The sequence below is a fragment of the Arthrobacter cupressi genome (assembly GCF_900099975.1).
GTDB lineage: Bacteria > Actinomycetota > Actinomycetes > Actinomycetales > Micrococcaceae > Arthrobacter > Arthrobacter cupressi.
The window spans coordinates 170,711-223,871 of the sequence record NZ_FNEI01000002.1 but is presented as its reverse complement, the minus strand read 5'-3'; the positions used below and the strand labels follow the sequence as shown (position 1 = coordinate 223,871).

The window sequence follows — 53,161 nt, the reverse complement described above, 5'->3', positions numbered from 1 at the left end:
GGTTCCTGCACCGACTCGCCCACGGCCTTGAGCCCGGCGAAATGGATCACCGCGTCCACCGGGTGGGCGCTGAACACCTCTTCCAGGGCCGGTTCGTCCAGCAGGTCCGCCTGCACGAACACCGCCGGACGGCCGGCCAGTTCCGCGACCCGGCGCAAGGACTCCTCGGACGAATTGGCCAGATTGTCCACCACGATGACCTCGTGGCCGGACTCCAGCAGGGACAGCACCGTATGCGAACCGATATAGCCCGTGCCACCGGTAACAAGAATTCTCATGGGTTCCTTCGAGGGGAGTTGGGATTCAAAACTTATGGTTCGTCACAGCCGCAGGAGCGGCGCAGGACCAGCTCGCAGTCGAACACCTGAGTGCGCGGAGGCTCGTCCCGCCCGGTGCCGATGATGGCCCGGACTCCGGCTTCGGCCATCTGTTGGACCGGCTGCCGCACCGTACTCAACGGAGGCCAGGAGAATTCGGATTCTTCCGAGCCGTCGAAAGACATAACGGCAACATCCTCCGGAACCCGCAGGCCGGCTTCATGCAGCGCCCGCAGGAAGCCAACAGCCTGTTCATCGGACGTGATGAAGACCGCTGTCGGCCGCTCCGTCAGCGCAAGAAACCTCCGGCCGGCGTCATACCCGCCGGCCCTGTCGAAGGAACAGCGGAAGATCCGCCCCTCGGACGCGCCCATGCCCTTGAGCGCCTCACGCCAACCGAATTCACGGCCGTCAAGGGTGTTGCCCGTGACGAAGCCTTGGACCAGGGCAATGTCACGGTGGCCATGGCTGGCCAGGTGTTCCACGGCCCGCCGGGAACTGCCCACGAATTCGGGGCCGATCGCATCGACCTCCAGGGGGTACTCGGAAAAGTTGAGCAGGACCGTCCTGATGCCCCGGCCATCGAGTTCGCTGACCTCCGGGCGGTGGTTCACGACGGAGCAGAGAAACACTCCGTCCACCTGCCTGTCCGCGAAATTGCTGAGGTGGCGACGTTCCACCGTGAGGGAGTCACGGGAGTCACCGAGCAGCATGGCATAGCCCTCCTGCTCCGCGGCCTGTTCTACGGCCTGGGCCAGGCTCGCGAAAAAGGGGCTGCTGATCTTCGGCACCACCATGCCCAGGATGCGCGATGACCCCATCTTCAGCGCCCGGGCAGTGACGTTGGGCCGGTAACCGAGCGCCGTGATGGCCTGCCGGACCTTCTCCTGCGTGGCCGGAGCCACGTTCTTGGGCCCGCCGTTGACCACGTAGCTCACGACGGCGGTGCTGACGCCCGCGAGGCGGGCGACGTCCTTGCGCGTGACGACGGGACGGGCGGAAGCGGAGAGGTCCGGCATAGCCAACATCTTAGTTGCGGACTGTTTCCGCCCGCGGTGCCGCGAGGCTGGCGGGGGCGTCGCCGAAGTCCCGGATGGCCAGGCGTTCGCCGCCGCGCAGGGCCGACTGATGGGCCACGATTCCGGGCAAGGTGTAGCGGGCGGCTACCCAGGCATTGACCGGCGGCAGGGTTCCGGTGTCCACGGCGTTCGCGAAGTCGTCCACCAGGAAGCTGTGGCTGCCTTCGTGCCCGCTGGGCAGGGCGCGCAGCTCTTCCGGCAGCCTGGAGGCGTCATGGACCGGCGCCAGGCCCGAGACGAAGGCGTCCCGCAGGGCAGGGTCCACGTCCGCCAGGGACGGATCGTCGAGCGGGATACCGGGGAGGGTCTTGATCTGCTCGCTGACGTCCACGAAGCCTTCCTTGTCCTGCCAGACGGTGGCTTCCACGAGCTGTTCGAAGCTGCCCTCGGTGCCGAAGTAGCGGAAGCGACTTTCCCTGATGTGGCACGGGAAACCCACCCGGCGGAACTCGTTGATGCGGACGCTGCCGCCGCCGTCGAGTTCGAAGAGGGCGGTGGCGTTGGAGAAATCGTTACCGAACATGCTGATGTCCTTGTCGAAGACGCCGTCCCCTCGGTCGTCCCGGACGCCGATGCAGCTCACGCTGGTGAGGTGCCCGCCGATTCCGCCGAGCACGCCGCCGATCGAGTGCGTCGGATAGAGCATGGGCGGGTAGCTGGCGGTCTTCTTCCATTCCTCGCCGCCGCTGTACTGGTAGGCGGCGTAGAAGCCGAGGTCCATGTCGTGGACGTAGTCGCCCTCGGCATAGAAGATGCGGCCGAAGGCGCCGGCGTCCTTCTGCCGCCGCGCGTAGATGGTGGCGGGGTTGTAGTAGCTGGTCTCCCCCATCATGTAGGTCAGCCCGGTCTCGCGGACGGCCTCGATGATCGCCGCGATCTCCTCCTCGCTGATGGCCATCGGCACGGCGGAGTAGACGTGCTTCCCGGCGCGGAGTGCCTGGACCACCAGGGGTCCGTGCGTCCAGCGCTGGGTGAAGATGGCAACGGCGTCCACGTCACTGGCCAGCAGTTCCTCGAAGCTGGCGAAGGTGCCGGCAAGGTGCTGCCGTTCCACCAGCGCAGATGCCCGCTCCGGCAGCACGTCAGTGACATACACCTCCGAGATGCGGGGGTGGGCATTGAACAGCTTGGTGAACTGGCCGGAAAACTGGCCGGCACCTACCACGCCGAGTGAAAACGTCATTGTTCGGCTCCTCCTTGGGCCTATACGGGACTGGACGATCCGAGTCTCCCAGCGGCATCTACTCGAGTCAACAAAAACGAAAGAAATAAAAGAAATTCTCACAAAATTTCACAAAACCTCTTGACCCACCAAAATCTACTCGTGTAGATTCGCTGCAGTTGTTAGTCACGTCACACCTGGAAAGGTCGAAGATGACCACGCTCACCAAACAACCGGGCCCTGGCCTCGCGGCCGGCGGGCCGCAGAAACCGCGAAAACGGGGAAAGACCGCCGCGGAGTTCCGGGGCACGGGCGACCTCAAGATCGCACTCTTCTTCATCGCGCCGGCCATGCTCGGCTTCGTGCTCTTCTACCTGGTCCCCAGCATCCGCGGGATCTACCTGAGCTTCACCGAATACAGCATCCTCGGCGACCCCGAATGGATCGGCACCCGGAACTACGAACGCATCGCCAAGGACCCGCTGTTCTGGAACGCCCTCGGGGTCACCACCCAGTACGTCATCATCAACATCGCCCTCCAGACGGCCCTGGCCCTGGGCATTGCGCTCCTGATGCACCGGGTGGCGAAGTCCACGCTCGTCCGCGGGGCTCTGCTCATGCCGTACCTGATGGCCAACGTGATCGCCGCCCTGCTCTGGTTCTGGATGCTGGACTACCAGATCGGCATCGTCAACCAGCTCATCGAATGGGTGGGCCTGCCCCGCGTGGCCTTCTTCGGCAGCGAACAATGGGCCATCCCCACCCAGGCACTGATCAACACCTGGCGCCACATGGGCTACACCGCCCTGCTGATCTTCGCCGGCCTGCAGGCCATTCCCAACAGCGTCTACGAGGCCGCCAGCATCGACGGCTCCAGGGCCGTCAGCACGTTCTGGCGGATCACGCTGCCGCTGCTCCGCCCGGTCCTCGTGCTGGTCCTGGTGGTCACCGTGATCGGTTCCTTCCAGGTCTTCGACACCGTGGCCGTCACCACCGCCGGCGGTCCCGTCAACGCCACCCGCGTGCTGCAGTTCTACATCTACCAGCGTGCCTTCAACGAACAGGACTTCGGCTACGGCTCGGCCCTGGCCGTCATCCTCTTCGTCATCCTCGCCCTCGTGGCCTTCATCCAGATGAAGTTCCTCCGCGGCAACCAGTCGGACCTGGACTAAGGACACCCCATGACCACCACAGCCACCCGCCCGGCCGACAACCGCCGTCGTCCATTCACCGGGAACCGTTCCACAGGGAACCGTCCCTTCAACTGGCGCCGCGCCATCGCCTGGGTCCTGCTCGGCGTGGCCATCGCCGTCAGCATCCTGCCCTTCTACTGGGTCCTCCGCACGGCACTGTCCACCAACGGTTCCCTCGCCGCGAACTCCACAAGCCTGCTGCCGGCCGATTTCAACCTCGGTGCCTTTAAACGCGTCTTCGGCCTCCAGACCGCTGAAGAAGCCATCGCCGAGGGCGGGTCCGGTGCGTCCATCAACTTCTGGCAGTACCTCTGGAATTCGCTGCTGTTTTCCAGCATCACCACCGCCGGCGCCGTCTTCTTCAGCTCGATGGCCGCCTATGCCTTCGCCCGGCTTCGCTGGAAGGGCCGCGACGGCGTCTTCTCCCTCTTCCTGGGCACCATGCTGGTCCCGCCGATCTTCACCGCACTGCCGAACTTCCTGCTCGTGAAGAACCTGGGCCTGCTCAACTCCATGCTCGGCATGGTGCTGCCCTACCTGTTCATGACACCGTTTGCCATCTTCTTCATGCGCCAGTTCTTCCTGAACATGTCCCGTGAAGTGGAAGAGGCGGCCATGCTCGACGGCGCCAAGCACTGGCGGATCTTTTTCCAGATCGTCATGCCGAACGCCGCCGCCCCCATCGCCACCCTCGCCCTGCTGACCTTCATGGGCCAGTGGAACGAATACTTCTGGCCGCTGTTGGTGGGCACCACCGAGGAAACCCGGGTGCTCACGGTGGGCTTGGGCGTCTTCAAGTCCCAGGCGCCGCAGGGCGCCCCCGACTGGTCCGGCCTCATGGCCGCCACCCTCGTGTCGGCCACCCCGGTGCTGATCCTCTTCGCCATCTTCGGCAAGAAGATCGTCAACTCCATCGGCTTCAACGGCACCAAATAGCTTTCCCTCCCTCCCCGCAACAACATCACCACCCGGCTCAAAGCCGTCCCCGAAAGGACCCACCATGATGAACAAGAAGGCAATCGGCGCCGTCGCGGTCGCCGCTGCTGCTGCCCTGGCCCTCACCGCCTGCGGAGGCGGCGCCAGCGGAGGCGCGGAATCCGCCAAGGGCGAGATCAGCTACTGGCTCTGGGACGCCAACCAGCTCCCGGCGTACCAGCAGTGCGCCACGGACTTCCAGAAAGCCAACCCGGACATCAAGGTGAAGATCACCCAGACCGGTTGGGACGACTACTGGGGCAAGATCACCAACGGCATGGCTTCGGGGACCGCCCCGGACGTTTTCACCAACCACCTGGCCAAGTACCCGGACTTCATCAAGACCAAGCAGCTGGTGGCCCTTGATGACGCCGTCGCCAATGACAAGGTTGACCTCGGCCAGTACAACGAAGGCCTCGCCGACCTGTGGGTTGGCCAGGACGGCAAGCGCTACGGCCTGCCCAAGGACTGGGACACTATCGCGCTGTTCTACAACAAGAAGATGGCAGCCGACGCCGGGCTCACCGCGGAGCAGATGGGATCCCTGAGCTGGAACCCGCAGGACGGCGGCACGTACGAGAAGGCGATCGCCCGCCTCACCGTGGACAAGAGCGGCAAGCGCGGCGACGAGCCCGGCTTCGACAAGAACAACGTGGCCATCTACGGTCTGGGCCTGGAATCCTCTGGCGGCGAGAACGCCGGGCAGACCCAGTGGAGCTTCCTGGCCGCCACCACCGGCTGGACCACCACGGACAAGAACCCGTGGGGCACCCACTACAACTACGACGACAAGCGGCTCCAGGACACCATCGCGTGGTGGGCCTCCCTGGCCGAAAAGGGCTACATGCCCAAGCTGGAAACCACGGTTGGCGCCAACGCCGCTGACAACTTCGGCGCCGGCAAGGCCGCCATCAACTCCTCCGGTTCCTGGATGATCGGCCAGTACACGGGCTACAAGGGCATCAACGTCGGAATCGCCCCGACCCCGGCCGGCCCCGACGGCAAGCGCGCCTCCATGTTCAACGGCCTGGCCGACTCCATCTGGGCAGGCACCAAGAAGAAGGACGCCGCCATCAAGTGGGTTGAGTACCTCGGCTCCGCCGCCTGCCAGGACGTCGTGGCCGCAAAGGCCGTCGTCTTCCCCGCCATCAAGGGTTCCACAGACAAAGCCGCAGCCGCGTTCAAGGCCAAGGGCGTGGACGTCAATGCCTTCACCCAGCATGTGAAGGACAAGACCACCTTCATGCTGCCGATCACCGACAACGCAGCCAAGGTATCCGGCATCATGAAGCCCGCCATGGACGGCGTGGTGGCCGGCAAGACCCCCGCCAGCTCGCTGACCGCGGCCAACGAGCAGGTAAACGCCCTCTTCGCCAAGTAAGACCCCTGGGGGCCCGGGTACGGCCGGGCCCCCAGGCACCAATCCCGCCTGCCCTTCCCGTACACTCAACGCACCACCTGAAAGAGACACCACCCATGGACCCCCTGGACCTGCACCCCCTGCACCTGCGCTCCTCCGGTACGAGCCTGCTGCTGGCCTTCCACACCGGTGAGGCCCAGATAGTCCATTGGGGCGCCGATCTTGGCGAAGCCCTGCCGGACCTGAAACTCCTCGCCGCGCCGGTGCCGCACTCGGCCCTCGACACCCCCGTCATCGGCGGCCTGCTCCCCCAGGCCTCCTCGGGCTGGCTCGGCCGCCCCGGCCTGCGCGGGCACCGTTCGGAAGCCGGCACGCCTGGTTTCGGCTTTTCCCCCGCCCTGCGGGTGGTGTCCGCAGATTCCGACGGCGGGAACACCGCCGTCGTGCTCCAAACGGACCCGGACGCGGGCATCGAAGTCCGCACCACCGTCCGCCTGAACCCCGGCGGCCTGCTGGAACTCAGCCACACCCTGACCAACACGGGCGCCACCCCTTACCAGCTCGAGGAACTCGGCCTGGTGCTCCCGGTGCCGGGCGACGCCGTCGAACTCCTCGACCTCACCGGCCGCTGGTGCCGCGAAAACCACCCGCAGCGCCACCCGATCACCCAAGGCACTTGGGTGCGTTCGGGCCGGCACGGCCGCACCGGGCACGACTCCTCCCTGCTGGTGGCCGCCGGCACGGCCGGTTTCGCCAACCGTTCCGGCCGGGTCTGGGCCGTGCATTTCGGCTGGTCCGGAAACCACGAACAGTACCTCGACACCCTGGGCGAAGGCCGCCGCATGCTCGGCGCCGCCGAACTGCTTGGCTCCGGCGAAATTGTGCTCGCGCCCGGTGCCGCGTACACCACTCCGGTGTTGTACGCGGCGTACTCGGAGCACGGCCTGGACGGCGTCACGGAGCGCTTCTACGACTGGTTCCGGGCCCGCCCGCAGCACGTGCGCACCCAGGATTCCGCGGGCGGTTCGGGCAAGGCCCGCCCGGTGGTCCTGAACACCTGGGAGGCCGTCTACTTCGACCACAGGATCGAGCCGCTCATCGAGCTGGCCGAGTCCGCCGCGGAGCTGGGCGTGGAGCGTTTCGTGCTCGACGACGGCTGGTTCCGCGGGCGCCGCGACGACCACGCCGGGCTGGGCGACTGGTATGTGGATGAGGCGGTCTGGCCCGAAGGCCTGACACCGCTGATCGATGCCGTCACCTCCCGCGGCATGGAGTTCGGCCTGTGGGTGGAGCCGGAGATGGTGAACCTGGATACCGACGTCGCCCGCGCGCACCCGGACTGGATTGTCGGCCCGGCCGCGGCCTCGCACAAGGACGGCGGCCGGCTGCCGCTGGAGTGGCGGAACCAGCACATCATCGACCTCGCCAACCCTCAGGCCTGGCAGTACATCTACGACCGCATCGATGCCCTGCTGCGCGAAAACAACATCGCCTACCTCAAGTGGGACCAGAACCGGGACCTCACCGAGCACGGCCACCATGGCCGGCCCTCGGTGCACGAACAGACCCTCGCCGCCTACCGGCTGTTCGACGCGTTGAAGGCTGCGCACCCGCAGGTGGAGATCGAGTCGTGCTCCTCCGGCGGCGCCCGCGTGGACCTGGGCATCCTGCAGCGGACGGACCGTGTGTGGGCCTCGGACTGCAACGACGCCCTGGAACGCCAGACCATCCAGCGCTGGACCCAGGCCGTCCTCCCGCCGGAACTGGTGGGCGCCCACGTCGGGCCCACGCATTCGCACACCACCGGCCGCACGCACAGCATCACCTTCCGGGCCATCACCGCGCTGTTCGGCCACTTCGGCATGGAGTGGGACATCCGCCAGGCCACGGACCATGAACGGGCCGTGCTCCGCCGGACGATCGGCGTCTACAAACAGCACCGCGGTCTCCTCCACTCCGGAGTGCGCGTCAACGCCGACCTCGGCGAGCCGAACCTGCGCCTGCACGGCGTGGTGGCGCAGGACCGCTCCGAGGCCCTGTTCGCCGCCGTCGTCATGGCCTCGCTGGCGTCCGAGATGCCCGGCCGGGTTGGCGTGCCGGGCCTAGACCCGGAACGGACGTACCGGGTGGAGGCGATCATGCCCACCGCGGAGGACGTCGGCGAAAGCCCTTACGTACAGATCGCCCCTCCCGGATGGCTCGACGGCGGCCTGACCGCCAGCGGCCGCTTCCTCGCCGAAGTTGGCCTGCCGCTGCCCGTGCTGCGTCCTGAGCACGCCCTGCTGCTGAAAGTCACCGCGGTCTAGCTTTTTCGCCGCGTTGTGAGGCCCGTTCTACGTTCGTTGCGACGTGCAAAGCGCGTGGAGCGGGCCTCACAACATCCTCGCCATGCCCTGCAAGGCGTACCCTGTGTCTTAAGTAGTCCTTCGCCATTTGGAGGCTGCCATGGACACTGAATACGCCGCCGTCGAGGGCCACGATGTCACGACCATTACCTGCGTCTGCGGAAACACCGTCAGCAAGGAAGGCCTGATCCAGGCGAACTCGCGGGGCATCCCGATTTACGCAGGCGACGACGTTCCCCCAGGCCTGGCACCCTGGCCTACCGATGAGGATCTCTACACCCTCTGCCCGTCGTGCGGGCGGGTCTACAGCGACGCCGCGGTCGAGGAGACCGGCAAGGCGCCGGTGGCTTTCAAGGTGGATGTGGCCACCGGGGCGATTGCCGAAGCCATCCGCATCCACTGGGAGAGGTCCTGATCAGGCATCGGTAGCAATGCCCATGATCGTGTACCGCCGCTCAATCCCACCTGCCGCCCTCCCCCGCGCGGCCGAAGCCCGGGTCAGCCCCAGCCCCAAACCCACCACCAGAACGTAACCCTGGGGCCCCGCTCCTTGGCTGGACCCTTCGACGCGATAGATTGCAGGCATGACTGACGCTACATCCGCCACCGCTGCCGGCCGCACCATCCTTGTCCTGAATGGTCCCAACCTGAACCTGCTGGGGACGCGCGAGCCTGAAAAGTACGGCACCTCCACGCTGGCCGACGTCGAACAGATCGCCATGGACGCCGCCGCCGCGCACGGTTTCACCGTGGATTGCGTCCAGTCCAACCACGAAGGCGATCTCCTGGACGCCATCCACGCAGCCCGCGGCACTGCCGCCGGAATCGTCATCAACGCCGGCGCCTACACGCACACGTCGGTGGCACTGCGTGACGCACTGGCTGCGGTCGAACTCCCGGCCGTCGAGGTCCACATCACCAATGTGCACAAGCGCGAGGAATTCCGGCACCACTCCTACCTGTCCCCCGTGTGCACCGCGGTGATTGTGGGCGCAGGCGTGCAGGGCTACAAGCTGGCCATCGATTTCCTGGCCGGCGCGGTTTCCTAGCCGCATGAGCCTGCTTGTGTCCGCCGAAGACGCCATTGTTTCCTGGGAACCACTCAGCACGCGGGAGGCGGCCGGGAAACACGATTTTCTCGCGGCCCTGGCACGCGGCGCCGACATCCTCAGCCGCCATCCATTGCCCTCGCATCTGACCGCAAGCGCCTTCGTCTTCGACGCAGCCCTAGAAAACATCCTCCTGGTCTTCCACGGCAAGGCCAGGTTCTGGGTCCAGCCGGGGGGACATTTGGAAGACGGGGACACCGCCGTCACGGAAGCCGCGCTCCGCGAAACCATCGAGGAAACCGGGCTTCCGCGGGAGTTCCTGGCGGACGCCCGGGTGGTCGACCTCGACCGCCATGCCCTGCCCGGGGCGTTCGGCCACTGCCGTTCGCACCTGGACATCGGCGTCGCGGTTTTCACGGAGGGAACGCCGGAGCCCACGGTCAGCGAGGAATCCGAGGCCGTCCGCTGGTTCCCCTTGGCCGCCCTGCCGGACGTCCTGGCACCCGAGTTCCGGCGACGCCTGGACGGCGTGCTGGCGCGGCTGGCCTAACGGGGCTACTTCCGCGTGCACTGCCCGGGCGATACCGCCGCGCTCAGCGACGGCGCCCGGGCCGCCACCGGAGCGAGGTCCTCCATGGTCAGGGCATAGCCGACCGCTACGTCCGAGGTGGTCTTGGCGAAAATGACGCCGGCCACCCGCCCCTGCTGGGACAGCAGCGGTCCGCCCGAGTTGCCCGGCTGCACATCGCCGGCGAGCTTGTAGACCTCTTCGGGTGCGGGGTTGTTTCCGTAAATGTCCGGCACCAGCAGGGTGGACACGCCCTGGACCGCCGCAGGCTTGGACTGGAACGGCCCGCCGTGCGGGTACCCGGCAAAGGCCGCGGACGAGCCGGCGGGCAGGTCCGGCCCCAGCTGCAGCGGCGCGGTGGGCAGACCCTCAACCGCGACGACGGCGAGGTCCCGCTTGCTGTCGAAATACACCACACGGCCCGGCATCGCACCGCCGTCGGGCGTTTCCACCACAGGCTGCGGCACGCCAGCCACCACGTGGGCGTTGGTCACGACGCGCCCGGGCGACACCACGAATCCGGTGCCGGTTTGGTTCTGGCCGCACTGGTAGGCGGTGCCGGCGATCTTCAGTACCGAGCGGGCGGCGTTGTTCAGGGCAGGGGTGTCGGTACTGGCGTCCGGCACCGGGACCGGAGCCACCGGACCGATCCCCTCAATGATTTTGGGTATCCCGTTCCCCATCATCGCCGAACGCAACTGCGCGACGGCGGACTTGACCGGGTTGGGGGTCAGCGCGTCGATGGAACGGATCACCTTGGACTCGGCCAGCTGCTGCGAGACGAACGGCACACCGAGCGCCGCGATGCTCACCGAAAGCATGGACATCACCAGCGCCGCCACGGCCACGCTGGCGAACCCGCCCAGCAGCCGGTCCAGGGCGTGCAGCGGCTTGACCCGCACCGCCTGGCGGATCTTGTGCCCCACCCAGGTGCCCAGGCCGTGCCCCAGCACGATCAGCACGAGGGCGGTGGCGACGATGGCGGTCAGCCGCCAGCCGCTGTCCGGCACCCACTCGCCCACTAGGGGAACCGCGACGACGGCGGCCATCGCCCCGGCGGCAAAGCCGGCCACGCCGCCCAATGTGACCAGGAAACCATTGCGCAGGCCATAGATCAGGTAGGACAGGAGCGTCAGAATCAACGCCAGATCCAGGATGGTCAAGCCGAACACCAATGCTCCTCACAGCCGGGGTAAGCCCCAATTGTAAGTGGGCACCCTGACACCCAGCCGTGAGTCCGGACCCCGCGGCAGCCCGTGGCCTCCCTCACCAAGCGGGCTGATTTGGTTCAAATCCGCTGAATTTCGGGCGTTTCGGCTGCCAAGTACGTCACAGAGCCCGAAAAATTCTGGAACAATGACTGAAGCGCCATTGCCGAACTTTTACTCAGGAGAATTCATGGACATCGAGGTACTGCGCCGCGCACCCCTCTTCGCGACCCTTGACGACGACGCCTTCCGGCTGCTCACGGACGAGCTGACCGAAGTGGACCTTTCCCGCGGGGCTTCCGTGTTCCGCGAAGGCGACCAGGGTGACCAGCTCTACTTCATCGTGTCCGGCAAGGTGAAGCTTGGCCGCACCTCCCCCGACGGCCGCGAGTCCTTGCTCGCCATCCTCGGCCCGGGCGAACTCTTCGGCGAAATGGCTCTCTTCGATCCCAGCCCGCGCACTGCCACGGCCACCGCCGTTTCGGAAACCCGACTGGCCGGCCTGAAGAACGAAAGCCTCAACACCCTGCTGCGCACCCGCCCCGAGGTCTCTGCCCAGCTCCTGCAGGCCCTGGCCCGCCGCCTGCGCCGCACCAACGACTCCTTGTCCGACCTCGTCTTCTCGGACGTTCCCGGCCGCGTTGCCAAGGCCCTGCTGGACCTGGCAGACCGCTTCGGCCGCCCCGCCACCGACGGCGTCCTCGTAGCCCACGAGCTCACCCAGGAAGAACTGGCCCAGTTGGTCGGCGCATCCCGCGAAACGGTGAACAAGGCCCTCGCCGAGTTCGTCCAGCGCGGCTGGCTCCGCCTGGAGGCCCGCGCGGTGGTCATCCTGGACATGCAGCGCCTGCGCCAGCGCTCCCGCTAAGCCTCATAACGAGAAGGCCGGTTCCGATGCCTCGGAACCGGCCTTTCTTGTGCTCGCCTTCTGTGGTCACGTTCGTTGTGGTCGCCTTCGTTGTGGTCGCCTTGGGTGGCGGAGACGGCCCTTCCGCGTCGCTTAGACACGGCCGATAGGCGACGCTTCGGTCGCTGGGCGACCTACACGACGCGATCGACCGCGATGCGCTCCTTTCGGAAGGACCGCCGTCCGCCATGAAGCTCACCGGGGTGCCTGGTTGCGTGAAGCGCAACTAGACGTCCGGCAAGCAGACTGCGGGTCTCCGCAGAGGAGCGCATCGCGGCACATCGGAGGGCAGAGGTCGCTCAGCGACCGGCGCGCTCCCTATGTGTCGTGTCTAAGCGACGGCGGAGGGCCGTTGTCTGCGTCTCAGGCGACCACACCAAGTGTGACTGGAGCGAAAACTCAGCGCTCCCGCTGCGGCTCCCCTGCGACCGCGCGGGCGGCTTCGACTTCGAGCATCAGCACACCGTTTTCCTCGACCAGGCGGGGCTGGTAGACGTGGTGCTTGCGCTTGTAGCTGAGGTAGGCGATGCAGCCCTGGGCGGCGGCCATCTTTTCGAGCATGATTTCCGTGCCCGGGACCACGAGCTGGCCGAGGGTGAGTCCTACGGTGTTTTCCTGGCCGATCTCGTCGCCGAGGGCAGTGGTGTCGCGTTCGGCCACGAGCTCGAAGGCGCGGACCCAGCGTCCCCAGATTCCCTTGCTTTCCAGGAGGGACGGGCTTTGGCCCACGGGGACGGTGGCTGCGAAGTAGCGGGTATTGAAGCGGAAGTGGGCGAAGTCCGGGCTGAGCCAGTTGACCAGCGGCTTGAGCAGGTCGGTGCGCAGGGAGAGGCCACGCTTGGCCAGGACGTCGGTGAAGGACTTGTCCTGGTTGGCGACGGCCACGCGGGCCTTCATCCATTCCGGGGTGGAGGTTGCTTCGACGGTGGAGGACAGGTCCGGGCCGGCAAGGAGGACGCCGGTTTCTTCGAACAGTTCGCGGATGGCTCCCACCACGTGGCGGCGGGTCAGCCCGACGTCGGTGGTTCCGAGCGCCTCGGCCCATTGCTGGGGCGAAGGGCCCAGCCAGCCGACGGGGTCGTCGTCGCTGCTTTCCAGCGAACCGCCCGGAAAGGAAACCACGCCCAGCGGGGAAGTCCCCGGACGGTACCCCATCCAGGTCTCCAGGCCGCCGGGGGCGTCACGGAGCAGGACCACTGATGATGCGTATCGCGCGGCGCGGGGACTCCGTTCGCCGAGCTGGAGCCAGTTACGTGCTGCCCCCTCAAGTTCAGGGGGCAACACGAACAGGCGTCGGGCTAGCTGAGGCAATTGCTGTGACCGGTTCCTTGCTTGGCTTCTGCGATCAGCTGAATTCGGCGATCAGTTCGACTTCTACGGGAGAGTCGAGCGGCAGGACCGCAACGCCGACGGCGGAGCGTGCGTGGATGCCGGCGTCGCCGAAGACCTTTCCGAGAAGTTCGGAGGCGCCGTTGATGACGCCCGGCTGACCGGTGAAGGACGGGTCGGAGGAAACGAAGCCGACCACCTTGACGATCCGGGTGATGCGGTCGAGGTCGCCGATGACACTCTTGACCGCGGCCAGGGCGTTGATGGCACACACTTCGGCGTAGACCTTCGCGTCTTCCGGAGCAACCGTGGCTTCCTCGGACTGTCCTTCCTCGCCGGTGGAGACCTTCCCCGTAGCTGGGAGTTTGCCATTAACAAACGGCAGCTGGCCGGAGGTGTACACGTAGTTGCCGGAGACGACTGCCGGAACGTAGGCGGCCACGGGCGCCGCCACTTCCGGAAGGGCGAGTCCAAGCTCTGCCAGGCGCTGTTCGACGGCAGATGCCGGTGCCGGTGTTTCCGCGCCAGACGTGGTTTCTGCGGGGCTCGTCATAGTTACTGCTTCTCCCTCTTAAGGTAGGCCACCAGGCCGTTTCCATCGGGACCGGGGACTACCTGGACGAGTTCCCAACCGTCCTCACCCCAGGTGTCGAGGATCTGTTTCGTGGCGTGAATAATGAGCGGAATCGTCGCGTACTCCCATTTGGTCATGAGAGAAAGCGTAGCCCTTGCCGGTAAAGTGGAAAACATGGTGACTCGCAAGAACCCCATATTCGATACTGCCACCACCCTGGGAAAGATCATCGCATTCCTCGGCGTGAGTGCCGTTTGCGGTGTCCTGGTGGCAGGCCTGCTGGTCCCCGCGGCCGCCCTTTCGGGCAGCACGGCCAGCGGCTCGATCCAGTTCTTCGACACGCTGCCGGCGGAGCTCCAGGTGAACCCGCCCAGCCAGTCCACCACCATCCTGGCCAGCGACGGCTCCAAGATCGCGTCGATCTACAAGGAGAACCGCACCCGGGTGCCGCTGGACCAGATGAGTCCCTATATCAAGGACGCAGTGGTCGCGGTGGAAGACAGCCGTTTCTATGAGCACGGCGGCATCGACACCACCGGCATCCTGCGCGCCGTGGTCAGCACCGCCCGTGGCCAGAAGCAGGGCGCTTCCACCATTACGCAGCAGTACGTGAACAACGTCATCAATGAATCCCTTGTCTCCCAGGGCAAGGAAGGCGACGTCAAGCTCAACGGTGTTAACAAGGGCGTCGGGGACAAGCTCCGTGAAATGAAGCTCGCGATCGCCCTGGAGAAGAAGTTCTCCAAGGAGCAGATCCTCGAGGGCTACCTCAACATCGTCTTCTTCAATCGGGACGCCTACGGCATCGAAGCTGCCTCCCGGTTCTTCTTCAGCACCACGGCCAAGAACCTCACCCTTCCCCAGGCCGCCCTCCTGGCCGGCGTCGTGAACAGCCCGTCCTACTACGACCCCATCACCAACCCGGACCACGCCAAGGCCCGCCGCGACCTCGTCCTGCAGCTCATGCTGAACCAGGGCAAGATCAAGAAGGCCGAGTACGACAAGGCCGTGGCCACCCCGGTCAAGACCAAGGTGACCCCCGCCCGCCAGGGTTGTGCCTACGCCACCTCGGCACCGTACTTCTGCGACTACGTGCTGCACCTGCTGCTGAACAACCCGGCCTACGGTGCCACGCCTGACGAGCGCACCAACCGGGTGATGCGCGGCGGCCTCACCATCAAGACCACCCTGGACCCGAAGGCCCAGGCGGTGGCCCAGGAGCAGGTCAACGCCTCCGCCGGCGCGAACCCGGACAAGTGGGGTGCCGCCCTCGTCTCCGTGCAACCGAAGACCGGCAAGATCATCTCGATGGCGCAGAACACGGTGTGGCTGCCCGCACCGGGCAAGTTCCAAGCCGAGCAGAATTTCAACGTGGACGTGCTGGACGCCAAGGGCAACGACCTTAACGGCCTGGGCGGGTTCCAGACCGGTTCCACGATGAAGCCCTTCACGTTCGCGGAATGGCTCAACGAGGGCAAATCGATGAACACCACCATCAACGCCGCGGTCCGCAAGTACCCCATCGACTTCCCCTGGCGGAACACCTGCTCCACGCCGACCACCGGCTGGTACGACAGCAACGTCGACGGCAGCAACGACCTGCAGAACGCCGAAGAGGGCTACTACCGCCCGATGAGCGTGCTGTACGGCCTGGCCAACTCGATCAACACCGCCACCTTCGCGTCCGCGGCCCAGCTTGACCTCTGCGGCATCCAGAAGATCGTGGACGCCGTGGGCATCCACGAAGGCCTGCCGGCCCGCGACGGGGACGGCAAAGTCACCGACCCCAACCCGCAGATCCCGATGACCACCCTGGCCAACCTGCTGGGCTCCCGGCAGACCGCGCCGCTGACCATGGCCAGCGCCTTCGCCACCTTCGCGAACGACGGCCGGTATTGCGAACCGATTGCCATCGAGTCCGTGACCGATTCGTCGGGCAACAAGCTGCCGGCGCAGTCCAGCAACTGCCGCGACGCCGTCTCCCCGGAAGTCGCGCACGGTGTCAGCAAGGGCCTGCAGGAGGTCCTGAACAAGGGCTCGGGCTTCTGGATCCAGCCGCGCATCTCCACGAGCACCAACTTCCCGGTGGCCGCCAAGACCGGTACCAACAACTCCAACGGTTCCACGTGGGTGGTCGGCTACACCACCGGCCTGGCCACCGCCACGTGGTTCGGCGATCCGCTGGGTGACCAGGGGCGGTACGGCCGGAACATCACCGTCAACGGCAAGTTCTACTCGAACATCGACGGCTACATGATCGCCGGCCCGCAGTTCGCCAACTACATGCTGCAGGTGGCCCCGCGCTACGGCACGGATCCGTTCCCGGAACCGCCGTCCAACCTGGCGTATGTCGAACCCGCTCCCAAACCCAAGGAAACAAAGGACGACTCCAAGAGCGACGACAACGGCTCCGACACAGGTTCCGATACCGGCTCAGACAACAAGGGCAACGACCCGAAGGACAAATAATCGATGACCGCTAATGGGCATCTGGCAGGCCGCGTCCGTGATTTCGGGCGCGGCCTCGCCGTCACCACCGCCGCCGGCGCCACGCTGGGCGCGGCTGCCGCCGCCTATGGCTGGTGGGAGAAGGACCAGTTCACGGTGCGCGAGGAGACCCTTGCGATTCTTCCGCCAGGTTCCGCGCCGATGCGGGTGCTGCACCTGAGCGACATCCACTTCGTCCCCGGTCAGGACAAGAAAGCGGCCTGGCTCCATTCCCTCGCGGAGCTGAAGCCGGACCTCGTGGTCAACACCGGCGACAACCTCAGCCACCCCAAGGCCGTCGATCCGCTCCTTGAGGCGCTCCGCCCCCTGTTGGGGCTGCCCGGCGTGTTCGTCCCGGGGTCCAACGACTACTACGCGCCCACCCTGAAGAACCCGCTCAGTTACTTCCTGGGCCCCAGCCGGCTGCGCAAGGAACCGATCAAGCTGGACTGGCCGCGGCTGCGTTCCGGCTTCGGAATGTCCGGTTGGATCGACCTCACCAACCGGCACCAGTCCGTTCCGCTGAACGGTATCCGCCTGGATTTCTCCGGCGTCGACGATCCGCACCTCAAGCGCGAACGCTACGCCGGCTGGCCCCGCGGCACCGCCGGGCAGGACAAGCGCCCGCACCTGCGCGTCGCCGTCATCCATGCTCCCTACCAGCGCGTGCTGGACCACTTCACCGAGGCGGAGGCAGACCTGATCCTGGCCGGCCACACCCACGGCGGACAGGTCTGCGTCCCCGGATACGGCGCATTGGTCGCCAATTGCGACCTGCCCACCTGGCGCGCCAGGGGCCTGAACGACTGGGAAAGCAACGGACGCACGACGCCGGTCAACGTCTCCGGCGGGATCGGCACTTCGCGCTATGCGCCGGTCCGTATCGCCTGCCGACCGGAGGCCGTGCTGCTGACGCTAAGCCCGCAGGCCTAGGGCCGCCGGCCCGCACAGAAGAATGCCGTCCCCGGAATACCGGGGACGGCATTCCTGTTTCACCGGATGATCCGTCCACCGCGATTACGGATCGCGATAAGTGGTAAAACATTTCACCACCACCTGCCTTTTTCCTGTGAAGGGAATCACGCATGGCATAGGGTAGTTGCTGAAGGAAACCACCTCCACCGTCTAAGATCCAGCTGTTGAGAAGCGGGCATGTCCAAGCAAACGTCGTTCTTTACTTCCATCAAACGCCTCTACCCCCATGTCAGGCCGATCCTCCCCCGGCTCGTCCTGGGCCTGCTCAGCGCCCTGCTCGCCAGCGTCGTGGCCCTGTCCATCCCGCAAGTCCTGCGGGTCCTCGTCAACGACTTCCTCAAGCCCGGTGGCGCCGGAAGCGCCGTCTGGATTTCCGCCGTCGTGATCCTGGTGCTCGGCATCGCCGAGGCCGGGCTGGTGGCACTGCGCCGCCAGTTCGTCATCAACCCCGCCACCACCGTGGAGACCCGGATGCGGGTCTCCCTCTACGGCCACCTGCAGGACCTCACCGTGGCCTTCCACGACCGCTGGGGCTCGGGCCAGTTGCTGTCGCGGGCCATGAGCGACCTGAACTTCCTGCGCCGCTGGATGGCTTTCGGCGCAATCATGCTGGTGGTCACCACCTTGACCGTGGCGATCGGCGTCGGCGTCATGTTCACGATGAGCTGGCAGCTGGCGCTGATCTTCCTGGCCGCGGCCCTGCCGATCATGGTCTACTCCTTCCGGTTCCGGCGCCGCTTCAGCCTGGTCACCCGGCTCAGCCAGGACCAGGCCGGCGATCTCGCCACCACCGTGGAGGAATCCGTCCATGGCATCCGCGTCCTGAAGGCCTTCGGCCGCAGCCGCGAAGCCCTGGAGAACTTCAACGGCCAGGCCGAGGAACTGCGGCAGACCGAGATCGCCAAGGCCAAGCAGCAGGCCGAGTTCAGCCTGGTGGTGACCCTGCTGCCGGAGCTGGCCCTCGGCGTCGGACTCGTGGCGGGCATCCTGCTGGCATCCACGGGGGAGCTGAGTATCGGCTCCCTGGTGGCGTTCTTTGCCACGGCCGCCGTGGTGGCGGCACCGGTGGAATTCTCCGGGATGCTGCTCGCCATGGCCCTGACGGCCAAGTCCGCCCTGGATCGCCATTTCGAGGTCATGGACACCGCCAACACCATCACCAGCCCGTCCGCGCCGCAGCATCCGCGCGAGCTGCGTGGCGGCTTGCGTTTCGAGCAGGCCTCCTTTGCGTTCGACGACGGCGGCCCCCTCTTGCACGACATCACCCTGGACATCCGTCCGGGCGAGACGATGGCGCTGGTGGGCGTGACGGGCAGCGGCAAGAGCGCCCTGCTCCAGCTGGTGCCCCGCCTCTACGACGTCTCCGGCGGCGCGGAACGAACCGGCGGCGCGGTCCGGATCGACGGTGTGGACGTGCGGGACTTCAGCGTGGAGGAGTTGCGGACCGTGGTGGCCGTGGCCTTCGAAGACACCACCCTGTTTTCCAGTTCGGTGCGGGAGAACGTACTCCTCGGCGCCCCGGAACCCACGGAAGCCGCCCTGGATGAAGCACTGGACGTGGCCCAGGCGCATTTCGCCTACTCCCTGCCGGACGGTGTGGACACCCTGATCGGCGAGGAAGGGCTCAGCCTTTCCGGCGGGCAGCGCCAGCGCATCGCCTTGGCCCGGGCGATTGCCGCCAAGCCGCGGGTCCTGGTGCTGGACGATCCGCTCTCCGCCCTGGATGTCAACACCGAGGAACTGGTCGAAGCCCGGCTCCGGGAAGTGCTCAAGGACACGACCACGCTGATCGTGGCGCACCGGCCCTCCACCGTGGCCCTCGCCGACCGGGTGGCACTGCTGGAGGACGGCAGGATCTCCGACGTCGGAACCCACACCGAGCTGCTGGCACGCAACCAGCACTACCGTTTCGTGATCGCGAGCCTCGACGAATGCCCGAAGGACCTGGACAGCGAACTCGAACGCGAACTGGACGAAATGGAAGAAGCAGGGGAAGCACGGCGATGAGCACCTTCGGCACTTCCAACGAGGACAACGCACACCTCAGCCGCTCCGACAGCAAAGCCGTCCGACGCCGCTCGCTCGCGCTGCTGGGCTCCCTGATCAGGCCCGTGCGCGTCCGCTTCTGGCTCACGCTGGCCATGGTGGTCCTTTCCCAGGCCACCCGTGTGGCGGGCCCGGCCATCATCGCCTTCGGGATCGACCACGCCCTGCCGGCGCTGCAGGCGGGCAGCAATGGACCGCTCGTGCTCGCAGGGGCCCTCTACCTCGCGGCAGCAGTGGCGACCGCGGCCCTCACCGCCCTCTACGTCACCTCCACTGCCCGGCTGAGCCAGGCGATGCTCCTGGACCTCCGCCTTCGGGTGTTCCGCCACACCCAGCGGCTCAGCCTTGAGTTCCACGAAAAGTACACCTCGGGCCGGATCATCGCCCGTCAGACCTCGGACCTCGAGGCCCTGCGCGAACTGCTGGATTCCGGCGTCAGCTCGCTCGCGTCCGGGCTGCTGTTCATGGTGTTCACGGCCATCACCGTCTTCGCCCTCGACTGGCGCAGCGGCCTCATCATGCTGGCAGCGGGCATCCCGATGTTCTTCCTGGCCCGCTGGTACCAGAAGCATTCGCAGATCGCCTTCCGGGAGTCCAGGGTGGTCTCCGCGCGCCTGATCGTGCATTTCGTCGAGACCATGACCGGCATCCGCGCCGTCAAGGCCTTCCGCAAGGAGAAGGAGAACGCACAGCGCTACGGCGAGCTCTCCGAGGACTACCGCAGGGTCACGGTGCGCTCGATCAACCTCAACGGCATCTTCCAGCCCGGCCTGGTGCTGATCGGCAACGTGTGCGTCGCCGTCGTGCTGCTGTTCGGCGGTTTCCGGGTGCTGGGCGGCGATCTCGCCGTCGGCGTGCTCCTGGCCCTGATCCTGTCCACCAAGCGCTTCTTCCAGCCGGTGGACCAGATGGCCATGTTCTACAACTCCTTCCAAAGCGCCCAGGCCGCGCTCGAGAAGGTGTCCGGGTTGCTGGAGGAGGTTCCCACGGTGCGGCCGCCGAAGAATCCCGTGCCGCTCCCCCATGCCCGCGGCGAGATCGCCTTCCGCGACGTGGAGTTCGGCTACGGCGCCGGAACTGTGGTGGTGCCCCGGCTGAACCTACACATTCCGGCCGGCCAGACCGTGGCCCTGGTGGGCCAGACCGGCGCGGGCAAGTCGACGCTGGCCAAGCTGATTGCCCGTTTCTACGATGTCACCTCCGGTTCCCTGACGCTCGACGGCGTGGAGCTGCGGGACCTGGACGGCGCCGAGCTGCGCCGCGCCGTCGTCATGGTCACCCAGGAGGCGTTCCTGTTCAGCGGTTCCGTGGCGGACAACATCGCCCTGGGGCGCCCGGGCGCCTCGCGCGGCGAGATCGAAGCGGCGGCCCGCGCCGTCGGCGCCCATGAGTTCATCGCGGCCCTGCCCGAGGGGTATGACACGGACGTCAACAAGCGCGGCGGGCGCGTGTCCGCCGGGCAGCGCCAACTGATCAGCTTTGCCAGGGCGTTCCTTGCCGCGCCCGCGGTGCTCATCCTCGACGAAGCCACCTCCTCCCTGGACATCCCGTCGGAACGCCTGGTGCAGGCCGGGTTGTCCAGCCTGCTCGCCGGCACCGGGACGGAGGCGCGGTCCGCACGGACAGCGATCATTATCGCCCACCGGCTTTCCACCGTGGAGTCGGCGGACCGGGTGCTCGTCATCCACGACGGGAAAGTCGTGGAAGACGGAACTCCGGCCGAACTGATCAGCAGCGGGGGACGCTTCGCTGCCCTGCACGGGGCCTGGCGGGAGTCACTCGTCTAGCTGTCCGGGGCTGGGACCACCGCGGACCGCCGCGCCGCCCCCCGATTTCGCATCCGGGGCAGGGATCCGGTATCCTTGAACACGTTGCTTTTGCAGCGGATCGGGATGTAGCGCAGCTTGGTAGCGCGCTTCGTTCGGGACGAAGAGGTCGCAGGTTCAAATCCTGTCATCCCGACCAATTACAGCAGGGCCTTCCATTTGGGAGGCCCTGCTGCTTTAAGCAAAACAATTCGCTGTCCGGTTTTCCAACCACCTGCTTTCTATCGGCAGAAACATTCCTTTGACCGGTTTTAGCATTTGCACTCCACCCCACCGAAGGCAAAAAGAAATCACCCCGGCGCCCAGACGCCGGGGTGATTTCTCAAATGATTTGAATATTACATGGGGTCAGGCCAGTTGCCGATGGCCGAAACGCGCATCGGATCAGGCCAGTTCCCGATAGCCTGCGCGCGCATCGGATCAGGCCAGTTGCCGATAGCCTGGGTGCGCATGGGATCGGGCCAGTTTCCGATGCTGAGTACCGTATGGACAGCGTCTGCTACAGGGGCTGCAGAGATGACGGCCGGAGCCGCGGCCGTGAATGCAAGTGCGCCCGCCAAGGCGACAGATGCAGCGATCTTCTTGAACATGGTTTTCCCTCGATGCGAGTCGGATTCGTTATGGAAATTAGTGCGGTCCCTGTTGACACACATTGTAAAATGTTTTCCACAGAGGCTGTCAAGGGTCACCCGGAAAGACGGCGCTAAAGCGGCATATCTAGGAGGACGCGGTGGGCAACGGATTCGGAGAAAAGCTCCGTGCCGAGCGGCTCGAACGAGGTCTGACCCAGGCCGAGCTCGGCAAGGACCTCTATTCTCCCAGTTATATTTCCCTCCTGGAAACCGGCCGCCGCGAACCCACTGCCGAGGTCATTGAAGAACTGGCCCGCCGGCTCGAGCTGGCGCCCAAGGCGCTGGAAGCCTGGAGCCATCCCGTATCCGTCAGCGACGCCGAGTATGTTCTCGCCGGCCTCTACGCCCGGCAAGCCTGGGACCTTAGGGACTACCCCTTGGCCGCCAGCCACGCCGCCGCCGCGGCGCAGATCGCCTTGGAAGCCCGCAACACCAGCGCGTGGTGGAACATGACCTATATGCAGGCCGAATGCGTCATGAAGCAGGGCCAGCTCAAGGAGTGCCAGAAGATCATCCAGCACCTCCTGGAGCACCCCATGGCCACCGAATCCGCGGGCCTCGGGGTTCGTGCCCGTCAGATGCTCGCGGCGGTCTGCCATGGGCAGGGGCAGCTGGCCACCGCCGTCGAACACGCCACCGAGGCCGTCCAGCTCAGCCTGCAGCTCCCCAAAGGCTCCACGCTCATCATCGGCGCCCACCGGGCGCTCATCGGTGCGCTGGCCGAAAGCGGCAAGCTGGACGAGGCCTGGAAGTATTGCGAATCCATGATGGCGCAGATGGACGAGCACTCCATGTCCCAGCTCGCCGGCGAGGTCGCCTGGGTGGTGGGCAACGTGGCGTTCATGCGGCACGACTACGCCGAGGGCATCAAGCACCACGAGCGCGCGGCAAAGCTGCTCTCCCCCGCGAATGACATCGAACTCTGGGCCCGATTCAACAAGGCCTCGGCGGCCGTGCGGCTGTCCTCGGGCATCGTGGAACCCGAAACACTGTCGGCAATCGAACGCGCCGAACTTGCCTTGTCGATCGTGGGCGGCAACAAGACCGACCAACTGGAAGTGGCGTTCATCCGGGCCCGCTGGCTTTACCTCACGGGGGACATCCTGGCTGCCGTCGCCAAGCTCCGGGAAATCCACGCGGACCGCGCCGAGCTGGCCCGGCACACCGCCGGCGAGGTGTCCTTCCTCCTCGGCAAGGCGCTCAAGGCCGCCGGCGAAAACGCGGACGCCCTGGTGTACCTGGAGGAAGCCCAGGCCGACTTCACCGCCGCGGGCGCTGCCGACCGCGTCCAGCAGGCCATGGACTCGCTGCTGGAAATCCGTCTTGCCGAACGGCGCGCCCAGGCAGCCAGCCATACGGCGAACTCCGGCAAGTAAGACTGATACCGCAGAGGGCCCGAAGCCGGCTTCGGGCCCTCTGCCGCAGTTGCGGACGCGTCAGACGAAGGTGCGTCCGGTGAGCTTCTCGTAGGCCTCGACGTAGCGGGCGCGGGTGCGTTCCACGACGTCGGCCGGCAGCGCGGGCGGCGGCGTGTCGGAGGCGCGGTCCCAACCGGATTCGGCGGAAGTCAGCCAGTCGCGGACGTACTGCTTGTCGAAGGACGGCTGCGCCTTGCCCGGCTCGTAGCTGGCGGCATCCCAGAAGCGCGAGGAGTCCGGGGTGAGGACCTCGTCGCCCAGGGTGATGACGCCGCTGGCCGCGTCCACGCCGAACTCCACTTTGGTGTCGGCCAGGATGATGCCGCGGCCGCGGGCGATCTCCTCGGCCTTGGTGTAGATGGCGAGGGTGAGTTCGCGCAGCCGTTCGGCGACGTCCGGACCGACGGCGTCCACCACGGCCTCGAAGGTAATGTTTTCGTCGTGCTCGCCCACCTCGGCCTTGGCGGAGGGCGTGAAGATGGCCTCGTCCAGGCGGGAACCGTCAACCAGGCCTTCCGGCAGTGGGATGCTGCACACGGTGCGGGACTGCTTGTATTCGGCCAGGCCGGAGCCGGTGAGATAGCCGCGGGCGATGCATTCCACCGGGAACATGTCCAGCTTCTTGCAGATCATGGCCCGGCCATCCACGGCTTCGGGAACACCGCCGGCCACGGTGGAGGCCAGCACGTGGTGCTCCACGCCGAGCTGCTCGAACCACCACAGGCTCAGCTGGGTGAGGATGCGCCCCTTGTCCGGGATTTCGCTGGAGAGCACGTGGTCGTAGGCGCTGATGCGGTCGCTGGCCACCACCAGGACGCAGTCCTGGCCCATCTTTTCCCTGATGGATTCGTCGGCCGGGACGTAGAGGTCGCGGACCTTGCCCGAGTAGACGTGGGTCCAGCCCGGAAGGTCGATCGTTTCGGCGGCGAAACCGCCGGCGTTGACTTCGGTCATGATCAGCCCTTCACCGCCGGGATGGTGCCGGTGGTCGGGGACACCCGGATCTCGCCGCGGGCTGCCTTGCCTGCGATGTCCGTGCGGTACTGGCTGCCTTCGAGCTGCACCAGCTCCACGCCGTCGTACGCCCGTTCACGGGCCTCCACGAGGTCACTGCCGAGCGCCACCACGGCGAGCACGCGGCCGCCGGCCGAGACAACCTTGCCTTCCTCGTCCAGCTTGGTGCCGGCGTGGATGACGTGGACGCCTTCGAGGCTTTCGGCCTTCTTCAGTCCGGTGATGCGGTCTCCGGTGCGCGGAGTGTCCGGGTAGTTTTCAGCGGCGACGACGACGGCGACCGCGGAATCCCGCGACCAGCGCAGCTCGTCGACGTTGTCCAGTTCGCCCTTGGCGGCTGCCAGCATCAGCGAACCGAGCGGGGTCTTGAGCCGGGCGAGGACGGCCTGGGTTTCGGGGTCGCCGAAGCGGGCGTTGAATTCGATGACGCGGGTGCCGCGGGAGGTCAGGGCCAGTCCGCAGTACAGCACACCGACGAACGGGGTGCCACGGCGGGCCATCTCATCCACGGTGGGCTGGGCCACGCGGTCGATGACTTCCTGGACCAGGCCTTCGGGGGCCCAGTCCAGCGGGGTGTAGGCGCCCATGCCGCCGGTGTTGGGGCCTTCGTCGTTGTCGAAGATGCGCTTGAAGTCCTGTGCCGGGGACAGCGGCACGGTGGTGCGGCCGTCGCAGAGGACGAAGAGGGAGACCTCGGGGCCGTCCAGGAATTCCTCGATCACCACGGATCCGCCGGCGTCGAAGCAGGCCTGGGCGTGCGCCAGGGCCTCGGCGCGGTCATTGGTGACTACGACGCCCTTGCCGGCGGCCAGGCCGTCGTCCTTGACCACGTGCGGGGCACCGAAGGTGTCCAGGGCGTCTGCGGCTTCCTCGGCATTGGTGGCCACGCGGGCCATCGCGGTGGGCACGCCGGCTTCGGCCATGACCTCCTTGGCGAAAGCCTTGGAAGCCTCGAGCTGGGCTGCGGCCTTGCTGGGGCCAAACACCGGGATGCCGGCTTCGCGCACGGCGTCGGACACGCCGGCGGCAAGCGGAGCCTCGGGGCCGACCACCACCAGGTCCACCGCGAGCTTCAGGGCGAGCTGCGCGACGGCGGCGGGATCGTTGCCGTTGATGGCGTGCGTGGGAACCAGCTTGGCGATGCCGGCGTTGCCCGGAGCCGCGTGGACCTCGGACACGTTGGGATCTTCGAGCAGGGAGCGGACAATGGCGTGTTCGCGGCCGCCGGGGCCAATGACGAGTACCTTCACAGTCTCCAAGGGTACTTTGTGCGCCCTTCCCGGACCTAAGCGGTGTCGCGGCCGGATGCGGGAACCTCGCTGCGAACGGCGGGAACCTCGCGGGGTTCCCAGCGGCCGCCGTTCTCCCAGAAGATCCTGATGTCCTCCAGGTTGCGGCCTTTGGTTTCGGGCGCCAGGCGGCGCACGAAGAAGAACGCGGCCACGGCCAGGGCGCCAAAGACGGCGAAGGTGCCGGCGCCACCGAGGCGCTGGAGCATGGTGAGGAAGAAGGCGGAAACCACTACGTTGGCGATCAGGTCCGAGGTGAGCATGGTGCTCGCGCCGAGGGAGCGCAGGCGGGCGGGGAAGCTTTCGCCGGCGTAGACCCACACCAGGGCGCCGAAGCCGAAGGTGAAGCCTACGGTGAAGAGCAGGACGCCGAGGAAGCCGAGCACGGTGAGCGCGCCGCCGAAGGACTGCCCGACCAGGAAGACGCCGATCAGCAGCGCATTGGCCACCACCATCATGCCGATACCGCCAAGCAGGATCGGCCGCCGGCCCACCTTGTCGACCAGGGCGAGGGAAACGAAAACGGCCACCAGGGACGCGGCCTGGACCAGGGCCGGCAGGAGGAGCAGGGCCTCATTGCCGCTGAAGCCCATGGCTTCGAAGATGCGCGGACTGTAGTACACCACGGCGTTGATGCCGGTGATCTGGATGAAGAAGCCCAGGCCCACCACGAAGATGGTGGCGCGAAGGAACGGTTTGCGGAGCATTTCCTTGGCGGCGCCGGACTTCCGTCCGCCGGATTCCTCGGCGAGGGCGGCGCGCATGCCCTCGATCTCGGCGTCGATGTCGGAGTCAGGTTCGATCGTGGCGAGGGTGCGGCGGGCTTCCTCGAAGCGGCCCTTCATGACGTACCAGCGCGGGGTGTCGGGAAGCTTGAGGAGGATGGCGAGCACGGCCGCCGCGGGCAGGGCGGCCAGGCCCAGCATCCAGCGCCATTCGCCGGTGGAGGACAGCGCCCAGGAGGCGATGTAGCCCAGGATGATGCCGATGACGGTGGCCACCTGGTAGGCGACGAGCATGGCGCCGCGCACCTTGGCCGGCGAACTCTCGGCGACGAAGACCGGGACCACCACCACGGAAATGCCGATGGTCAGGCCGAGGAACAGGCGGGCGATCATGAGGACCGGAATGCCCGGGGCGAACGCGCTCAGCAGGGCGAAGGCTGCGTAGGACGCGGCGACGGCCACCATGGACGCTTTGCGGCCGATGCGGTTGGAGAGCCAGCCGCCCACCAAGGCGCCGAGCACCTCGCCGACGACGACGGCGGTGGTCACCATCTCCTGGTCGCTCGTGGAGAGGTGGAATTCCTTGGTCAGAAAGAGCAGGGCGCCGGCGATGTTGGACAGATCGTAGCCGTAGATCACGCCGACGGCGGCCGCCGTCGCGCCGATCAGGAGGCCAAGCCGCGGTGTGCTGCGCAGGTCGTTCAGGAGAGACATCGGTGTCCTCTGGGTCTGGGAGACAGGGGCTGAATTGGTGTAGACCAACTTGCCCAAGATTGGCATAGACCAATCTCGCCGTCAAGCGCTAGGATCGGACGGTGAGCGAACTGCCGAAGTACTACCTCTACAAAATGCGCATCATCGAGATGATCGCGGACCTGCCCCCGGGCTCCCTCATCCCCACCGAACGCGCCCTCGCGCTGGACTTCGGCACGTCCCGCACCACCATCCGCAAGGCCATCGGCGAGCTCGTCGCGGAGGGCAGGCTCACCCGCACCCAGGGTTCAGGCACCTACACCGGCGGGCCCAAGATCACGCACGTGCGCCAGCTGACCTCCTTCACCGAGGACGCGCAGGCTATCGGCTACACCCCATCCTCGGAAATCCTGGAGATCGAACAGCTCCGGGTGGACGGCAGCCACGCAGTGGAGGCCGGACACATGGGCCTGGCGGCCGGCGATCCCTTCGTGCGGGTACGGCGCGTGCGGCTCGGCAACGGCGAGCCGCTGGGCCTGGAAACCGCCTGCATCCCCGGCGAGCTCCCGGGCTTTGGCGAGCACCTGCGCGAGCGCGGCTCCCTGTACGCGACCCTCCGCGAGGACTTCGGCATCCGGATCACGGAGGTGGAGGACGGCGTCGAGACCTACTTGGCGGGCCCCGAGGAGGCGCGGCTCCTCAAAGTGGAGATGGGCTCGCCGCTCCTGCGGATCGACCGCACGGGATACGACGACGGCGGCAGGGTGGTGGAGTGGACCGTCGGCCGCTTCTGCGGGGACCGCTTCCGTTTCGTGGCGCGCACGCGCGCGGCCTGATCCACCGGCGGCGGGCCGCCGTCGTAATTTAACATGTGCGGGTTAACAGCGAAGGCCGCCGCCCTCCCGGAATCCGGAAGAGCGGCGGCCTTCGGCGTGGCAGGGCCTTGGAACGTCCCGGGCCCTAGAACGTCCAGGGCATGGCGTCGTGGTTGAAGTCGCGGAACGAGCCGAACTTGCCCGCATTGAACGCGAGCCCTTCGCCGTCGCGGTCCCGGCAGGAGACCACCTGGCCGAAGAAGACCTGGTGGTCGCCGATGTCGTACTGGTGGACCACCTTGCACTCGGCCTGCGAGAGCGCCCCGGCCACCACGGACAGCCCGCCCGCGGTGGTGTCGAAGGACCCGGCTTCGAAGCGGGCTCCGCCGCGGGTGGCGAACTGCCGGGCCACGGCTTCCTGCTTGGCACCGAGGATGGAGATGGCGAACCTTCCGCTGGCCAGTACGGCGTCCCCCGTGCGGGTGTTGAAGTTCAGCGAAATCATCAGGATCGGCGGATCCAGGCTGATGGAGGTGAGCGAGTTGATGGTCATGCCGTACTGCTCGCCGTCGTGCTCCGTGGTCACCACGGCCACGCCGGTGAGGAAGCGGCCCATGGTCCGGCGCATGGCCAGGCCGTCGGGCTCGGCGAAGACTGCTGGAGTGACCATGTCAGTTCTTTCCGTCCTGGTAGTAACGCACTTCGAACATCTTGGCTCCGTTCTCGGAGATCCACGGTCCGTGTTCCATGCCCGGCGGGCGGGTGGCCCAGTCGCCGGCCTTGAAGGTCCTGCCCAGGCGCTGGTCCACGAAGGAGCCTTCGAAGATGAAGACCTCTTCCCAGAAATCGTGGGTCAGGGCGCCGTTGGGCGAGGTGTCCGTGCCCGGCTCGAACTTGAGGATCCGCGTGACGGAATCGTTGGAGTCGTCCCGGGCCAGGATGGCCTCAGACAGGCCCTCGATGTGCGGGGTGCACGGGGTGAACTCCACCGAGGAGGTGGGGGTGAATTCGAACTCCGGCTTGGCCATGGCTAGTTGTCCTCCTTGCGGCCGTCCACGTCGTAGCCGGCCAGGAACTCGTCCAGCTCGGCCACGTGCTTTTCGTATCCGTAGTTGCGGTAGGTGTAGGCGCCCTTCACCACGAACGGGGCGCCTGCGTAGAACAGCTCGTACTGCTGGTGGCGGCCGCCGAACTCGGTGCCGATGATGTCCCACGCCAGGCGGAAGAGCTTGATGCGTTCCTCGCTGCTGACGTTCGGTGACGCCACGTACTTCTCGACGTCGGCCGCGGTCACCTCGCTCTTCATGTCCACCACGCCGGAGGGCAGCTGGAGCACGCCGCCGCCGGCCAGGTCGCGCAGGATCTGGATGACGCGCGGGTAGGTCTCGGACTGCAGGCCCATGATGCCGTAGAGGGCGCGCTTGCCCGGGACCAGCATGCCGGAGTCATCGGCTTCGGCGCTGTATTCGGCGGCAAGGAGTGCGGATTCCACGGAGGACACCAGCGCGGCGAGTTCGCCGAGCTTCTCCTGAACGCCGGGGATCTTGTCCGTGCCGTTGACGGCGGCGATCTTGCGGGCGACGGCGGCGATGAACTGCAGCTTGACCGTCAGGCGGGTCTGGGCCTGCCAGTTGCCCAGGGCGTGGGCGCCGGTGTCGAAGAACTGCCGGCGCAGGGTGTCGATGTTCCGGTTGATGAACACGCGCTCCCACGGCACCAGGACGTCGTCGAAGATCACCAGGGCGTCGGATTCGTCGTAGCGGCTGGTGAGCGGGTAGTCGAATTCGCTGGTGGTGCTCGTGGCGTAGGGGCGGCGGCAGAGGAACTTCAGGCCCTTGGTGGCGGCCGGCAGCGCGAAGCTGACGGCGAAGTCCACATCGTCCGGGCCCAGCGGCTTGATGCAGGTGACGAACACTTCGTCGGCGATCGCGCCGCCGGTGGCGAGCATCTGCGAGCCGCGCACGATCAGGCCCTCTTCGGTCTCCCCCACCACGCCCACCTGGATGTTGTCGCCCTCCCAGCCGGACGCCGTCGTCGCGCGTGAATACTGCGGCGGGATGATCGCGTAGGAGACGTACAGGTCTTCCCGCAGGATCCGCTCGTAGTAGCGGGTGAGGTTGCCGGCGTAGTCGCGTTCCTCGCTGGCGAAGACCTCCGGGTGGGCGCCGAAGGCGGCGAAGAAGGTGCCCACGTGGTCGGGGCTGCGGCCCACCCAGCCGTGGGTGTGCTTGGCCCAGCGCTCCACGGCCAGGCGGCGGAGCTTCAGTTCCTCGGCGCTGCGCGGGATGCTGAAGACCCGGTTGGCCGTGCCGTTGATTTCCTCGCTGTGGTACTGCATGCCGTTGGCCGGGTCCGCCGCGATGTCGAAGAGTTCGGCGATGGTGCGGGCCACGTTGCGGAAGGCGGGGTGTTCGGCGACGTTGTCGACTACCGCGCCGTCAATCAATACCGTGCGCCCGTCGTTGAGCGTCTTGATGTACTCGTCTCCGGTCCTCATGACTGCTGTCCTTTCGTGATGATGTACGTGTGGTCGATGGTGTTTCCGTCGGGGAAGGTCAGTTCGATGCGCCATTCGCGCCCGTAGACGAACTCGCCGCCAATCACCGGCAGGGTCCCGCCGAGGCAGACGAAGTCGCCGTCGCCGATGTCGCTGCGCTCCAGCAGCAGTTCGACGACGTTGGCCGGCGTCCGGAGGTTGTCCAGCGTGCCGTCCTGGTAGAGGCGGCCGTCCACCCAGCTCCGGGCGCGGCATTCGTCCAGCGAAAGGCTCTCGAGTTCGGGGATCGCGACGACGGTGCCCGCCACCGGCTTGGGGCAGGCGCGCTTCGAGTCACCGATGTCGATGGTTTCGACGTGCCGGTCCGTGTGGTCCGAGGCGATGCCGAGGTAGTAGCGGCCGCCGTGCCGGATGTAGAGCGGCTCGATCTCGCCGGAGGTCTTCTCCCCCGCGACGTCCAGCGCCGCTGCCGGGCTGACAGTGACGCTCTCCACCGGGTAGAACATGGGGACGGCGGGCGGCGGGGCCACGCCGATCGCGGCGAGTTCGTCGATGTGGTGCTGGACGGCGGCGGCGTCGCGGCCGGTGTATCCGGCGACGACGGCGGCGAAGTCGGTGAGCTCGATCGTCTCACCGGTGCCCGCGACGTCGAACGCCAGCGTTTGGGTGTGGGTCTTCATGGGTGGTCTTTCCTGCTCAGGTGTTCATAGTCAGTGGTCTGATTCAGCGGGCGAGGCCCGAGTAGTCCGCGAGGCGGTCGGCGATGACCGGGAATTCATTGCGGACGGCCTGGACTGCTGAAGGGTCGATGCCCACGCGGAGCACCTCTTCGCCGTCGCCGGCCTCGGCCAGGAGGCGGCCGGCGGGATCCACCACGCGGCTGGCGCCGCCCAGTTCCACGCCTTCCTGGACGCCTGCGGCGTTGCAGGCGAGCACGAAGACCTGGTGTTCGACGGCGCGTGCGGAGGTGAGCAGGCGCCAGTGCTCCCGGCGGGCGGCCGGCCAGGCTGCGGGAACCACCACGATTTCGGCGCCCCGGACGCTCAGTTCGGACCAGAGGCCCGGGAAGCGGAGGTCGTAGCAGGTGGTGCCGGCGATCTGCCCGAAGGGGGTGCCGGCCACGGCCAGGGAGTCGCCGGGGGTGAGTAGTTCGGCTTCGAGGGATTTGTAGCCGAAGACGTGCAGCTTGGAGTACTTGTGGGCCACATCGCCCTGCGGGTCCACGAGGATGGAGGTGTTGCGGAGGACAGGGGGGTTGCCATCTTTCCCGGCGGCGCCTGCGGCACGCTCGACGATGCTGCCGACATGGACGTAAGCTCCCAGCTCCTTGGCGACGGCCGCGCACATCGCTACCGTGACGCCGTCGACCGTTTCGGAAAGCTCCGGGTACTGGTCGAAGTGGAAGTAGCCGGCGCTCCACAGCTCGGGCAGGACGATGAGGTCCGCGCCGCGCTGTTCGCGCAGCAGGGCTTCCGCCCGCTCGATGCGTTGGGCCTGCGTCTCGCTGTCCGGGCTGGACAACTGGACGAGAGCGATGTCCATGGGTTGCTCCTGTTTCTCGGCGCTGCTCCCCTGCGGGGGTCAGCGTTGAATACGTGTGGGTATGGCTTTGAGGACGGTGAGGGTGGAATCCAGGTGGTTCCGGACGGCCGCCGATGCCTGCTGGGAGTCCTTGCTTCGGATCGCCTCGACGATGGCGCGGTGCTCCTCCACCACGTGGTCGCTGCGGCCCTGGCTGTCCTGGACGGCCTTGACGCCCATGCGCTGCTGCTTGAAGCGCTGGGAATCGTAGAGCTCCTCCAGGGCGGGGTTGCCCGCGGCGTGCACAATCTGCTTGTGGAAGCTGATGTCCCACTCGATGAAGGCGACGGGATCGGCGAGGCTTTCCTCCTGGGTGTGCAGGAGCTGCTCGAGTTCCGGGCCGAGGTGGCCGTTGGCGGTGACCTTGCGGACCGCCCAGTCCTCGATGACCTGGCGGACCTCCATCATGCTGTCGATGTCCTGCGGGGTGAGGGCCGGGACGTAGGCGCCCTTGTGCGGGACCCGGCGCAGCAGGCCGGCCGCCTCCAGCCGGAGGAGGGCTTCGCGCACCGGGGTCCGGGAGACCCCGGCGGCTTCGGCGATGGCATTCTCGCTGAGGAAGGCTTCCTGGTCCCAGGGCAGGGAGGAAATCTCCTTGCGCAGCCAAAGGTAGGCGGTCTCCGGTGCCGTGGGGGCCGGCTTCTGGAAGATGCTCACGTGTTCCTCATTTCTGAATGCCTCAACAACTGGTCTGGCCGCTGTCCGTGGCGGCGGGCAGGCCGCCACGGACAGTGTCTACATCAAGACTGTGCCACCTTCTGGCCGGGCGTGGCGTCACTCTTCCACCCGCGTTCCTGGCCGGACGCGAGGTCCAGGTCGCTGAGCTTGATGTTCTTGGTTTCCTTGGCGAAGGAAACAGAGAGGATGGAGATCAGGCCCATGCCCACCAGGTACAGGGCGATCGCCTGCCCCGTGCCGAAGGCCTTGTACAGGGCCAGGGCGATGATCGGCGAGAGCGAGCCGGCGATCAGGGAGGCCACGTTGTAGGCCACCGAGGTGCCGCTGTAGCGAACCTTCGTGGGGAAAAGTTCGGAGAAGAAGGCACCGATCACCGAGCTGTACGCGGCGAAGATCAGGAGCCCGCCCACCGCGGCCAGGATGATGGCGGCGGGCTGCCGGGTGTCCAGCAGGGCGAAGAAGGCGAAGCCCCACACCACCGTCGCCACGGAGGCGGCGATCATCATGGGCTTGCGTCCGATCCTGTCGGCGAAGATCGCCAGCAGCGGGATCGCCACTACGGCTACGCCCTGGCCGATCATGACGGCCGTGAGCCCCGTCTGGCGGTCGATCTTGAGGATGTCCGTCACGTAGGTGATCAGGAACAGGGAGTAGATGTAGAAACCGGCATTTTCGCCCATGCGGCTGCCGGTGGCGATGAGGATCTCACGCCAGTTCCCACGGAAGAGTTCAGCCAGCGGCAGCTTGGTGCGCGTGGCGTGCTCGGCGTCGGCCTTGGCCTGGGAGGCCTGGAAGAGCGGGGTTTCCTGGACGTAGAGCCGCAGGATCAGTCCGATAACCACCAGCAGCGCGGACAGTCCGAAGGCGATGCGCCAGCCCCAGGCCAGGAACTCCGCCTGCGGCATCGTTGCCGAAAGCAGGGCCAGGACGCCGGCAGCCATGAGGTTGCCCAGCGGCGGGCCCACGTTCGGCCAGGAGGCCCAGAACGCTCGCTTGGTGCTGTCGTCGCTGTATTCGGACACCAGCAGCACCGCTCCGCCCCATTCGCCGCCGAGCGCAAAGCCCTGCACCAGGCGCAGGAAGAGCAGGATCAGGGGCGCCATGATGCCGATGCTGGCGTACGGCGGGATCAGGGCGATGAGCGCCGTGGCGACGCCCATCAGGAGGAGGCTGGCAACCAGCGTGGACTTGCGGCCGTGCTTGTCGCCGAGGTGGCCCAGGACGACGGCGCCCAGGGGGCGTGCGATGAAGCCCGCGGCGAAGGTGCCGAGGGCGAGCATGGTGCCGACGAAGGGATCGGCACTGGGGAAGAACAGTTTGTTGAAGACCAGCGCGGCTGCGGTGCCGTAGAGGAAGAAGTCGTACCACTCCACCGCGGTGCCGGCGAGGCTTGATGCAGCCACGGCAGGGAGCGAGGTGTGCTTCCGCACGCCCCGGCCCTTTTCAAACACTTTGCTCATTAGGGAAGTCCTCGATTTGAACGGAACAGCTCGAATTGAACGGAACATTTTTTCACTGGGCGGTCCCGGCGTTTGCGCGCCATCCGGGTCCATGCCGCCAGACGTCTTGGCCGCTTCCGTGATGCGCCTCACGGGAAGCTGTATAGAAACTGTAGACCAGTTGTATACAGCTTGTCTACAGGAGGTTTTCGGCGCGGTCCGCGGCCTCCGCGAAGCGGCCCGCTGCGGGCCCTGGCGCCAAGCCCGCTCCCAAAACTTCGCTTCGCTCAGTTCGGGGCCCTCGCGTGGGCCCGCGGCGCCCGGGTTCCTTCCCGAAGCGAAGCAAGGGGAGGGAGGCGCCGGGGACTAGGCTTAGCTGCATGCCCTTGTCTCCGCACGAAACCTTCGCGGCCGAGTCCGCCGTGGAACTGGCCGTCATCGAGCGCAGCGGCTTCATCGAATCCCGGCACATCGGCTCGGCCGTGGTGCTGGCCGGGGATGGCAGCGTGGTGCAGGAACTGGGCGACATCGCCTCCCCGATCTACGCCCGCTCCACCCTCAAACCGTTCCAGGCGCTGGCATCAATGCAGTCCGGCGTTCCGCTGCGCGGCGCCCAGGTGGCCCTCGCCTGCGCGAGCCACACGGGATCCCTGGACCACATGGACGTAGTGGAGGGCATGCTCAAGGCCGCCGGCGTCCGGGAAGAGCAACTGCAGTGTCCGGCCGACTGGCCCCGGGACGAGACCGCCCGGAACTGGCTAATCCGCTCCGAACGGGGCAAGTCCAAACTCGCGTTCAACTGTTCGGGCAAGCACGCGGCATTCCTGTGGGCCTGCACCGAGAACGGCTGGGACACGCGCAGCTACCTCGAGCCAAACCACCCCCTGCAGCAAAGGGTCCGCTCGGCAATCGAGGAGTACAGCGGCGAGGCCATCGCCCACCTGGGCATCGATGGCTGCGGTGCTCCCGTGGCGGCGATTTCGCTGACGGGCCTCGCCCGCGCCTATTCACAGTTGGCCAAAGCGCCCAGGGATCCGAACTCCAACGCCCGCGCCGCCACCGTCGCCACCTCCATGCTGGACTACCCCTGGGCGGTCCAGGGCCGCGGCGAGGCAAACACCGTGGTCATGGACGAGCTAGGCATCCTCGCCAAAATCGGCGCCGAAGGCGTCCTGGTCCTCGCCACGCCCACGGGCGCCACCGTTGCCGTCAAGATGCTGGACGGCAACCTGCGCGCCACCACGCTCGTGGGGCTGACCCTGCTCGCGGTGAGCGGCGCCGTCGACGTCCCTGAGGTCTCCAGCGTGCTCGAGAAAGTGGTGGACCCAGTGCTGGGCGGCGGACATCCGGTGGGGCGGATCCGCCTCGGCAAGGCACTGCTCTCGCTGCTGGACTAACCTCCCCATCACCACAGGAAAGGCTTTCAAGCATGGCTGTTGCCCGCCGTCGGGTACCCCTTGAGGAAGGCCGCGCCGCCCTGGCGGCATGGCAGGAACAGGGCGAGGCGGACGCGGGCCTGGCCCGCGCGACCCTTGCCACCGCGGTCCGCTACACCCTTGAGGAGCTCACCGCCCGCGCCCCCGGCAACTCCGTGGAGGTGCGGGTGCCGCCATTCGGCGTCGCGCAGTGCGTGGAAGGCCCCCGCCACACCCGCGGGACCCCGCCGAACGTGATCGAGTGCGACGCCGCCACCTGGCTGGCCCTGGTGAGCGGCCGGCTGGCCTGGGCGGACGCCGTCGACGCCGGCCGGGTCGCCGCGTCCGGGCTGCGCGCCGATCTGGCGGAGCTGCTGCCGTTCTAGCCCAACGCGGGGTCACTTACGGTCCATGAAAAAGGCGGCCGTTCCGGATCACCGGAACGGCCGCCTTGCTTGCTGCGGGAACGGGCGCCTAGTCGGGGGAAATCGGCGTTTCCTGGCGCTGGCCCGGCCGGCTCATTTCGAACTGCGGGATGTTGTCCGCCGTCGGGCCGCCGCGGAACTTCGGCGACGGCTCCTGGCCCTCACTGAGGCGCTCGAGCTCCTGCTCCTCGTAGACCTCTTCCTTGCCCAGCATGATGGCCGAATCCTCGTTGGTGATTTCACCCCGGAAGGCGCGGACCATGACACCGCGGTCGAACTGGCCTTCCCACTTGGCCACCACGAAGGTCGCCACGCAGTTGCCCAGCAGGTTCACCACCACGCGCATGGAGTCCATGAGCCGGTCCGCGCCCAGGAGGAGCGCTACGCCGGCCACCGGGAAGATGCCGAGTGCAGCGGCCGTAGCGGACAGCGCCAGGAACGAGGACCCGGGAACGCCGGCCATGCCCTTGGAGGTCAGCAGCAGCACGCCCAGGGCGGCAAGTTGCTGCCCAAGGTCGAGATGGTGGCCGAAGGCCTGGGCCAGGAACAGCAGCGAAATGGACAGGTAGATCGCGGCGCCGTCCAGGTTGAAGGAGTACCCCGTGGGAACCACCAGGCCGGTGGTGGCCCGGGAGCAGCCGGCGTTCGTCAGCTTGGTCATGATGCGCGGCATCACGGCTTCCGTGGACGCGGTGCCCAGCGCGAGGAGGAATTCCTCCCGGGTGTACTTCAGGAACTGCCACAGCGGCACCCGGGCGAAGCCCCAGGCCACCGCGAACAGCAGGCCGATGAAGACCACCGCGGCGCCGTAGCAGGCCGCGATCAGCAGGGCGTAGGTGCCCAGCGTGTCCAGGCCGTACTGCCCAATGATGAACGCCATGGCACCGAAGGCGCCGACGGGGGCCACCTTCATGATCCAGGACATGATCTTGAAGATCAGCTCAAGCACAGTCTCCATGAGGCTGATGACCGGCATGCAGCGCTGGCGCCCGATCACCACGATGGCCGCGCCGAAGAACACGGAGAAGAACAGCACCTGCAGCAGGCTGTTGTTGGCGAAAGCCCCGATCACGCTGGTGGGAATGACATCGAGCAGGAAGGCCGCCGCGTCCTTCGGGACGGCGTGGCCGGTCTTCGCGTCCACGGCGTCCTGGGACAGCGTGGCGGGATCGATGTTCAGGCCGGCACCTGGCTGGACGATGTTGCCGACCACCAGGCCGAACACCAGCGCGAACAGGGTTGCTGCGGTGAAGTACAGCAGGGCCTTGACCCCGACTCTTCCGACCGCCTTGACGTCGCCGACCGCCGAAATCCCCGTGACGATCACGAGGAAGATCAGCGGGGCAATGATCATCTTGATGAGTTGAATGAATCCATCGCCCAAAGGCCGGAGGGTGGAGCCGATGTTCGGCCAGAAATGGCCGATCAGCACACCTGCGACGACGGCGATCAGAATTTGGAAGAAGAGCGACCTGTACAGGGGCTTCTTCTTCTGCGGGGCCGAACTCGCCTTCAGCGCCGCGGAGTCTGGGATCTTCATTGATCTGAACCAATCATTAGAGAACTCCCCGGTTGCCGGGGACACTCTCAACGTATTCCAGATCACACTATTCCACAAGAGGGAATTGAAATTTCACATTGTGAAAGTAGGACTAAACCAATTGTGACTCACCTCTCTCCGGGCCGGCCGTCCGGGCTATCGCCGGTTCCGGTTCCGCGAACACCCTGTACCCTCTCTCCGGATCGAAGCCGTGGACTTCCTTCGTGTCGAGGGCAGCCATGAACTCCAGCGTCTTGCGCGTGATGACCTGGCCCGGCACCAGGATCGGGAAACCCGGCGGGTACGGGGTGACGAATCCCGCGGACACTACGTCCAGCCCGGCGTCGATCCTGGCGCCCAGTTCCTCCGCGAACAGGTATTCGGTGGAACCGTCCTTGTAGCCTTCGAAGTAGGCGGCCCGGACGTCGCCGTCGGGGCACAGCGCGTCCCGGCGGAAGCGGTCCGCGAACCGGCTGAAGTCAGGCAGCGGCGGCGTCCCGCCGTCGTCGGACGCTGCCGGTGTCCGACGACGCCCGGCGCCCGCCGTCGTCGAACGGTGCTCCTCGAACGACTCCGCGAGCTTGACCAGGACTTCGATCAAGTAGGCGACCGAACTGCGGGAGGTGCCGATGTTGGTCATGAACAGCACGGTGTTGCGCGAGGTTTTGTTGACCTGGATGCCGTGGCCGTCGGCGAGGTAGCGGTGGCGGAAGGTGTCGCCGTCGATCCCGGTCCGGCTGATGTCCAGCGTGAGGCGGCTGGGATCCACGACGAATTCGTCGTGCTCCCAGGCGTCCGCGAGCGCGGCGAGACCGTCGCGGTGCGGCATGGCCGGGCCGGTCTTCCGGAAGGGCGCCTCAATGAGGTCCCGCGAGGTGAGGACGCGGAAGTACTTCTTGAGGAGGGGATGCCGGGCAACGGCCTGCGCAACGCTGGTGGCGAGGTCGGCCTGGCGCTGGACGAGGCCGAAGCCTTCGAGTTCCACCTGCCGGCGTCCGACGTCCAGGGAGGCGAGGATCTGGTAGTTGGGCGAGGTGGACGTGTGGGTCATGTACGCCTCGCGGAACGACTCCCGGTTCCGTTCCTCGAAGTCCTGGTCGAAGACGTGGATCATGGACCCCTGCCGGAGCGACGTCAACGTCTTGTGGGTGGACTGCGTGGCGTAGACCCGGACGCGCGCCCTGGCGGGGTCCGGGACCAGGCGGGTCTGCAGCCAGGCCTCATCGTCCGCCGGGCGTCCCGTCACCGGGTCCCACAGCTGGGCGGCCTGTTCGGCGTGGCGGTCCCGGTAGTAAGGATCGCCGAAGGACGCTACGAGTTTCCGGGCCGCCGCCATGGCGGTGCGGCGGCGGAAAACCGGGTGGGAGCGGGCGAACGCGAACCAGGCCTCGTCCCAGAGGAACACCAGGTCCGGCTTGATGGCCAGGCACTCCTCCATGACGCGCTCCACGTCGTACACGATCCCGTCGAAGGTGCAGTTGGTGAGCGTGATCATCTTGACTTCGTCCAGCCGCCCTGCCCTGCGGTACTCCAAGAGCCTGGCCTTGATGGAGGCCAGCGGCACAGCACCGTAGAAGGCGTAGCGGTCCAGCGGGTAGGCATCCAGGTAGCTCACCTGCGCCCCGGCGAGCGCGAAGGCGTAGTGGTGGGACTTGTGGCAGTTGCGGTCCACGAGGACCACAACGCCCGGAGCCAGGATGGATTGGTGGACCACCTTGTTGGCCGTGGACGTGCCGTTGGTAACGAAGAACGTCTGATGCGATCCGAACGCCCGCGCCGCCAGGTCCTGGGCCTCCTTGATGGAGCCATGCGGGTCCAGGAGCGAATCCAGTCCGCCCGAGGTTGCGGAGGTTTCCGCCATGAGCAGGTTGAGCCCGTAGAAATCGGCCATGTCGCGGATCCACGGGGAACCCACCACCGAGCCGCCCCGGGACACCGGCAGCGCGTGGAACACGCTGGCGGGCCGGCGGCTGTACTCCTGCAGGGCGGTGAAGAAGGGCGTTCGGAAGCGCTCCGCCACGCCGGACAGGAGGGACAAATGCAGGTCGAGATGGTCCTGCTTGCGGAAGATCCTCCGGAAGCGCCTGCTCAGCGACCCGGCCAGGCTCTCGATGGACACACCCGCGGTCAAGTAGACATCCACTTCCGGGCGCAATGCCGTAAGTTGCTCCGCCAAGGCGAGGATCAGTTGCAGGGGACGTGCGCCGGCCGGCGCCGCAGCGGTATGAGTGGACAGATAGGCCCGAAGATCCCTGCCGAGCGGCTGCCCGCTCTCCGCGACAAGGCCGGGACGAAGGATGCACGCCTGGATGGCGGGGTTCAGCAGCAGGGCCACCAGGGCGTCCTCATAGCTGGGGACCACCACAAGCTCGTACGTGAACGCGTCCCCGGGCCGCCTCTGGGCCAGGAGGTCTGCCTTCAGGGAATCTGCTTCCTCGGCCGTCAGGTCATCAACCACCAGCACGTCGAACCGGGGCCGTTCGCCGTCGTCGGGAGCCTGGCCGCCGCCGTCGTCTTCCGCATCGCCCGTCCCCGCAGGGCCGTGCCCCCGCGAGGGCAGGGGCGCGGCTCCCCCGTGGCCCGGCACCATTGGCGCCAGGCCACGGAGCAACTCGAGTCCCGTCCGGAAGTCACCGGCGTCCAGGGCAGCCCGCAGCTGCCGCACGGCCGTCTGCCCCGGGGCCGCCCAATAGATCTCGACGGCGTGCAGCAGGCTGAGTGCGCGGGCCGCCTGTTCCGCCAGGGCGGCGTTGGCCGTTTTGCCCCCTGTTCCCGTGCGGCTTTTGGCCAGTTGCTTGAAGGCGTAGCCCAGGAACTCCCAGGCGTCCGCGCGGGAGCGCCAGGCACTGCTGGGGGTGCCAACGTCTTTCGGGGCAGCTTCGATATTCACTGTTGTCTTGTTTTCCAATGTTGGTTCGGGTGCTTGTTGGTTTGGGTGCTTGTTGGTTCGGGTGCGTGTTGGTTGGGTTGCGGGCTGCCGGTTCGGGACTGGTGATCCGGCTGATCGGAGGAGGTCAGGGCCGCCGTCCCGCCTGGGCGGGGCGCTCGGCGATCACCGGGAAGACGCCGGTGTGGCCGAGACGTTCCTCGGCGGCGGCGAGGATGCGCCTCCGGGAGCCGAACCACCCGGCCACGAGCAGCGGTACGAGGACCACAACCGAGGCCAGGACCCAGCGGCCGGTTTCCGAGAAGCCCATGGTGACCAGCACAAACGCCAGGAATCCGAGGGTCAGGTAGGACGTGAAAGGTGCGCCGAAGAGGCGGAACGAAGGCCGCTCAACTCTTCCTTGCCGCACCCAGGACTGCAGCCTGATGTGGCACAGCATGATGGTGGCCCAGCCGCCGATGATGCCGATGGCGGAGACTTCGAGGACGATTTCGAACACCTGGGACGGGACCAGGGCGTTCAGGCCGACGCCGAGCAGCGTGATGACAGCCGTGAGCAGGATCCCGCCGTACGGGACGCCCGAGGCGCTGATGCGGGCGGTGAACTGCGGGGCGGAACCATTGACCGCCATGGAACGCAGGATGCGTCCGGTGGAGTACAGGCCGGCGTTGAGGCTGGACAAGGCAGCCGTGAGGACCACGAAGTTCATTACCGAGGCGGAGATCGCTCCGGCCTGCGGATCGCCCAGATGGGAGAAGAACGTGACGAACGGCGATTCCCCGGACTCATAGGCAGTGAAGGGCAGGAGCAGGGACAGCAGCAGCACGGAACCCACGTAGAAGATGGCGATGCGGAAAACCACCGTGTTCACGGCCTTGGGCATGACCTTCTGCGGCTGGGCGGTCTCCCCCGCGGCGGTTCCGACCAGTTCTATGGCTGCGTAGGCGAACACGACGCCGCTGATGGCGAGCAGTGGCGCCACCGCGCCGGCCGGGAATGCGCCACCGTGGTCCAGGATGATGTTCACGCCAGGGGCGCCGATGTCCGTCCGGCCGCCGAAGATGATGAAGCAGACCCCGACGACGAGGAAGGCCACGAGGGCCGCCACCTTGATGAGTGCGAACCAGAATTCCATCTCACCGAAAATCTTCACGGAGACCAGGTTCAGGGCCAGGACGACGACGAGGGCCGCGAGTGCGATGAGCCACTGCGGGATGGACTGCAGCGGTTCCCAGAACTGGCCCCAGAACTTGATGTACAGCGCGACGGCGGTGACGTCCACGATCGAGGTCATGGCCCAGTTGAGGAAGTAGAGCCATCCGGCGGCGTACGCCATCTTTTCGCCGTAGAACTCCCGGGCGTAGGAAACGAATGAGCCGGACGACGGCCGGTGCAGAACCAGTTCGCCCAGGGCCCGCAGGATGAGGAAAGCGAAGAATCCGCAAATCGCGTAGACCAGGATCAGCGCCGGCCCGGAGGCATTCAGGCGGCCGCCCGCACCCATAAAGAGGCCGGTCCCAATGGCTCCCCCGATGGCGATCATCTGGATCTGCCGGGGTTTGAGGGTCTTGTGGTAGCCCGCCTCTTCGCTGGAGAAGTCCTGCGCTGCGGCGGTCCTGTCGCCGAGCAGTTCCCGGGCGTTTTCCACCGCATCCGCGGGATCGAACTGTGTGTTTTTCATTCCTGGGGTCTCCTTTGACTCCATCGAATCCATGCACCCGGCCCCATTGCCCGGCGCACGGTAGACCACTCTAGGTTCCGGCCCGGACCAAGAAACTGTCCGTGCCGCTAAATTCGCGCCATGCTGGTTGTGCCGGCGAGACAAATCCACCCGGAGGTACGGGGAGTAATGTTCTTGGCCGGATACCTCCTCAGAGAAAGAAAAGCAGTGGCACCCCACAAAACTGCTGAGCATGTCAAAGGCGCCATGCTCAGCGACATACTTGAAGACATTGGAGTCGACCACGGACGCTTGGTGGTCGCCCCGGCCGCGGATAACGGCACCGTCCGCGAAACGGTCATCGCGGACGCAGAGGACGACGAACCCCTCCAGCCGGAAACCCTGGTCCTGCTGATCGGCGCCCGGGGCCGCGCAGCCCTCCCGGCAGTTCGCAGGCTGCTCCCCTGGCGGCCTGTGGCGATTGCGGTCAAGGGCACCGAGGCCGAGCTTGAGCCCATCGCAGAGCTCCTGCGTCCCGTGGGCACCGGGCTGATCGCCGTGCCTTCGGCCATGCGGTGGGACGCCTTCGAAGGCATCGCCAAGGACCGCATCCAGGAGCCGGGCCTCTCCGTGGAAGCATCGGACGTCATGCACCGGGACCTGTTCGCAATCGCCGCGACCACGGCCACGTTGGCCAACGGCCATGTGGTCATCGAGGATCCGGCCAACCGGGTGCTGGCCTACTCGCCGGCCTCAAACGACGTCGACGAACTGCGCAGGCTGTCCATTCTTGGCCGGCGGGGACCGGAACGGTACCAAAAGCTCCTCAAGGAATCCGGCGTGTACCGGCACCTGCAGGCATCTGAAACTCCTGTGCACATGGCAGCCAATCCGGAGGAAGGCCTCCGGGAGCGGGTCGCCATCGGGATCCATGCCGGACGCCGGGTGCTCGGGTACATCTGGTTGCAGGAAGGAACCGAGCCCCTGGCCGCCAACACGGACCGCATCCTCGTGGGCGCGGCACGGCATGCTGCAATCGAGCTGGTCAGGCACCGCAACGAACAATCCCAGGCGCTGCGGCGGGACCGGATTTCCAGCTTGCTCAGCGGCACGCCGCAAATCCATTCGCAGGCCCAGTCGGCGGGCATCGATCCGGCCAGGCCGGCAGCCTTGGTGCTCATCTCGGCCAAGGGCGACGACGGCACGGCCTCTGGCCTGCAGCTGCGGCGCGGCGAGCTGGCCAACATCGCATCGATCCACGCTGCTGCCTATCGGCCCGGCGCGGTGGTAGGGGCCATCGGACTCGAGATCGCGATGATCCTGCCGGACCTTGATCCAGTGAAGTCGCCTCCGGCCATCAATCGCCTGGTCAACGCCATCGTCCGGGATGCCCGCGTACACCTGAACTGCCAGGTGCAAGCGGCGGTAGGTCCGGTCGTCAACCGCCTTGACGAACTCCACAGCACGCTGGGGCACGTCCGCAGCGTGCTGGAGGTCCTGGGGGATACGCCGTCCATCAGCGTCGCTTCCTACAGTGACGTGGAGACCAAAGTGCTCACGCGGGAGCTCTTTGGCCTCCTGGGGTCCAGGACCCGGCTGCGGCACGACGGCGTCGCGCTGCTCTGCAGCCGGTATCCCGAGTTCGCTGCCACGATCCTCGCGTACCTGGAGTTCTTCGGGGACGTGAACCGGTGCGCCGAGGAGCTTGCGGTCCACCGGAACACCGTGCATTACAGGCTCCGCCGCGCCTGCGAGTTGAGCGGCATCGACCTGCAGGATCCCGACCAACGGCTGTTGGCGCACCTGCAGATCCGGCTGTGGACCCACTCCACGGCGCCCTTGAACGACCAACCCAAGTGAACGAAACCATCCCAGTGAACAAACAATTCGAGGCCACCACCTGATGATTGACCTGCAGAACCTCCTTGACGACGTCGTCGGGGACATCCGGCCGCTCATCGGCCACGGCGCGGCGGCGGATTACATCCCTGGCCTTGCGGCGGTGGACACCAACCAGTTCGGCATCGCCGTCGCCACCCGCGGCGGAGAGGTCTATGCTTCCGGCGACGCGACAGTGCCGTTTTCGATCCAGAGCATCTCCAAGGTGTTTGCCCTGGCACTGGTCCTGGCCGGGAACGGGGACAGCATCTGGAAACGCGTCTTCCGCGAGCCGTCGGGCAACCCCTTCAACTCCTTGGTGCAGCTGGAGCACGAGGACGGGATACCGCGTAACCCGTTCATCAACGCCGGGGCGCTGGTGGTCACGGACAGGCTGCTCACCGCCACGGACGGCTCCGCGGCAGAGGCCGTGCGCCGCTTCATGCGGGACGAAAGCGGCAATCCCGGCATCGAGTCCGATGCCGAGGTTGCCGCTTCCGAAGCCCGTAACAGCCACCGCAACGCGTCCCTGGCACACTTCCTGGCCAGCTACGGCAACCTGGAAAACAGCGTTGACGCGGTGCTCGATGCCTACATCGCCCAGTGCTCCATTGCGATGAACTGCACGGACCTCGCACTGGCGGCCAGGTTCCTGGCCAGCAACGGCAGGAAAGCCGACGGCACTTCCTTCCTGTCGGCGTCGCAGACCAAACGGATCAACGCCGTCATGCTGACCTGCGGTACCTATGACGCGGCGGGCGAATTCGCCTACCGCGTGGGGCTGCCCGGCAAGAGCGGAGTGGGCGGCGGCATCATCGCCGTGATGCCCAACAACTGCACGATCTGCGTCTGGAGCCCGGGCCTGGACCGCTCCGGCAACTCGGTGGCCGGCGTCGCGGCCCTGGACGCACTCACCATGCGGACGGGCTGGTCGATCTTCTGAGGCCGCGGTGTTTGCCTCCGAAGGTCGCTAGCCGCGTCCGATGAACGGCATGCCGGCCGCGGTCACCAGCAGCGAGCCGACGTTGGCCGACGGCGGCATGCCGGCCATCAGGAGCACCGCACGGGCGGCGTCCTCCACGGGGAACATGGGTTCCACGCGGCGGCTGCCGTCTGCCTGCAGGGCGCCGGAACCGACGCCGATGGTGTCCATGATTTCGGTGCGGGTGTTGCCGATGTCGATCTGCCCGCAGCTGATGCCGAAGGGGCGCCCGTCCAGCTCAACGCTCTTGGTCAGGCCGCTGATGGCATGCTTGCTCACCGTGTACGCCACCGAAAGGGGCCGGGGCGAATGGGCCGAGATGGAGCCGTTGTTGATGATGCGCCCGCCCTGCGGTTCCTGTGCCTTCATGGTGCGGACCGCTTCCGCCGCGCAGAGCATGGCGCCGGTGACGTTGATGGCCAGGGTGTTCTCCCAGCCGGCCAGGTCCATTTCATCCACACTGCCGGAGGGGCCGAAGATGCCCGCGTTGTTGAACAGCACATCCACCCTCCCCCAGCGCCGGCGGGTTTCTTCGAAAAGGTGCGTCACGCCGTCGGGCAGTGTCACATCGCAGGGCACCACCAGGGCCTCCGGGTGGCCGGCGGCGGTCTCCTTAAGGGGAGCTTCCCGCCGGCCAGCCAGGGCGACCGACCAGCCCTCGGCGAGCATCAGCCGGGCCACCGCCCGCCCGATGCCGGAACCGGCTCCGGTGACGACCGCGACGCGCGGGGTCTGTGGTTCAGTCATGGTGTTCCTTCCGGCTGCTGCGGAGCAGGATCAGCGTGCTGCGGTGGCTTCCGCCAGCAGGGGCCAGCCTACGACAGTCTTGGGCCGCGGCGCCGCGTAGGTGCGCACCTTCGAGGTGGACAGGCCCAGCCGGACGAGCGACTCGGCGATGGTCACCGCGGCGGCGACGCCGTCGACCACCGGGACGCCGCAGCGCCGGCGGATCTGTTCGTCGAGGCCCGCCATGCCGCCGCAGCCGAGCACGATCACCTCGGCCTTGTCGTCGCGGACGGCCCGTTCGGCCTGCTCCACGATCGCTTCGACGGCGCGGTCCGGGTGCTCCTCGAGCTCCAGGACGGCCATGCCGCTGGCGCGCACGGAGGCACAGCGGGCGTCGAGGCCGGCCAGCTTCAGGCGGTCCTCGATCAGCGGGACGGCACGGTCCAGGGTGGTGACCACCGAGTATTTGTGGCCCAGGAACATGGCGGTGCTGGCCGCGGCCTCGGTGATGTCGACGACCGGGACGTCCAGGAGCTCCTGCAGCCCCTCGCGGCCGTGCTCGCCGTAGCCGGCCTGGACGACGGCGTCGTACGGTTCCGGGTAGCTGAGCACCTTGTCCATGACGGCGATCGCCGCGAGGTAGCTTTCGAAGTTGCCCTCGCAGGAGTCGGCGCCGAAGCGCGGCGTGAGCCCCACGATCTCGGTGCCCGGGGCCGCGGCGGCCGCTGCCTGGGCCGCGATGGAATCGGTCATGGACTGGGTGGTGTTGACGTTGGCGACAAGGATGCGCATGGTTTCCTCCTGGGTTCCCGGCGGTGCTTAGTGGGTGCTGGCGACGGCGATCGGTTCGCCGGAGACGTCGGCGTGGCGCTGCTCACGGTCCGAGACCAGATAGTACGCAATGGCGGCCACACCCGCTCCGAAGAACCAGGCGAAGGGTGCCACGGCTTCCAGTGCCGGGACGAAGGCGATGAGGATCGCGACGGCGGCGGCGGGGACCATGGCGGTGATTGCCTTGGGGTTCACGCCCTTCTTGTAGAAGTAGGCACCGTCCGGGTCCTCGGTGTAGAGGGCTGGGACGTCCACCTTGCCGCGGCGGAGCAGCCAGTAGTCGGCCATGACCACGCCGAACAGCGGGCCGAGGAGGGCACCGAGGCCGCCCAGGAAGTACACGATCACGAGCGGGTTGTTGTAAAGGTTCCAGGGCAGGATGACCAGGCCGATGGTGCCGCTGACCCACGCCGCCTTTCGGAAGTCGAGGTGCTTCGGGAACAGGTTGGTCAGGGCGTAGACGGGGGCCACGAAGTTCGCCATCAGGTTCACGGCGATGGTGAGGATGAGGACCGCGAGGCAGGCCAGCACGAGCAGGAAGGTGTTGGGGATGCTTTCGATGATCTGCGAGGGGCTCTCGATGACGGTGCCGTTGATCTTGTACTGGCCGCCGGCCAGGATCACTACGATGGCGCCGAAGACGAGCATGTTGATCGGGATGCCCCAGAAGTTGCCGCGGACGATCGACTGCTTGCTGGCCGAGGACCGGGTGAAGTCGCAGAAGTTCAGGACGAAGGTGCCGTAGATGGAGACCCACAGGGCGCCGCCGGCGAAGATGGTGCGCCACATTTCGGCGCCTTCGAGTCCCTTGATGCCGGTCCACTGGATGGAGCCGTGCGCTTCGAAGAAGACCCAGGCAGCCAGGAGGACCATGGTCACCAGGATGACGGGGCCGGCGAAGGCCTCGTACTTGCGGATCATTTCCATACCGAAGCTGACGATGACGAGCTGGATGATCCAGAGGGCCACGAAGGTGAGCCAGCCGAGCGTGGACAGGCCCAGGATCGAGTTGCCGTCCAGTTCCTTAAGGCCCGGGAACATGGCCACGAGCATGACGCGGAACACCACGGACGCCAGGAAGGTCTGGATGCCGAACCAGGCCACGGCCACCGCACCGCGGACGAGGCTAGCAAGCTGTGCGCCGCGGATGCCGAAGCTGATGCGGCTCATCACCGGGAAGGGAACGCCGGTTTTGTGGCCCATGAAGCCGGAGAAGTTCAGCAGGGCGAACAGCAGCGCGGCGCCGATGCCGAGCGCCACGAGAATCTGCCAGCCGCCCAGGCCGAGGGAGAAGAGGCCCACCGCAAAGGCGTAGTTGCCGAGGCTGTGGACGTCGTTGGCCCAGAGGGTGAAGATGCTGTAGCCAGTCCAGCGGCGTCCTTCCCTCTTGGTGGGAGCCAGGTCCAGGTTGTACAGGGCGGGGCTGATGGCGCGGCCAGCCGCTGCCGAGGCAGCGTCGCAGAGGGCCGCGTTGCCTGCGGCGGGATGCGCGGAACTTTCAGGCAACAGCGCCTGTTCCGGAGCCGATGCGTTGCCGACGGGGGTCGTCGAATTCATCGTGGGTCTCCACTTCTAACGTTGCTTCATGGGGAGTTCCGCCACGGCTGAACCGCTCTTCACTGAGAGTTTCCACATAGCGGAATGTAATTTTTGAATGGTGAAACAACGATATGACCCCGGTCACCTGCCCGTCAAGGTGGCCCGGACCGCGCCCGGGTCACAATCGGCCGTCCGGAGGGTATGGTTTGCCTCATGTCCGCTTCGCCCACACAGCCAACCATCGGCGTGCTCCTCGCCGCGGGGGCCGGCACCAGGCTCGGCCTCGGCCCCAAGGCACTGCTGCCCTTCCGCGACCGCACCCTGGTCGAAGAGCTCGCCGACGTGCTCCTGGCCGGCGGCTGCTCCGAGGTCATCGTGGTGCTGGGCGCCGAGGCGGAGAAGGTGGCAGCCCTCCCCGGGCTTGCCCGCCACCGGGTGCTCACCAACCCGCAGTGGGCGGAGGGCATGTCCGGTTCCTTCCGCGCCGGAATCATGGCGGCGAGCGCCGGGAACAATGTCATGGTGGCGCTCGTGGACCAGCCCGGGCTCAGTTCCGAAATCGTGGCCCGGCTGCTTGCCCGGCACCGCCCGGGCCGCATCACCGCCGCCGCCTACCCCGAGCTCTCAGGCACGCTCCGCCGCGGCCACCCCCTGGTGATCGACGCCGAACTGCGGGAGGAGGCCGCGGAGTCCGCAGCGGGCGACGCCGGAGCCCGGCTCTTCCTCAAGGCCCACCCCGGGCTGGTGGACCTGGTGGACTGCGGCGACCTCGCCGACGGCGGCGACGTGGACACGAAGGCAAACCTGCACCTGCTGGGCTGAACTTTCCCTAGACGCCCACCTCTTCCCGGGCCTGCTCCTTCAGTCCCAGGTAGATCTTGTCCCGGGCGATCGGGAGTTCGGTGAAGCGCACCCCCGTGGCGTTCCGGATGGCGTTCGCGAGCGCGGGCGCCACCGGGTTGAAGGGGCTTTCACTCATCGACTTCGCCCCCAGCGGGCCAAGCTCGTCGTTGGTTGAGGCGAAGTACACCTCGCTGCGCGGCACGTCCGCGAAGGAGGGGATATGATACTGGCGCAGGATGTCCGTAGTGACCTGGCCGGCGTCGTCCACTTTCACTTCCTCGTACAGCGCGACGCCGAGGGCCTGCGCGATCCCGCCCTCGATCTGCCCGCGGCACTGCCGCGGATTGACCACCACGCCGGCGTCGGCGGCCTGCACGCTCTGCAGGATCCGCAGCTCCCCGGTGCCGGTGTTGACGGCCACCCGGAAGCCGTGGACGTTGAACGCGACCGAACGCGGGGTACCGCCCCAGCGGCCCTCGGCGGACAGTTCGACGCCGGCCCGGTGCGCCCCGCTGTACACCTCCGCCAGCGGCAGGCTGCGTCCGCCGCACACAACAGTTGCGCCGTCGAGCACGCAGTCCGCCTCCGGGACTCCGCTCAGAACGGAAGCCACGGTGCGGATCCGGCGGGCCAGCTCCTGGGCGGCGAGCAGCGTCGCCTGCCCGGCCACCACGGTGCCGGCGGAGCCGAACGCGCCGGTGTCGTGCTCCACGAGGTCCGTGTCGGACTGCCGCACCGCCACCTCGGCGGCCCGGGTGCCCAGTGCCGTCGCCGCGAGCTGGGCGTGCACCGTGGTGGTGCCGTTGCCGAATTCGGCGGTCCCGACGGCGGCGTCGTACCTGCCGTCCGGCAGCAGGCTCAGCCGCGTGTGGGCATAGTGGCCGCGCGGCGGGACGGTGTCGATCATGGACAAGGCGGCACCGGTGCCCGTGACCCATTCGGGCCCCAGGTCCTCCAGGCCGGCGTTCCGGTACCGCTCCGCCCCGCGGCCGAGGGCGTCGCGCACCAGCGAGATGCATTGTTCCAGGCCGTAGCTGCCGTAGAGCACGTCCTCTTCCGGTTCCGGTTGGGTGGAGAGCATGTCATCGCCGGGCCGGATCATGTTCCTGAGCCGGAAATCGAGGGGGTCCATGCCGATGCCCTCGGCCAGCTCGTCGATGGCGGATTCGATCGCGAAGACCATCTGGCTCAGCCCGTAGCCGCGGAACGCTCCCGCCGGGACCGTATTGGTGTACACGGCCCGGGCATCCACCTTCTTGTTGTCGCAGTTGTACACCGCGAGGGATTCGCCGCAGCCGTGGAACATGACCCCGGGCGCATGGTTTCCGTAGGCGCCGGTGTTCGTGACCACGTCCAGCTGCAGCGCGGTGAGCAAGCCGTCGCGGTTGGCCCCCGCCTTGAGCTTGATGGTGAACGGGTGGCGCGTGGTGGTGGCGGTGAACTGCTCCGTGCGGGTGAACTCCACCTGCACGGGGCGGCGCAGCTTCAGGGCCGCGAGGGCCACGAGGTCTTCCGTGAGCACCTCCTGCTTGCCGCCGAAGCCGCCGCCCACCCGGCCGGCGACCACCCGGACGCGATCCTCGGACAGGTCGAAGACCCGGGCCAGGGTCCGCTTGACCAGGAACGGCACCTGGCTGGAGCTGCGGACCACCAGCCGGCCCTCCTCGTCGAGCCAGGCGATCGAGGCATGCGTTTCCATCGCCACGTGCTGAACACGCTGGGTTTGGTAGGTCTTTTCGTGGATGACGTCCGCGGCGGCGAAGCCCGCGGCCACGTCACCCAGTTCGGAGTGGACCTCTGCCACCACGTTTTCCAGGGGCCGGGAGATCCGGCTGACCTCGCCGTCCTTGTCGCCGTGTACGGCGGGCGCCCCCGGCTGCAGGGCCTGGGCCGGGGTGAAGACGGCGTCCAGGAGTTCGTACTCGACCTCGACAGCGCGGGCCCCGGCTTCCGCCGCGGCCACCGAGTCGGCGACGACGGCGGCCACCCGCTGCCCGATGAAGCGCACCACGTCATCCAGCACCCGGGTGTCGTCCGGGTCGTCGGTGTACATCTCGTGCTGGGCCGTGGAGAACAGCTGCGCCGGGGCGTCCTCGTGGGTGAAGACGGCCACCACGCCGGGCACCCGCAGCGCGGCCGCCGTGTCGATGGACACGATCCGGGCATGCGCGTGCGGTGAGCGCAGCAGCTTCAGGTGCAGCAGGCCGGGAAGCTGTTCGGCCGGCACGTCGAGGGTGTAGCGGGCGGTACCGGTGACGACTGCGTGCCCGGCAGGGGCGGGAACGTTGTCGCCCAGCTGGCCGGACCCGGGACCTGCGTGCGCCGCCGTGCCGCAGACGGCGTCGGCAATGGAACGGTACCCGGTGCAGCGGCAGAGGTTGCCCTTGAGGCTGCGGGGCAGGTTGGCTTTCTGTTCCTCGTCGAAAGTGGCGGCCGTCATCATCATGCCCGCCGTGCAGAAGCCGCACTGGAAGCCCTGGTTCTCCAGGAACTGTTCCTGCACGGGATGCAGCTCCCCCTCGGCGCAGCCCGCGGACGCTGCCAGGCCCTCGATGGTGGTCACCGAATGCCCTTCCGCACGCACGGCCGGATAGATGCAGCTGTGCACCGGGGTACCGTCCACATGGACGGTGCAGGCGCCGCAGTCGCCGCCGTCGCAGCCTTTTTTGACCCCGAAATTGCCCTGCTCGCGCAGGAAGGTCCGCAGGCACTGGCCCGGGCGCGGCCCTTCCGCCGCGGGGGTTCCGTTGATCTCAATGGCCATTCGGGGCCTCCTTCGTGGGGGCGGAAGTCGGTGCAGCGGAAGGCTGCGCGGAAGTGGCGTGCGGTTTCCCGGAAGGGCTCCAGAAATCCCCGGAAACCCGGGTTCCTTCACCCAGGAGTTCGGCGCGGATTTCCTCCGCCAGGCGGAATGTCATGTCGCGGCGCCAGGCGGGCAGGCCGTGGATGTCGTCGTGGTACAGCTCGGCAGGGATCGCGTGCCCGACGGCGGCAGCCAGCTGCTGCGCGTCCGGCAGCTCCGCCGCGGCGAACCGCAGCTGCACCGGGCGTTTGGTGGCGGCCGTGACCGTCAGGACCAGGCCGCCGTCGGGATCAAGACGCCCGGTCAGCAGCACACCGGAGCGGCCGAGGTTGCTTAGCGAGAGCCGCCGGAACGCCACCTTGGCGGACAGCGCGGCTGCCGGGATGAAGATGCTGCGCAGCAGCTCGCCCGGGTCAAGGCAGTTTGCGGCGTCGCCGGTGACGAAGTCTGCCACCGGGACCGTGCGGGTGCTACCGCCGGGGCCGAGGAGGGTGGCGGTGGCGTCGAGCCCGGCGCACAGGGAGATCATGGGCCCGGCGGGCAGCGAGGTGCAGATGTTGCCGCCCACGGTGGACATGTTCCACACCTTGAACGAGGCCACGAAGGAGTCGCAGCATGGCCGGATCAAAGCCAGGCCGGGCCATTCGCGGCCGGCCACTGACGCGGAGTCCGGCAGGGCGTACAGCTCGGCAACCGTACACGTGGCGGCGAGTTCAATGCCGGCATCTGTCACGGTGATGGCGGGCCAGCCGGCCTGGCCCAGGTCCAAGAGGCGCCGCAGGACGGTGCTTCCGTAGGAGAAGAGGACAGTACCGCCGGCCAACCACGCGTCTCCGGGGCGCCACTGTGCGGGGTCCGTGGTCGGTACCACGGCCTCGATGGTGTTCATGTCCATGAGTCCTCCTGGGTGAGAGAGTCTGAGGTGCGGGGCCCGGAGTGGATGGGCCCGGAGCTGTCCTTGAGGGAACGGAAGCCTGGTTTGCTGCCGCAGGCCCTGCTGCCCCGTTCGGCCACTATTTCCGCGGTGATGGAAACGGCGACTTCGGCGGGAGTAACGGCTCCAAGCTCCAGTCCGATGGGTGAATGCAGGCGTTCAAGGGCTTCCGCCGGGGTACCTTTGTCCAGCAGGGCATCGATGCGTTGCCGGTGGCTGCGCCGCGAACCCATCGCGCCGACGTAGGCGAGCTTGAGGCCCAGGGCTGTTTCCAGCAAGGGGATATCGAATTTGGGGTCGTGGGTCAGGACGCAGACAACAGTGCGGTGATCGATGCGTCCTGCAGCGGCTTCACTCTCAAGGTAGCGGTGCGGCCAGTCGGTGACGACGTGGTCAGCACCGGAGAAGCGGCTCTGCTGTGCAAACGCGGGGCGCGCATCGCACAGGGTCACGTTGTAACCGAGCAATTGCCCGGCAGGGAGCAGTGCGGCTCCGAAGTCGTTGGCACCGAAGACCA

The 53,161-nt window shown here is 67.0% G+C and carries 46 protein-coding genes and 1 tRNA gene (1 of these 47 only partly in view); 20 read left to right on the top strand and 27 right to left on the bottom strand.

Going from position 1 to position 53,161, the window contains the following annotated elements:
- The 3 genes from BLP88_RS03410 to BLP88_RS03400 form a co-directional block, all read right to left on the bottom strand.
- Nucleotides 1-278 (bottom strand): SDR family NAD(P)-dependent oxidoreductase (locus tag BLP88_RS03410; protein WP_139163297.1); only part of this gene is annotated, 278 nt, incomplete at its 3' end.
- A gap of 32 nt (nt 279-310) precedes the next feature.
- Entirely contained in the window at nt 311-1,345 is a 1,035-nt protein-coding gene (locus tag BLP88_RS03405) for a LacI family DNA-binding transcriptional regulator (RefSeq protein ID WP_084110742.1), read from the bottom strand.
- Between the two features lies 1 nt (nt 1,346).
- Nucleotides 1,347-2,579 carry a Gfo/Idh/MocA family protein gene (locus BLP88_RS03400; RefSeq protein WP_074586914.1) on the bottom strand — a complete coding sequence of 411 codons (1,233 nt, stop codon included), beginning with the start codon at nt 2,577-2,579 and terminating at the stop codon, nt 1,347-1,349.
- 191 nt (nt 2,580-2,770) lie between these two features.
- On the opposite strand from BLP88_RS03400, the gene BLP88_RS03395 reads away from it, so the two are divergent.
- From BLP88_RS03395 to BLP88_RS03365, 7 genes are all read left to right on the top strand, one after another.
- Complete coding sequence (locus tag BLP88_RS03395; RefSeq protein ID WP_074586912.1) at nt 2,771-3,730, top strand: carbohydrate ABC transporter permease; 960 nt, start codon at nt 2,771-2,773, stop codon at nt 3,728-3,730.
- Between the two features lie 9 nt (nt 3,731-3,739).
- The gene (locus BLP88_RS03390; protein ID WP_074586908.1) at nt 3,740-4,687 is read left to right on the top strand and encodes a carbohydrate ABC transporter permease; all 948 of its coding nucleotides are present in this window, start codon (nt 3,740-3,742) and stop codon (nt 4,685-4,687) included.
- Nucleotides 4,688-4,751: 64 nt separating this feature from the next.
- Nucleotides 4,752-6,107 carry an ABC transporter substrate-binding protein gene (locus tag BLP88_RS03385; RefSeq protein WP_074586906.1) on the top strand — a complete coding sequence of 452 codons (1,356 nt, stop codon included), beginning with the start codon at nt 4,752-4,754 and terminating at the stop codon, nt 6,105-6,107.
- Between the two features lie 110 nt (nt 6,108-6,217).
- Nucleotides 6,218-8,392 (top strand): alpha-galactosidase, encoded by a 2,175-nt coding sequence (locus tag BLP88_RS03380; protein ID WP_074587199.1) that lies wholly within the window; start codon nt 6,218-6,220, stop codon nt 8,390-8,392.
- A 139-nt stretch (nt 8,393-8,531) separates the two neighbouring features.
- Nucleotides 8,532-8,846, top strand: a complete 315-nt coding sequence (locus BLP88_RS03375; protein ID WP_074586905.1) for an RNA-binding protein — start codon at nt 8,532-8,534, stop codon at nt 8,844-8,846.
- Between the two features lie 169 nt (nt 8,847-9,015).
- The gene (aroQ, locus tag BLP88_RS03370) at nt 9,016-9,480 is read left to right on the top strand and encodes a type II 3-dehydroquinate dehydratase (protein ID WP_074586903.1); all 465 of its coding nucleotides are present in this window, start codon (nt 9,016-9,018) and stop codon (nt 9,478-9,480) included.
- A gap of 4 nt (nt 9,481-9,484) precedes the next feature.
- Nucleotides 9,485-10,030: an NUDIX hydrolase gene (locus BLP88_RS03365; RefSeq protein ID WP_074586901.1), complete on the top strand. Its 546-nt coding sequence runs from the start codon at nt 9,485-9,487 to the stop codon at nt 10,028-10,030.
- A gap of 5 nt (nt 10,031-10,035) precedes the next feature.
- On the opposite strand, the gene BLP88_RS03360 is transcribed toward BLP88_RS03365, so the two are convergent.
- Nucleotides 10,036-11,220 carry a MarP family serine protease gene (locus tag BLP88_RS03360; RefSeq protein ID WP_074586900.1) on the bottom strand — a complete coding sequence of 395 codons (1,185 nt, stop codon included), beginning with the start codon at nt 11,218-11,220 and terminating at the stop codon, nt 10,036-10,038.
- 226 nt (nt 11,221-11,446) lie between these two features.
- Here BLP88_RS03360 and BLP88_RS03355 point away from each other — a divergent pair, with 226 nt between their 5' ends.
- Nucleotides 11,447-12,124 carry a Crp/Fnr family transcriptional regulator gene (locus BLP88_RS03355; RefSeq protein ID WP_013602309.1) on the top strand — a complete coding sequence of 226 codons (678 nt, stop codon included), beginning with the start codon at nt 11,447-11,449 and terminating at the stop codon, nt 12,122-12,124.
- A 438-nt stretch (nt 12,125-12,562) separates the two neighbouring features.
- Here BLP88_RS03355 and BLP88_RS03350 read toward each other — a convergent pair whose 3' ends face one another.
- The 3 genes from BLP88_RS03350 to sp36 are packed head-to-tail and all read right to left on the bottom strand — an operon-like array spanning nt 12,563 to nt 14,203.
- Nucleotides 12,563-13,474: an NUDIX hydrolase gene (locus BLP88_RS03350; protein WP_074586898.1), complete on the bottom strand. Its 912-nt coding sequence runs from the start codon at nt 13,472-13,474 to the stop codon at nt 12,563-12,565.
- Between the two features lie 34 nt (nt 13,475-13,508).
- Nucleotides 13,509-14,045: a RidA family protein gene (locus BLP88_RS03345; RefSeq protein ID WP_074586896.1), complete on the bottom strand. Its 537-nt coding sequence runs from the start codon at nt 14,043-14,045 to the stop codon at nt 13,509-13,511.
- A 2-nt stretch (nt 14,046-14,047) separates the two neighbouring features.
- Nucleotides 14,048-14,203, bottom strand: a complete 156-nt coding sequence (gene sp36 / locus BLP88_RS18665; RefSeq protein ID WP_139146621.1) for a Sp36 family protein — start codon at nt 14,201-14,203, stop codon at nt 14,048-14,050.
- 37 nt (nt 14,204-14,240) lie between these two features.
- Here sp36 and BLP88_RS03340 point away from each other — a divergent pair, with 37 nt between their 5' ends.
- The 5 genes from BLP88_RS03340 (at nt 14,241) to BLP88_RS03320 (ending at nt 21,539) form a co-directional block, all read left to right on the top strand.
- On the top strand, nt 14,241-16,535 hold the full coding sequence (locus tag BLP88_RS03340) for a transglycosylase domain-containing protein (protein WP_074587197.1): 2,295 nt from the start codon (nt 14,241-14,243) through the stop codon (nt 16,533-16,535).
- Nucleotides 16,536-16,538: 3 nt separating this feature from the next.
- Nucleotides 16,539-17,486, top strand: a complete 948-nt coding sequence (locus BLP88_RS03335; protein WP_074586894.1) for a metallophosphoesterase — start codon at nt 16,539-16,541, stop codon at nt 17,484-17,486.
- Between the two features lie 219 nt (nt 17,487-17,705).
- Entirely contained in the window at nt 17,706-19,535 is a 1,830-nt protein-coding gene (locus BLP88_RS03330; protein WP_074586892.1) for an ABC transporter ATP-binding protein, read from the top strand.
- Nucleotides 19,532-21,361, top strand: coding sequence for an ABC transporter ATP-binding protein (locus BLP88_RS03325; protein ID WP_074586890.1), 1,830 nt, complete (start codon nt 19,532-19,534; stop codon nt 21,359-21,361). Before BLP88_RS03330 ends, BLP88_RS03325 begins: the two co-directional genes overlap by 4 nt.
- Before the next feature lie 101 nt (nt 21,362-21,462).
- A tRNA-Pro gene (locus tag BLP88_RS03320) sits at nt 21,463-21,539 on the top strand.
- A 199-nt stretch (nt 21,540-21,738) separates the two neighbouring features.
- Here BLP88_RS03320 and BLP88_RS03315 read toward each other — a convergent pair.
- Nucleotides 21,739-21,990 (bottom strand): hypothetical protein, encoded by a 252-nt coding sequence (locus BLP88_RS03315; RefSeq protein WP_074586889.1) that lies wholly within the window; start codon nt 21,988-21,990, stop codon nt 21,739-21,741.
- 140 nt (nt 21,991-22,130) lie between these two features.
- On the opposite strand from BLP88_RS03315, the gene BLP88_RS03310 reads away from it, so the two are divergent.
- Nucleotides 22,131-23,408 carry a helix-turn-helix domain-containing protein gene (locus BLP88_RS03310; RefSeq protein ID WP_074586887.1) on the top strand — a complete coding sequence of 426 codons (1,278 nt, stop codon included), beginning with the start codon at nt 22,131-22,133 and terminating at the stop codon, nt 23,406-23,408.
- A 60-nt stretch (nt 23,409-23,468) separates the two neighbouring features.
- On the opposite strand, the gene BLP88_RS03305 is transcribed toward BLP88_RS03310, so the two are convergent.
- The 3 genes from BLP88_RS03305 to BLP88_RS03295 are packed head-to-tail and all read right to left on the bottom strand — an operon-like array spanning nt 23,469 to nt 27,192.
- The gene (locus tag BLP88_RS03305; RefSeq protein WP_074586885.1) at nt 23,469-24,404 is read right to left on the bottom strand and encodes a phosphoribosylaminoimidazolesuccinocarboxamide synthase; all 936 of its coding nucleotides are present in this window, start codon (nt 24,402-24,404) and stop codon (nt 23,469-23,471) included.
- A gap of 2 nt (nt 24,405-24,406) precedes the next feature.
- Nucleotides 24,407-25,714 (bottom strand): phosphoribosylamine--glycine ligase, encoded by a 1,308-nt coding sequence (purD, locus tag BLP88_RS03300; RefSeq protein WP_074586883.1) that lies wholly within the window; start codon nt 25,712-25,714, stop codon nt 24,407-24,409.
- Nucleotides 25,715-25,749: 35 nt separating this feature from the next.
- Nucleotides 25,750-27,192 carry a sugar porter family MFS transporter gene (locus BLP88_RS03295; RefSeq protein ID WP_074586881.1) on the bottom strand — a complete coding sequence of 481 codons (1,443 nt, stop codon included), beginning with the start codon at nt 27,190-27,192 and terminating at the stop codon, nt 25,750-25,752.
- Between the two features lie 101 nt (nt 27,193-27,293).
- Between BLP88_RS03295 and BLP88_RS03290 the strand changes: the two genes are divergently transcribed.
- Entirely contained in the window at nt 27,294-28,007 is a 714-nt protein-coding gene (locus BLP88_RS03290) for a GntR family transcriptional regulator (RefSeq protein ID WP_245679751.1), read from the top strand.
- Nucleotides 28,008-28,131: 124 nt separating this feature from the next.
- On the opposite strand, the gene BLP88_RS03285 is transcribed toward BLP88_RS03290, so the two are convergent.
- The 7 genes from BLP88_RS03285 to BLP88_RS03255 form a co-directional block, all read right to left on the bottom strand.
- Complete coding sequence (locus BLP88_RS03285; RefSeq protein WP_074586879.1) at nt 28,132-28,656, bottom strand: flavin reductase family protein; 525 nt, start codon at nt 28,654-28,656, stop codon at nt 28,132-28,134.
- A gap of 1 nt (nt 28,657) precedes the next feature.
- Nucleotides 28,658-29,014 (bottom strand): cupin domain-containing protein, encoded by a 357-nt coding sequence (locus tag BLP88_RS03280; RefSeq protein ID WP_074586877.1) that lies wholly within the window; start codon nt 29,012-29,014, stop codon nt 28,658-28,660.
- Between the two features lie 2 nt (nt 29,015-29,016).
- Complete coding sequence (locus tag BLP88_RS03275; protein ID WP_074586876.1) at nt 29,017-30,483, bottom strand: 4-hydroxyphenylacetate 3-hydroxylase family protein; 1,467 nt, start codon at nt 30,481-30,483, stop codon at nt 29,017-29,019.
- Complete coding sequence (locus BLP88_RS03270; protein WP_074586874.1) at nt 30,480-31,163, bottom strand: DUF2848 family protein; 684 nt, start codon at nt 31,161-31,163, stop codon at nt 30,480-30,482. The genes BLP88_RS03275 and BLP88_RS03270 overlap by 4 nt, the downstream gene beginning before the upstream one ends.
- 43 nt (nt 31,164-31,206) lie before the next feature.
- Entirely contained in the window at nt 31,207-32,025 is an 819-nt protein-coding gene (locus tag BLP88_RS03265) for a carbon-nitrogen family hydrolase (protein ID WP_074586872.1), read from the bottom strand.
- 39 nt (nt 32,026-32,064) lie between these two features.
- Entirely contained in the window at nt 32,065-32,721 is a 657-nt protein-coding gene (locus tag BLP88_RS03260) for a GntR family transcriptional regulator (protein ID WP_074586870.1), read from the bottom strand.
- 83 nt (nt 32,722-32,804) lie between these two features.
- Entirely contained in the window at nt 32,805-34,202 is a 1,398-nt protein-coding gene (locus tag BLP88_RS03255; protein ID WP_074586868.1) for an MFS transporter, read from the bottom strand.
- A 359-nt stretch (nt 34,203-34,561) separates the two neighbouring features.
- On the opposite strand from BLP88_RS03255, the gene BLP88_RS03250 reads away from it, so the two are divergent.
- Together BLP88_RS03250 and BLP88_RS03245 are read left to right on the top strand one after the other, a co-directional pair.
- Nucleotides 34,562-35,578 (top strand): asparaginase, encoded by a 1,017-nt coding sequence (locus tag BLP88_RS03250; RefSeq protein ID WP_074586866.1) that lies wholly within the window; start codon nt 34,562-34,564, stop codon nt 35,576-35,578.
- 32 nt (nt 35,579-35,610) lie between these two features.
- Nucleotides 35,611-35,982, top strand: coding sequence for a sterol carrier family protein (locus tag BLP88_RS03245; protein WP_074586865.1), 372 nt, complete (start codon nt 35,611-35,613; stop codon nt 35,980-35,982).
- Between the two features lie 88 nt (nt 35,983-36,070).
- Here the strand turns inward: BLP88_RS03245 and BLP88_RS03240 are convergent, their stop codons facing one another.
- The 3 genes from BLP88_RS03240 to BLP88_RS03230 form a co-directional block, all read right to left on the bottom strand.
- Nucleotides 36,071-37,561, bottom strand: coding sequence for a cation:dicarboxylate symporter family transporter (locus BLP88_RS03240; RefSeq protein WP_074586863.1), 1,491 nt, complete (start codon nt 37,559-37,561; stop codon nt 36,071-36,073).
- Nucleotides 37,562-37,673: 112 nt separating this feature from the next.
- A complete protein-coding gene (locus tag BLP88_RS03235) occupies nt 37,674-40,451 on the bottom strand; it encodes an aminotransferase class I/II-fold pyridoxal phosphate-dependent enzyme (RefSeq protein ID WP_074586862.1) in 2,778 nt (925 codons plus the stop codon).
- 124 nt (nt 40,452-40,575) lie between these two features.
- Nucleotides 40,576-42,129, bottom strand: coding sequence for an amino acid permease (locus BLP88_RS03230; protein WP_074586861.1), 1,554 nt, complete (start codon nt 42,127-42,129; stop codon nt 40,576-40,578).
- Between the two features lie 246 nt (nt 42,130-42,375).
- On the opposite strand from BLP88_RS03230, the gene BLP88_RS03225 reads away from it, so the two are divergent.
- Nucleotides 42,376-43,968: a PucR family transcriptional regulator gene (locus BLP88_RS03225; protein ID WP_074587193.1), complete on the top strand. Its 1,593-nt coding sequence runs from the start codon at nt 42,376-42,378 to the stop codon at nt 43,966-43,968.
- Nucleotides 43,969-44,014: 46 nt separating this feature from the next.
- Nucleotides 44,015-44,929, top strand: coding sequence for a glutaminase (locus tag BLP88_RS03220; protein ID WP_074587192.1), 915 nt, complete (start codon nt 44,015-44,017; stop codon nt 44,927-44,929).
- A gap of 27 nt (nt 44,930-44,956) precedes the next feature.
- On the opposite strand, the gene BLP88_RS03215 is transcribed toward BLP88_RS03220, so the two are convergent.
- From BLP88_RS03215 to BLP88_RS03205, 3 genes are read right to left on the bottom strand one after another with little or no spacing between them, the layout of a single operon-like run.
- On the bottom strand, nt 44,957-45,715 hold the full coding sequence (locus BLP88_RS03215) for an SDR family oxidoreductase (RefSeq protein WP_074586860.1): 759 nt from the start codon (nt 45,713-45,715) through the stop codon (nt 44,957-44,959).
- A 30-nt stretch (nt 45,716-45,745) separates the two neighbouring features.
- Nucleotides 45,746-46,486, bottom strand: coding sequence for an aspartate/glutamate racemase family protein (locus BLP88_RS03210; RefSeq protein WP_074586858.1), 741 nt, complete (start codon nt 46,484-46,486; stop codon nt 45,746-45,748).
- Nucleotides 46,487-46,513: 27 nt separating this feature from the next.
- The gene (locus BLP88_RS03205; RefSeq protein ID WP_084110738.1) at nt 46,514-48,082 is read right to left on the bottom strand and encodes an NCS1 family nucleobase:cation symporter-1; all 1,569 of its coding nucleotides are present in this window, start codon (nt 48,080-48,082) and stop codon (nt 46,514-46,516) included.
- A gap of 195 nt (nt 48,083-48,277) precedes the next feature.
- Here BLP88_RS03205 and nboR point away from each other — a divergent pair, with 195 nt between their 5' ends.
- A complete protein-coding gene (gene nboR / locus BLP88_RS03200) occupies nt 48,278-48,886 on the top strand; it encodes a nicotine blue oxidoreductase (RefSeq protein ID WP_074586857.1) in 609 nt (202 codons plus the stop codon).
- Nucleotides 48,887-48,893: 7 nt separating this feature from the next.
- Here nboR and BLP88_RS03195 read toward each other — a convergent pair whose 3' ends face one another.
- The 3 genes in view from BLP88_RS03195 to BLP88_RS03185 are tightly spaced (each overlapping or abutting the next) and all read right to left on the bottom strand, a layout consistent with a single transcriptional unit that may run on beyond the window.
- Nucleotides 48,894-51,671: a molybdopterin-dependent oxidoreductase gene (locus BLP88_RS03195; RefSeq protein ID WP_074586856.1), complete on the bottom strand. Its 2,778-nt coding sequence runs from the start codon at nt 51,669-51,671 to the stop codon at nt 48,894-48,896.
- Nucleotides 51,661-52,605 carry an FAD binding domain-containing protein gene (locus BLP88_RS03190; RefSeq protein WP_074586854.1) on the bottom strand — a complete coding sequence of 315 codons (945 nt, stop codon included), beginning with the start codon at nt 52,603-52,605 and terminating at the stop codon, nt 51,661-51,663. The genes BLP88_RS03195 and BLP88_RS03190 overlap by 11 nt, the downstream gene beginning before the upstream one ends.
- Nucleotides 52,596-53,161 carry the end of an XdhC family protein gene (locus tag BLP88_RS03185; protein ID WP_074586853.1) on the bottom strand. Its footprint extends 682 nt past the window's final position, so 566 of the gene's 1,248 nt are visible here — the last part of the coding sequence; its start codon lies off the right edge, out of view; it ends in the stop codon at nt 52,596-52,598. Before BLP88_RS03185 ends, BLP88_RS03190 begins: the two co-directional genes overlap by 10 nt.

What these genes read in the sequence shown, in the direction of transcription:
- BLP88_RS03280 (WP_074586877.1), bottom strand. Translation starts at nt 29,014, where the DNA reads ATGGCCAAGCCGGAGTTCGAATTCACCCCCACCTCCTCGGTGGAGTTC.
- BLP88_RS03215 (WP_074586860.1), bottom strand. Translation starts at nt 45,715, where the DNA reads ATGACTGAACCACAGACCCCGCGCGTCGCGGTCGTCACCGGAGCCGGT.
- BLP88_RS03255 (WP_074586868.1), bottom strand. Translation starts at nt 34,202, where the DNA reads ATGAGCAAAGTGTTTGAAAAGGGCCGGGGCGTGCGGAAGCACACCTCG.
- BLP88_RS03330 (WP_074586892.1), top strand. Translation starts at nt 17,706, where the DNA reads ATGTCCAAGCAAACGTCGTTCTTTACTTCCATCAAACGCCTCTACCCC.
- BLP88_RS03190 (WP_074586854.1), bottom strand. Translation starts at nt 52,605, where the DNA reads ATGGACATGAACACCATCGAGGCCGTGGTACCGACCACGGACCCCGCA.
- nboR (WP_074586857.1), top strand. Translation starts at nt 48,278, where the DNA reads ATGTCCGCTTCGCCCACACAGCCAACCATCGGCGTGCTCCTCGCCGCG.
- sp36 (WP_139146621.1), bottom strand. Translation starts at nt 14,203, where the DNA reads ATGACCAAATGGGAGTACGCGACGATTCCGCTCATTATTCACGCCACG.
- BLP88_RS03375 (WP_074586905.1), top strand. Translation starts at nt 8,532, where the DNA reads ATGGACACTGAATACGCCGCCGTCGAGGGCCACGATGTCACGACCATT.
- BLP88_RS03365 (WP_074586901.1), top strand. Translation starts at nt 9,485, where the DNA reads ATGAGCCTGCTTGTGTCCGCCGAAGACGCCATTGTTTCCTGGGAACCA.
- BLP88_RS03230 (WP_074586861.1), bottom strand. Translation starts at nt 42,129, where the DNA reads ATGAAAAACACACAGTTCGATCCCGCGGATGCGGTGGAAAACGCCCGG.
- BLP88_RS03210 (WP_074586858.1), bottom strand. Translation starts at nt 46,486, where the DNA reads ATGCGCATCCTTGTCGCCAACGTCAACACCACCCAGTCCATGACCGAT.
- BLP88_RS03335 (WP_074586894.1), top strand. Translation starts at nt 16,539, where the DNA reads ATGACCGCTAATGGGCATCTGGCAGGCCGCGTCCGTGATTTCGGGCGC.
- BLP88_RS03355 (WP_013602309.1), top strand. Translation starts at nt 11,447, where the DNA reads ATGGACATCGAGGTACTGCGCCGCGCACCCCTCTTCGCGACCCTTGAC.
- BLP88_RS03250 (WP_074586866.1), top strand. Translation starts at nt 34,562, where the DNA reads ATGCCCTTGTCTCCGCACGAAACCTTCGCGGCCGAGTCCGCCGTGGAA.
- BLP88_RS03400 (WP_074586914.1), bottom strand. Translation starts at nt 2,579, where the DNA reads ATGACGTTTTCACTCGGCGTGGTAGGTGCCGGCCAGTTTTCCGGCCAG.
- BLP88_RS03325 (WP_074586890.1), top strand. Translation starts at nt 19,532, where the DNA reads ATGAGCACCTTCGGCACTTCCAACGAGGACAACGCACACCTCAGCCGC.
- BLP88_RS03270 (WP_074586874.1), bottom strand. Translation starts at nt 31,163, where the DNA reads ATGAAGACCCACACCCAAACGCTGGCGTTCGACGTCGCGGGCACCGGT.
- BLP88_RS03305 (WP_074586885.1), bottom strand. Translation starts at nt 24,404, where the DNA reads ATGACCGAAGTCAACGCCGGCGGTTTCGCCGCCGAAACGATCGACCTT.
- BLP88_RS03275 (WP_074586876.1), bottom strand. Translation starts at nt 30,483, where the DNA reads ATGAGGACCGGAGACGAGTACATCAAGACGCTCAACGACGGGCGCACG.
- aroQ (WP_074586903.1), top strand. Translation starts at nt 9,016, where the DNA reads ATGACTGACGCTACATCCGCCACCGCTGCCGGCCGCACCATCCTTGTC.
- BLP88_RS03385 (WP_074586906.1), top strand. Translation starts at nt 4,752, where the DNA reads ATGATGAACAAGAAGGCAATCGGCGCCGTCGCGGTCGCCGCTGCTGCT.
- BLP88_RS03395 (WP_074586912.1), top strand. Translation starts at nt 2,771, where the DNA reads ATGACCACGCTCACCAAACAACCGGGCCCTGGCCTCGCGGCCGGCGGG.
- BLP88_RS03315 (WP_074586889.1), bottom strand. Translation starts at nt 21,990, where the DNA reads ATGTTCAAGAAGATCGCTGCATCTGTCGCCTTGGCGGGCGCACTTGCA.
- BLP88_RS03240 (WP_074586863.1), bottom strand. Translation starts at nt 37,561, where the DNA reads ATGAAGATCCCAGACTCCGCGGCGCTGAAGGCGAGTTCGGCCCCGCAG.
- BLP88_RS03285 (WP_074586879.1), bottom strand. Translation starts at nt 28,656, where the DNA reads ATGGTCACTCCAGCAGTCTTCGCCGAGCCCGACGGCCTGGCCATGCGC.
- BLP88_RS03265 (WP_074586872.1), bottom strand. Translation starts at nt 32,025, where the DNA reads ATGGACATCGCTCTCGTCCAGTTGTCCAGCCCGGACAGCGAGACGCAG.
- BLP88_RS03340 (WP_074587197.1), top strand. Translation starts at nt 14,241, where the DNA reads ATGGTGACTCGCAAGAACCCCATATTCGATACTGCCACCACCCTGGGA.
- BLP88_RS03195 (WP_074586856.1), bottom strand. Translation starts at nt 51,671, where the DNA reads ATGGCCATTGAGATCAACGGAACCCCCGCGGCGGAAGGGCCGCGCCCG.
- BLP88_RS03390 (WP_074586908.1), top strand. Translation starts at nt 3,740, where the DNA reads ATGACCACCACAGCCACCCGCCCGGCCGACAACCGCCGTCGTCCATTC.
- BLP88_RS03245 (WP_074586865.1), top strand. Translation starts at nt 35,611, where the DNA reads ATGGCTGTTGCCCGCCGTCGGGTACCCCTTGAGGAAGGCCGCGCCGCC.
- BLP88_RS03225 (WP_074587193.1), top strand. Translation starts at nt 42,376, where the DNA reads ATGCTCAGCGACATACTTGAAGACATTGGAGTCGACCACGGACGCTTG.
- BLP88_RS03345 (WP_074586896.1), bottom strand. Translation starts at nt 14,045, where the DNA reads ATGACGAGCCCCGCAGAAACCACGTCTGGCGCGGAAACACCGGCACCG.
- BLP88_RS03295 (WP_074586881.1), bottom strand. Translation starts at nt 27,192, where the DNA reads ATGTCTCTCCTGAACGACCTGCGCAGCACACCGCGGCTTGGCCTCCTG.
- BLP88_RS03405 (WP_084110742.1), bottom strand. Translation starts at nt 1,345, where the DNA reads ATGTTGGCTATGCCGGACCTCTCCGCTTCCGCCCGTCCCGTCGTCACG.
- BLP88_RS03205 (WP_084110738.1), bottom strand. Translation starts at nt 48,082, where the DNA reads ATGAATTCGACGACCCCCGTCGGCAACGCATCGGCTCCGGAACAGGCG.